Source organism: Lactobacillus sp. ESL0684 (assembly GCF_029392675.1).
In the GTDB taxonomy this organism is placed as follows: domain Bacteria; phylum Bacillota; class Bacilli; order Lactobacillales; family Lactobacillaceae; genus Lactobacillus.
Map to the genome: position 1 here is coordinate 1,203,428 of NZ_CP113941.1, position 57,671 is coordinate 1,261,098.

General features: G+C 37.7%; 54 protein-coding genes (1 of these 54 cut by a window edge). 10 read left to right on the forward strand and 44 right to left on the reverse strand.

Annotated elements, in window-relative coordinates; all coding sequences use genetic code 11:
• Nucleotides 1-12 precede the first annotated feature (12 nt).
• The 6 genes from glmS to murB all read right to left on the reverse strand — a co-directional run bounded on the left by glmS (nucleotide 13) and on the right by murB (nucleotide 7,823).
• Nucleotides 13-1,824 carry a glutamine--fructose-6-phosphate transaminase (isomerizing) gene (glmS, locus tag OZX56_RS05835; RefSeq protein WP_277139244.1) on the reverse strand — a complete coding sequence of 604 codons (1,812 nt, stop codon included), beginning with the start codon at nucleotides 1,822-1,824 and terminating at the stop codon, nucleotides 13-15.
• 287 nt (nucleotides 1,825-2,111) lie between these two features.
• Nucleotides 2,112-3,425, reverse strand: a complete 1,314-nt coding sequence (locus OZX56_RS05840; RefSeq protein ID WP_277139245.1) for an SLAP domain-containing protein — start codon at nucleotides 3,423-3,425, stop codon at nucleotides 2,112-2,114.
• A gap of 275 nt (nucleotides 3,426-3,700) precedes the next feature.
• Nucleotides 3,701-5,050 (reverse strand): phosphoglucosamine mutase, encoded by a 1,350-nt coding sequence (glmM, locus tag OZX56_RS05845; protein WP_277139246.1) that lies wholly within the window; start codon nucleotides 5,048-5,050, stop codon nucleotides 3,701-3,703.
• Between the two features lie 27 nt (nucleotides 5,051-5,077).
• Nucleotides 5,078-6,052: a CdaR family protein gene (locus OZX56_RS05850; RefSeq protein WP_277139247.1), complete on the reverse strand. Its 975-nt coding sequence runs from the start codon at nucleotides 6,050-6,052 to the stop codon at nucleotides 5,078-5,080.
• Nucleotides 6,049-6,894: a diadenylate cyclase CdaA gene (cdaA, locus tag OZX56_RS05855; protein WP_277126242.1), complete on the reverse strand. Its 846-nt coding sequence runs from the start codon at nucleotides 6,892-6,894 to the stop codon at nucleotides 6,049-6,051. The genes OZX56_RS05850 and cdaA overlap by 4 nt, the downstream gene beginning before the upstream one ends.
• A gap of 29 nt (nucleotides 6,895-6,923) precedes the next feature.
• Nucleotides 6,924-7,823: a UDP-N-acetylmuramate dehydrogenase gene (gene murB / locus OZX56_RS05860; RefSeq protein ID WP_277139248.1), complete on the reverse strand. Its 900-nt coding sequence runs from the start codon at nucleotides 7,821-7,823 to the stop codon at nucleotides 6,924-6,926.
• A gap of 93 nt (nucleotides 7,824-7,916) precedes the next feature.
• Here murB and OZX56_RS05865 point away from each other — a divergent pair, with 93 nt between their 5' ends.
• A complete protein-coding gene (locus tag OZX56_RS05865) occupies nucleotides 7,917-8,450 on the forward strand; it encodes a 3'-5' exonuclease (RefSeq protein WP_277139249.1) in 534 nt (177 codons plus the stop codon).
• 46 nt (nucleotides 8,451-8,496) lie between these two features.
• Here OZX56_RS05865 and tsaE read toward each other — a convergent pair whose 3' ends face one another.
• From tsaE to OZX56_RS05880, 3 genes are read right to left on the reverse strand one after another with little or no spacing between them, the layout of a single operon-like run.
• Nucleotides 8,497-8,985 carry a tRNA (adenosine(37)-N6)-threonylcarbamoyltransferase complex ATPase subunit type 1 TsaE gene (gene tsaE, locus OZX56_RS05870; protein WP_277126239.1) on the reverse strand — a complete coding sequence of 163 codons (489 nt, stop codon included), beginning with the start codon at nucleotides 8,983-8,985 and terminating at the stop codon, nucleotides 8,497-8,499.
• Nucleotides 8,972-9,955 (reverse strand): phosphate acetyltransferase, encoded by a 984-nt coding sequence (pta, locus tag OZX56_RS05875; protein ID WP_277139250.1) that lies wholly within the window; start codon nucleotides 9,953-9,955, stop codon nucleotides 8,972-8,974. The genes tsaE and pta overlap by 14 nt, the downstream gene beginning before the upstream one ends.
• An 11-nt stretch (nucleotides 9,956-9,966) precedes the next feature.
• Nucleotides 9,967-10,665, reverse strand: coding sequence for a uracil-DNA glycosylase (locus OZX56_RS05880; protein WP_277127025.1), 699 nt, complete (start codon nucleotides 10,663-10,665; stop codon nucleotides 9,967-9,969).
• A gap of 181 nt (nucleotides 10,666-10,846) precedes the next feature.
• On the opposite strand from OZX56_RS05880, the gene OZX56_RS05885 reads away from it, so the two are divergent.
• Nucleotides 10,847-11,722, forward strand: a complete 876-nt coding sequence (locus OZX56_RS05885; protein ID WP_277139251.1) for a Cof-type HAD-IIB family hydrolase — start codon at nucleotides 10,847-10,849, stop codon at nucleotides 11,720-11,722.
• A 10-nt stretch (nucleotides 11,723-11,732) separates the two neighbouring features.
• A complete protein-coding gene (locus OZX56_RS05890; RefSeq protein WP_277139252.1) occupies nucleotides 11,733-12,254 on the forward strand; it encodes a hypothetical protein in 522 nt (173 codons plus the stop codon).
• 217 nt (nucleotides 12,255-12,471) lie between these two features.
• Here OZX56_RS05890 and OZX56_RS05895 read toward each other — a convergent pair whose 3' ends face one another.
• From OZX56_RS05895 to OZX56_RS05935, 9 genes are all read right to left on the reverse strand, one after another.
• A complete protein-coding gene (locus tag OZX56_RS05895) occupies nucleotides 12,472-13,656 on the reverse strand; it encodes an amidohydrolase family protein (RefSeq protein ID WP_277139253.1) in 1,185 nt (394 codons plus the stop codon).
• Nucleotides 13,657-13,677: 21 nt separating this feature from the next.
• On the reverse strand, nucleotides 13,678-14,862 hold the full coding sequence (locus OZX56_RS05900; RefSeq protein ID WP_277139254.1) for an amidohydrolase family protein: 1,185 nt from the start codon (nucleotides 14,860-14,862) through the stop codon (nucleotides 13,678-13,680).
• A gap of 527 nt (nucleotides 14,863-15,389) precedes the next feature.
• Nucleotides 15,390-16,574: an amidohydrolase family protein gene (locus OZX56_RS05905; RefSeq protein ID WP_277139255.1), complete on the reverse strand. Its 1,185-nt coding sequence runs from the start codon at nucleotides 16,572-16,574 to the stop codon at nucleotides 15,390-15,392.
• A 167-nt stretch (nucleotides 16,575-16,741) separates the two neighbouring features.
• The gene (locus tag OZX56_RS05910; protein WP_277139256.1) at nucleotides 16,742-17,056 is read right to left on the reverse strand and encodes a YxeA family protein; all 315 of its coding nucleotides are present in this window, start codon (nucleotides 17,054-17,056) and stop codon (nucleotides 16,742-16,744) included.
• The gene (locus OZX56_RS05915; RefSeq protein WP_277139257.1) at nucleotides 17,053-17,721 is read right to left on the reverse strand and encodes an ATP-binding cassette domain-containing protein; all 669 of its coding nucleotides are present in this window, start codon (nucleotides 17,719-17,721) and stop codon (nucleotides 17,053-17,055) included. Before OZX56_RS05915 ends, OZX56_RS05910 begins: the two co-directional genes overlap by 4 nt.
• Nucleotides 17,722-17,730: 9 nt before the next feature.
• A complete protein-coding gene (locus OZX56_RS05920) occupies nucleotides 17,731-19,737 on the reverse strand; it encodes a hypothetical protein (RefSeq protein ID WP_277139258.1) in 2,007 nt (668 codons plus the stop codon).
• 135 nt (nucleotides 19,738-19,872) lie between these two features.
• Complete coding sequence (locus tag OZX56_RS05925) at nucleotides 19,873-20,496, reverse strand: ABC transporter ATP-binding protein (RefSeq protein ID WP_277139259.1); 624 nt, start codon at nucleotides 20,494-20,496, stop codon at nucleotides 19,873-19,875.
• Between the two features lie 19 nt (nucleotides 20,497-20,515).
• The gene (locus OZX56_RS05930; protein WP_277139260.1) at nucleotides 20,516-21,664 is read right to left on the reverse strand and encodes a hypothetical protein; all 1,149 of its coding nucleotides are present in this window, start codon (nucleotides 21,662-21,664) and stop codon (nucleotides 20,516-20,518) included.
• A gap of 71 nt (nucleotides 21,665-21,735) precedes the next feature.
• Nucleotides 21,736-22,062, reverse strand: coding sequence for a hypothetical protein (locus tag OZX56_RS05935; RefSeq protein WP_277139261.1), 327 nt, complete (start codon nucleotides 22,060-22,062; stop codon nucleotides 21,736-21,738).
• Nucleotides 22,063-22,350: 288 nt separating this feature from the next.
• Here OZX56_RS05935 and OZX56_RS05940 point away from each other — a divergent pair, with 288 nt between their 5' ends.
• Genes OZX56_RS05940 through OZX56_RS05950 form a run of 3 tightly spaced genes read left to right on the forward strand, consistent with a single transcriptional unit; the run spans nucleotide 22,351 to nucleotide 23,786 of the window.
• Nucleotides 22,351-23,181, forward strand: a complete 831-nt coding sequence (locus tag OZX56_RS05940) for a helix-turn-helix transcriptional regulator (RefSeq protein ID WP_277139262.1) — start codon at nucleotides 22,351-22,353, stop codon at nucleotides 23,179-23,181.
• Between the two features lie 52 nt (nucleotides 23,182-23,233).
• Complete coding sequence (locus tag OZX56_RS05945) at nucleotides 23,234-23,524, forward strand: type II toxin-antitoxin system Phd/YefM family antitoxin (RefSeq protein ID WP_277139263.1); 291 nt, start codon at nucleotides 23,234-23,236, stop codon at nucleotides 23,522-23,524.
• A complete protein-coding gene (locus tag OZX56_RS05950) occupies nucleotides 23,517-23,786 on the forward strand; it encodes a Txe/YoeB family addiction module toxin (RefSeq protein WP_277139264.1) in 270 nt (89 codons plus the stop codon). Before OZX56_RS05945 ends, OZX56_RS05950 begins: the two co-directional genes overlap by 8 nt.
• 59 nt (nucleotides 23,787-23,845) lie before the next feature.
• Here OZX56_RS05950 and OZX56_RS05955 read toward each other — a convergent pair whose 3' ends face one another.
• The 7 genes from OZX56_RS05955 to OZX56_RS05985 all read right to left on the reverse strand — a co-directional run bounded on the left by OZX56_RS05955 (nucleotide 23,846) and on the right by OZX56_RS05985 (nucleotide 30,521).
• Nucleotides 23,846-24,250: a type II toxin-antitoxin system HicB family antitoxin gene (locus tag OZX56_RS05955; RefSeq protein ID WP_277139265.1), complete on the reverse strand. Its 405-nt coding sequence runs from the start codon at nucleotides 24,248-24,250 to the stop codon at nucleotides 23,846-23,848.
• A gap of 57 nt (nucleotides 24,251-24,307) precedes the next feature.
• The gene (locus OZX56_RS05960; RefSeq protein ID WP_277139266.1) at nucleotides 24,308-24,499 is read right to left on the reverse strand and encodes a type II toxin-antitoxin system HicA family toxin; all 192 of its coding nucleotides are present in this window, start codon (nucleotides 24,497-24,499) and stop codon (nucleotides 24,308-24,310) included.
• A 269-nt stretch (nucleotides 24,500-24,768) separates the two neighbouring features.
• Nucleotides 24,769-25,524, reverse strand: a complete 756-nt coding sequence (gene tpiA / locus OZX56_RS05965) for a triose-phosphate isomerase (RefSeq protein ID WP_277139267.1) — start codon at nucleotides 25,522-25,524, stop codon at nucleotides 24,769-24,771.
• Between the two features lie 21 nt (nucleotides 25,525-25,545).
• Nucleotides 25,546-26,757, reverse strand: coding sequence for a phosphoglycerate kinase (locus OZX56_RS05970; protein ID WP_277139268.1), 1,212 nt, complete (start codon nucleotides 26,755-26,757; stop codon nucleotides 25,546-25,548).
• A gap of 104 nt (nucleotides 26,758-26,861) precedes the next feature.
• Nucleotides 26,862-27,878 carry a type I glyceraldehyde-3-phosphate dehydrogenase gene (gene gap / locus OZX56_RS05975; protein ID WP_277126223.1) on the reverse strand — a complete coding sequence of 339 codons (1,017 nt, stop codon included), beginning with the start codon at nucleotides 27,876-27,878 and terminating at the stop codon, nucleotides 26,862-26,864.
• Between the two features lie 61 nt (nucleotides 27,879-27,939).
• A complete protein-coding gene (locus tag OZX56_RS05980) occupies nucleotides 27,940-28,971 on the reverse strand; it encodes a sugar-binding domain-containing protein (RefSeq protein WP_277139269.1) in 1,032 nt (343 codons plus the stop codon).
• A 215-nt stretch (nucleotides 28,972-29,186) separates the two neighbouring features.
• Nucleotides 29,187-30,521, reverse strand: a complete 1,335-nt coding sequence (locus OZX56_RS05985) for a hypothetical protein (protein WP_277139270.1) — start codon at nucleotides 30,519-30,521, stop codon at nucleotides 29,187-29,189.
• A 126-nt stretch (nucleotides 30,522-30,647) separates the two neighbouring features.
• Between OZX56_RS05985 and OZX56_RS05990 the strand changes: the two genes are divergently transcribed.
• Nucleotides 30,648-30,788 (forward strand): hypothetical protein, encoded by a 141-nt coding sequence (locus OZX56_RS05990; protein WP_277126218.1) that lies wholly within the window; start codon nucleotides 30,648-30,650, stop codon nucleotides 30,786-30,788.
• 241 nt (nucleotides 30,789-31,029) lie between these two features.
• Here the strand turns inward: OZX56_RS05990 and OZX56_RS05995 are convergent, their stop codons facing one another.
• Entirely contained in the window at nucleotides 31,030-32,550 is a 1,521-nt protein-coding gene (locus tag OZX56_RS05995; RefSeq protein ID WP_277139271.1) for an SH3-like domain-containing protein, read from the reverse strand.
• Nucleotides 32,551-32,728: 178 nt separating this feature from the next.
• Between OZX56_RS05995 and OZX56_RS06000 the strand changes: the two genes are divergently transcribed.
• Complete coding sequence (locus tag OZX56_RS06000; protein WP_277126216.1) at nucleotides 32,729-34,156, forward strand: amino acid permease; 1,428 nt, start codon at nucleotides 32,729-32,731, stop codon at nucleotides 34,154-34,156.
• Nucleotides 34,157-34,261: 105 nt separating this feature from the next.
• Nucleotides 34,262-34,717, forward strand: a complete 456-nt coding sequence (locus tag OZX56_RS06005; protein ID WP_277126215.1) for a Fur family transcriptional regulator — start codon at nucleotides 34,262-34,264, stop codon at nucleotides 34,715-34,717.
• An 18-nt stretch (nucleotides 34,718-34,735) separates the two neighbouring features.
• Here OZX56_RS06005 and OZX56_RS06010 read toward each other — a convergent pair whose 3' ends face one another.
• Entirely contained in the window at nucleotides 34,736-36,394 is a 1,659-nt protein-coding gene (locus OZX56_RS06010; RefSeq protein WP_277139272.1) for an SH3-like domain-containing protein, read from the reverse strand.
• 174 nt (nucleotides 36,395-36,568) lie between these two features.
• Between OZX56_RS06010 and clpP the strand changes: the two genes are divergently transcribed.
• Nucleotides 36,569-37,153: an ATP-dependent Clp endopeptidase proteolytic subunit ClpP gene (gene clpP / locus OZX56_RS06015; RefSeq protein WP_277126213.1), complete on the forward strand. Its 585-nt coding sequence runs from the start codon at nucleotides 36,569-36,571 to the stop codon at nucleotides 37,151-37,153.
• Between the two features lie 75 nt (nucleotides 37,154-37,228).
• On the opposite strand, the gene whiA is transcribed toward clpP, so the two are convergent.
• The 17 genes from whiA to OZX56_RS06100 form a co-directional block, all read right to left on the reverse strand.
• A complete protein-coding gene (gene whiA, locus OZX56_RS06020) occupies nucleotides 37,229-38,164 on the reverse strand; it encodes a DNA-binding protein WhiA (RefSeq protein ID WP_277139273.1) in 936 nt (311 codons plus the stop codon).
• Nucleotides 38,164-39,201, reverse strand: a complete 1,038-nt coding sequence (gene yvcK / locus OZX56_RS06025; protein ID WP_277126211.1) for a uridine diphosphate-N-acetylglucosamine-binding protein YvcK — start codon at nucleotides 39,199-39,201, stop codon at nucleotides 38,164-38,166. The genes whiA and yvcK overlap by 1 nt, the downstream gene beginning before the upstream one ends.
• An 8-nt stretch (nucleotides 39,202-39,209) precedes the next feature.
• The gene (gene rapZ / locus OZX56_RS06030) at nucleotides 39,210-40,085 is read right to left on the reverse strand and encodes an RNase adapter RapZ (protein ID WP_277139274.1); all 876 of its coding nucleotides are present in this window, start codon (nucleotides 40,083-40,085) and stop codon (nucleotides 39,210-39,212) included.
• Between the two features lie 104 nt (nucleotides 40,086-40,189).
• Nucleotides 40,190-40,732, reverse strand: coding sequence for a DUF308 domain-containing protein (locus tag OZX56_RS06035; protein ID WP_277139275.1), 543 nt, complete (start codon nucleotides 40,730-40,732; stop codon nucleotides 40,190-40,192).
• A gap of 55 nt (nucleotides 40,733-40,787) precedes the next feature.
• Complete coding sequence (gene uvrA / locus OZX56_RS06040; protein ID WP_277139276.1) at nucleotides 40,788-43,634, reverse strand: excinuclease ABC subunit UvrA; 2,847 nt, start codon at nucleotides 43,632-43,634, stop codon at nucleotides 40,788-40,790.
• The gene (gene uvrB / locus OZX56_RS06045; RefSeq protein ID WP_277139277.1) at nucleotides 43,621-45,666 is read right to left on the reverse strand and encodes an excinuclease ABC subunit UvrB; all 2,046 of its coding nucleotides are present in this window, start codon (nucleotides 45,664-45,666) and stop codon (nucleotides 43,621-43,623) included. The genes uvrA and uvrB overlap by 14 nt, the downstream gene beginning before the upstream one ends.
• Nucleotides 45,667-45,762: 96 nt before the next feature.
• Nucleotides 45,763-47,487: a phospho-sugar mutase gene (locus OZX56_RS06050; protein ID WP_277140359.1), complete on the reverse strand. Its 1,725-nt coding sequence runs from the start codon at nucleotides 47,485-47,487 to the stop codon at nucleotides 45,763-45,765.
• A gap of 123 nt (nucleotides 47,488-47,610) precedes the next feature.
• The gene (trxB, locus tag OZX56_RS06055; protein ID WP_277126206.1) at nucleotides 47,611-48,540 is read right to left on the reverse strand and encodes a thioredoxin-disulfide reductase; all 930 of its coding nucleotides are present in this window, start codon (nucleotides 48,538-48,540) and stop codon (nucleotides 47,611-47,613) included.
• Nucleotides 48,541-48,597: 57 nt separating this feature from the next.
• The gene (locus OZX56_RS06060) at nucleotides 48,598-49,617 is read right to left on the reverse strand and encodes an NAD(P)H-dependent glycerol-3-phosphate dehydrogenase (protein WP_277139278.1); all 1,020 of its coding nucleotides are present in this window, start codon (nucleotides 49,615-49,617) and stop codon (nucleotides 48,598-48,600) included.
• Between the two features lie 30 nt (nucleotides 49,618-49,647).
• Nucleotides 49,648-50,484 (reverse strand): prolipoprotein diacylglyceryl transferase, encoded by an 837-nt coding sequence (lgt, locus tag OZX56_RS06065; protein WP_277139279.1) that lies wholly within the window; start codon nucleotides 50,482-50,484, stop codon nucleotides 49,648-49,650.
• Nucleotides 50,481-51,443, reverse strand: a complete 963-nt coding sequence (hprK, locus tag OZX56_RS06070; protein ID WP_277126203.1) for an HPr(Ser) kinase/phosphatase — start codon at nucleotides 51,441-51,443, stop codon at nucleotides 50,481-50,483. Before hprK ends, lgt begins: the two co-directional genes overlap by 4 nt.
• A 19-nt stretch (nucleotides 51,444-51,462) precedes the next feature.
• Nucleotides 51,463-51,732, reverse strand: a complete 270-nt coding sequence (locus OZX56_RS06075) for a hypothetical protein (protein ID WP_277139280.1) — start codon at nucleotides 51,730-51,732, stop codon at nucleotides 51,463-51,465.
• Between the two features lie 8 nt (nucleotides 51,733-51,740).
• Nucleotides 51,741-52,857, reverse strand: a protein-coding gene (gene prfB / locus OZX56_RS06080; RefSeq protein WP_277139281.1) for a peptide chain release factor 2 whose coding sequence is annotated in 2 segments (ribosomal slippage) — nucleotides 51,741-52,784 and nucleotides 52,786-52,857 — 1,116 coding nt in all. Because the reading frame shifts where the segments join, the coding sequence is not laid out codon by codon here.
• A 67-nt stretch (nucleotides 52,858-52,924) separates the two neighbouring features.
• Nucleotides 52,925-55,327 (reverse strand): preprotein translocase subunit SecA, encoded by a 2,403-nt coding sequence (gene secA, locus OZX56_RS06085; protein WP_277139282.1) that lies wholly within the window; start codon nucleotides 55,325-55,327, stop codon nucleotides 52,925-52,927.
• A gap of 133 nt (nucleotides 55,328-55,460) precedes the next feature.
• Entirely contained in the window at nucleotides 55,461-56,000 is a 540-nt protein-coding gene (gene raiA / locus OZX56_RS06090) for a ribosome-associated translation inhibitor RaiA (RefSeq protein WP_277126199.1), read from the reverse strand.
• 119 nt (nucleotides 56,001-56,119) lie between these two features.
• Nucleotides 56,120-56,809 (reverse strand): double zinc ribbon domain-containing protein, encoded by a 690-nt coding sequence (locus OZX56_RS06095; protein ID WP_277139283.1) that lies wholly within the window; start codon nucleotides 56,807-56,809, stop codon nucleotides 56,120-56,122.
• A protein-coding gene (locus OZX56_RS06100) for a DEAD/DEAH box helicase family protein (RefSeq protein WP_277139284.1) crosses the window boundary here: on the reverse strand, nucleotides 56,806-57,671 show its 3' portion. It continues 415 nt past the right edge of the window; 866 of the gene's 1,281 nt are visible here — the last part of the coding sequence; the start codon falls outside the window, past its right edge — the gene reads right to left on this strand; it ends in the stop codon at nucleotides 56,806-56,808. Before OZX56_RS06100 ends, OZX56_RS06095 begins: the two co-directional genes overlap by 4 nt.

Below are 57,671 nucleotides of genomic sequence, written 5' to 3' on the forward strand. Positions count from 1 at the left end.
CTTTTTTACTTTTTATTCAACTGTGACACTTTTAGCAAGATTCCTCGGCTGATCAACATTCAGCCCCTTTTCCTTAGCCGCATAATAAGCAAGCAACTGTGTTGGCACCACTGAAATTAATGGCGACAGATAATAATCAATATTGGCTAATACAAGATCATCTTGGGCTTGTGCCAAATCCTGACTCGCAATAGTAATCACTTGAGCTCCTCGAGCGACTACTTCTTGAATATTGCCTCGCATGAGGCCAGCAGTTACTGGATCATTTATCAAAGCTATCACTGGCGTATCATTTTCAATCAGTGAAATTGTCCCATGCTTTAATTCTGCTGCTGCAAAGCCCTCTGTTTGAATATATGAAACTTCTTTTAATTTTAATGCTGCTTCCAAGGCAACTGGATAATCAATTCCGCGTCCAAGATAGAAGGCGTTACGTGATGAAATTAGCTTCGTCTTGGCTAATTGCTTAATTTTCGCTTGATTTGCAATTAGCTGTTCAATTCCTTCAGCCGCTAAAGCCAAGTTAGTCTTTAAATTAAATTGCTTAGCAGTGACTGTTTTCAGCTGTTTCCCAATTGCTTTAGCCAAAATCGCCATAACTGCTATTTGCGCAGTGTAAGCCTTAGTCGAAGCTACCGCTATTTCTGGACCCGCTTCAAGTGAAATTGCATAATTAGCTTCTCGCGCCAGAGTAGATTCCATAACATTAGTTAAAGTTAAACTAGGAATTTTTCGCTTAATTGCTTCCTGCAAGACTACTCGCGAATCGGCAGTTTCCCCAGATTGCGATAAGAAAATAAAAAATGGCTTACGTGATAATAAAGGAAAATGATAGCCAGCTTCCGAAGCATAGCCAACATCGGTCGGGATACCTGTTAAATGTTCGAGCAAGATTTTGCCAACTAGCCCTGCATGATAGCTAGTCCCTGCAGCAAAGATATAAAAGCGATCTGCTTGTGCCATAGTCTTAACAATTTCATCATCTATTCTAGGTTCGCCCGATTTATCAAGATAGTACTGCGTTAAATGTCGCAATACAGCTGGTTGCTCACAAATTTCCTTCATCATGTAAAAATCATAAGTCCCTTTTGAAGCGGCATTAGGATCAATCTCTAATTGGTAAGACTTGCTAATTACCGGTTCTCCAGCAAGAGTTTCCAAGTAATAGCTATCATTGGTAATGTCACCAACTTCACCGTCATGGAGATCAATAAACGTCTTGGTTTGATCTAAAACAGACAATGCATCAGAAGCAATAATATTGAAATTATCTCCAATTCCCAATAGTAATGGTGACTTGTTTTTAGCTAGATAAATATGATCTGGCTTAGTGTTATCAATTAATAAAAAGGCATATGATCCTTTAAGCAGCTTTAAAGTCTTCTTCAGAGCCGCAAAGGCTGACAAGTTAGCTTCACGAGCAAATTTACTGACCAATTGCACTACTACTTCGGTATCCGTATCGGAAACCATAGCTGCTTCTGACAGATATTGGCTTCTTAGTTCTTGATAATTCTCAATCACACCATTATGTACTAAATAAAATCGCTTAGTTTCGTCAAATTGGGGATGGGCATTATTGACTGATGGTTCTCCATGAGTAGCCCAACGAGTATGTCCAATCCCAACTAAGCCTTGTTGATCTGGAGTAAGCTTAGCCTCGAGTTGCTGAATCTTCCCAGTCGCCTTAGCCAGATACTCTTTACCAGCCAAGTCATTGAGATAAATCCCCGCCGAATCATAACCACGATATTCTAAATTAGTTAAGCCACTTAAGATTACTTCTCTGGCCGATTTACCAACAATTCCAACAATTCCGCACATATTTTTCTCCTTTGGTCTAGTAAAAACTTTAAATATGGACTAATCCATTAATTCGTTATAACACATGGAATATTAGACCAATATATTAAATTGGTCAAGCAATATATTATATAATTGGTATAGACTATATGCTGGAAAATTACATACAATGCGATTTGATAAAAAGAAAAAATTTTAAACAAAAAAGCTTCATTGGTAAAAACATAATTTATATCATGTTCAAACACAGTGGAGCTTTTAGATGATTTTGTTAAAAATAAGATTAATGTTCGGAAGACCTAGATAAACTATTTCTTGAAGTTAGCTACCTTAACATAGTGACCATGACCGATTGAATAGTACTTCTTGCCATTAATCTTCTTAGTACCGTAAGTCTTAACCTTTTTGTTCTTCTTTAAGACTTTCTTGTTAGCACGCTTACCCTTCTTGTTATAAACATAAGCATTATGCTTCAAGGTTCTCTTCTTAGCCTTTTTCTTAGATTTTGCTGGAGTAGTTGTTTCGGGCTTTTCTGATTCAGCAGCAGTATTTTCATCCGTAGTTGGCTTGTCAGATGTTGGGGTAGTACCTGGTTCAATAATAGTTGCTCCTGGAGCGGCAGCAGTACCCGGTTTTGTTGTTTGTGCTTTAGTAACCTTTAAAGTTACAGGCACACGTTGATAGCCAAGGTCTTGTGGATATACAGGTGCATTTTCAGAAGTTGTGGCGGATACAACATTAGTAGTAGAATCATCACGAATTACCGAGCCACTGTTATCCACCAATGAATAACTCACTTTAACAACAACTTTGTTGTCGCCTTCTTTTAAGTCAGTAGCAATCAGGGCTTTATTTGTTTCTGCATTTTCCCAAGTATAAGTAATGTGCAACCCTGTAAAGTCATTTTCAGCAACCGAAACATTTACAGCTTTAGCTGCTTGATCAGCAGTTGGCAATTGACCCTTAACAACTGATTGAACTGCACCAACTGAAGCTAGTTTAGTATTCATTAACATATCTTTCGCACTAGCAATTTGACTAGTTCCCGAAGATAGTTGTACCTCATTTAATGGCAAAGTAGCTAAACTAACATCGTTAGCAAACATATAATCAGCATTTCTTACTTGGCTAAAGTCAACATTTCCTAAACCATCAATTGACTTCAAGTTTGGTAAATCAGCAAATTTTTGCACAGAATCTGCTGGTAACACAACATCATTCTTAACTACAATGTGTTCTACTTCTTGACTAACATCAGCATGCTTATCGTCAGCACCTAAAACAACATTTAACTTACCTGATCCTAAAGCATTACCACCAGATTTTGAAGACTTAGTGTTTTCAATTGTAGCAGTTTTAGTTGCAATACTATAAGTTACTTTAGCTTGACCATCATATCTAACGGCTTCTTTCTTAGCTTTATGAGCTTGAGAAGCTTGGGAAGCATTATGAGCATCTTGACCTGCCCCCTTAACTATAGTAGAGGCTGAAACTGCACCGGTGGTTTCAATAACCCCAGCAAAAGCTGAAATTCCTGCAACAGCACCAATCATTAACTTTCGACCTAACTTACTATTTTTTCTGAATTTTTTTTGCAATTTTCTTTGCTTATTAAAACTCATCTATAAATTCCTCCTTAAAATATACACATCACAATTACATTTTTAATTATAATCTTTTTTTTTTTTAATCAAGCAAATTATGTGCTCAAAACACTGTTTTAGCGCGACTTGCACTACAATTTTGTTATATTAAATAACGACATCTTTATGCTTGATTTATGAATATTTAGCATTTATTTCAACAATTAACCATAACTAATTTAGGCATTTTTTGTTATTTTTTATCAACAAAAAAACCCTACCAAAAGTAGGATTTTATCGTTATAAACTTTACTTTATTCGCCCATTTCTGCTTCAACCACGTCAGTTATGCGCTTGACATAGGCAGCAGTCTGTTCTTGCGTTGGGCCTTCCGCCATTACCCGCAATAGCGATTGAGTGCCCGATGGTCTAACCAAAACTCGACCTTCACCGCCCATCTCTTGTTCAACTTCTGCAATTACATCAAGAATTGGTTGGTGTTTGCGCCACGCAGTTTTATCATCGACAGGTACATTAACTAAACATTGCGGATACTCTTTAAAGTCAGCTAATAATTCTGATAGAGATTTACCAGTCTTTTTCATGACTAACATCAAATGCAAGCCTGTCAGCATTCCATCTCCAGTATTGTGGTAATCTGTCATAATAACATGACCAGACTGTTCACCACCTAAATTATAACCATGAGCACGCATTTCTTCAGAAACATAGCGATCACCAACTTGAGTGCGTACATTCTTAATTCCTTGACGCTCTAGGGCTTTAGTAAAGCCAAGATTACTCATTACAGTAGTCACAATAGTATCGTTTTTAAGACGACCACAATCTTTTAAATACGTCCCAATGACATACATAATATGATCGCCATCGACCTCATGACCATTTTCATCAACTGCAATACAGCGGTCGGCATCACCATCAAAAGCTAGACCGAGCTGGGCACCTTGCTTAACCACTTCTGCCTGCAGCTTTTCTGTATGAGTAGCGCCAACTTGATCATTAATATTAAAACCATCAGGATGGGTAGCAATAGTAGTGAAATCGACGCCGCAATCAGCAAATAACCGTGAAATCAAGTTACTGGCAGCACCATTAGCACCATCAATGACTACCTTAATTCCATCAAGATCCTCAGGAATCGTATTTTCAATGAATTGTAAATACTTCGAACTACCTTCATGAAAATCAGTTACAGTGCCCAAGCCTTGAGCTGAAGGCCTAGGTAAAGAGTCAACGGTGGCATCCACTAATTCTTCAATCTCACCTTCTAGTTCATCAGATAGCTTTAGTCCATCACTACCAAAAAACTTAATTCCGTTGTCTTGGACCGGATTATGTGAAGCCGAAATTTGTACACCAGCATCAGCTCCTTGAGCTCTAACCAAATAGGACAACCCAGGTGTGGTAATTACTCCTACTTCTAAAACCTCAATCCCAACGGACAACAGCCCCGAGATCAAGGCATATTCTAGCATTTCACCAGACACCCGAGTATCTCTTGAAACCAAAACCTTGGCTTGCTGATCTTGCTTATTTTTAGTTAAAACATAGCCGCCATCACGACCTAATTTAAACGCCATCTCTGGTGATAAATCTCGATTAGCAACTCCACGCACACCATCAGTGCCAAAATATTTCAACATTAAAAACAACCTTTCCTTAAGTAAAATTTATTTAGCATTATTAGAATTCATCGATTCTTTAACTTTAATTTGAACGCTAATTTGATTAGGTTCAGCTTTAACCACACCATCAGGCAATGGTAATTTAACCTCTTTAGTAGTTGTAGACTGAACATCCTTTAAATCAATCGGCACTTTTAACCGTTTAACTTTTTTCAACGCCTCTTGGCTGCCATATACAGTAACATAATCATTTTTAGCAGTTAATGAATAAACTTTATCCACTTTTTCATGTTGCGGTCGTAAATCTACCTTAACTGCCTTTTTGGCTACTGAAATCGGAATAGTTACCTTAACGGTTGCCGGATCGATGATTACATTAAGCTGACGACCCTGCCTATCTTCAGCAATTAGACTCACCTGCCGCTCATAAGTATGATTAATTTCATTAGGTAAAGTAACCTTAGCTACTACCTGATCAATTTGATCAACTTCACTCCGCGCACCAGTTATCTCAACTTGTTGCGGATAAACGCTCGTTTTGCCTAGCTTATAACCATGGGCCACAGCATCCTTATTATACTCTATTTGTACAGGCTCTGTGACTGATTTTCGTCTTTGAATATTTACATGAACAGATTTAGGATTAATTTTATAGGAAACCTGATTGCTCAGCCCACTAACCCGAACCTTTACTGTATGATCGCCAACACTCTTATGAGTCAAATCAATATATACCCGAAAATTTTGTGTATTAACAGCAGAAGTAACTAATGCGCTAGAGCCCTCAAGCGTAATACTGACCTTAGCAGGATAGCCAACAACATAATAATTATCAGTATTAACAGACACTTGCAGCGGCACCTTAACAGTTTGCTTCTCACTAGCCGTTTGCTTAGTACGTTCTGGCTGTCCCTGGGTCATAAAACCTTCTTGGGTATAATTTGTATAAATTACTAATAAAACTGCAATTAGCAATGACAATAAACTAATAAACCAAGACTTTTTCCAAAAAGCTTTCATCGATCAGCACCCCATTTCCAAACTTTATTGAATAATTTTTGGTACCATTTGGGTGTTGACTTTTCTTCTGGAACTAACTCCGCTTTTAAGTATTTTAAGTAATCCTCTCGACTCATATCTAAATAAAACCGACCGTTACGGGTAATCGTTACTCCACCAGTTTCTTCCGAAACAACAATCGTAATTGCATCAGTAACTTCCGAAATACCAACTGCTGCACGGTGTCTAGTCCCTAGCCGCTTAGGAATCATCGTACTATCAGATAAGGGTAAGTACGCGGCAGCTACAGCTATTTCATGATCTTTGCCAATAATTACAGCACCATCATGCAGCGGTGTATTAGGAATAAAGATATTAATTAATAATTCACCAGTTACCTTAGCGTCAAGCTTGATACCCGTTTCTATATAATCTTCTAAGCCGGTCTCTTGTTGAATAGTAATCAAGGCACCAATCCGCCTTTTAGACATATATTGAATTGACTTGTCAAGCTCATCAATAAAGCGTAATGACTCATCGCGCTCACTGGCCTCATGCCCACCAAAAATCGGTAATCGTCCTAAGTGTTCTAGACCTCGCCGAATTTCTGGCTGAAAAATGATAATAATTCCTAGTACCGACCAAGAAACTACCTGATCAAGTAGCCAAGTAGTCGTATGCAGCTGCAAAACCCCTGCAATTAATCGCACAATAAAAATCAATACGATTCCTTTGGCTAATTGAACTGCCTTCGTCCCTCTAATCAAGACAATTAGGTGATAAACTACAAACCAGATAATTAAAATATCAAGTACAATTGACAAGTTATTCCAAGTTAAAAGATTCGCCACGTTAAAATGCATAAGTTCTCCTCCTTTGCTAGTTTGCAATTTTAATTGCTGGGTTTACCGATGACTCTGACTTCAGTTTGTAAATCTATCCCAAATTTTTGTTTAATCGTCTGTTTAATTAGTTCAATTAACTTAAGATAATCAGTAGCAGTGGCATTACCCTTATTAACAATAAACCCGGCATGTTTTTGCGAAACTTGCGCTCCGCCAATTTGCTTTCCTTGTAATCCGGCCTGAATAATCATCGGACCAACAAAATGACCCACTGGCCGTTTAAAGACACTGCCACAAGACGGATATTCTAATGGCTGCTTATAACGGCGTAATGCGTTAAGATAATTCATTTGAGCTAGGATAGCCGACTTTTTGCCAGGATGCAATTTAAAAGTTGCCGCAATTACGACATCCCCAGTGGTTTGCATAAGTGAATGACGATAGGTAAAGTGAATTTCTTCATTAGAATATTCTTTGATCTCACCAGTTAAAGTTAGCACTTTAGCACTTAATAGTGCCTGGCTAGTTTCGCCGCCATATGCTCCAGCATTCATATAGACCGCACCACCAACACTGCCCGGGATCCCAGCAGCAAATTCTAAGCCGCTAAGACCATGATTAGCAGCCGCAAAAGCCGTATCAATTATTCTCCCGCCAGCTTCAGCAGTGACTGATTGCTTGCTGATCGTTATTTGGTTCATTTTAGTCAAAATCAGCACTAGACCGTCAATTCCGCCATCCCGAATGATTAAATTAGAGGCATTACCTATAACCGTTACGGGAAGCTCATCAAGTTTAGCAGCCTGCAGTAGCTGCTCTAGTTCAGACTGATTTCGTGGAAAAGCTAAATATTCTGCTGGTCCTCCTGTCTTAGTAAACGTATATTTACTAAGTGGAACTTGCTGGTTAATTTCAAGCCCATTCCTTTTTAAGTTAAGTAATTCCAAAGCTAAAACCTCTTTATCTATTCTTTATTTTACCGCATTCACTTACTCGCTTCACACTATGTTATACTAAAAATTAGTTTTAAAGGAGAAAAAATGAATTTTATTGCAATGGACTTCGAAACCGCTAATCGTCATCCAGAAAGCGCGTGTTCGCTAGCACTGGTAATGGTGCGCGATGATCAAATTGTTGATCGTTTTTATACTGTCATCAATCCGCAAATGCCATTTGACGCACGTAACATTCAAATTCATGACATTACCGCTCAAGATGTTCAAGATGCGCCAACTATGGCCGAAGTTTGGCCACAAATTAAGGAACTATTTCAACCAGGTATGCTCGTTTGTGCTCATAATGCACGCTTTGATACCAACGTTATGCGACAGAGTCTTGCTCGCTATGATATTCAAGAACCTCATTATTTAGTCATTGATACTTTAAAGACCAGCAGGTTATTTGAACCAGATTTGCCCAACCATAAACTTGATACTGTATCAAACGCTTTGGCAGTTGAACTCTGGCATCATCACAATGCTCTAAGTGATAGTGAAGCCTGCGGTGGTATTTTAATTGCTCAACACAAGCAATTCGGCGATGAGGCAATCAAAAAGTTGGTTGAACAAGTTTAAATTTGATTCACGAAAAACAGGACTGCAATTACTGCAATCCTGTTTTTTATTTGATTTGTGAATAAATTTCCTTGCTCCAAGCTGTTGCCCGATCACCTTGCGGCTTAAACATAACTAAGCGCTTAGTTGAGTTCCAACTATCATCAATACGCTTAATCGTCAATTGCAAGTATGTTTTAGGCAGATTATCTTTAATCATTTGTGGCCATTCAATTACTACCAAGCCTGCCTGCGCCAGATAACCATTTAAATCAATCGAAGCTAAATCATCATCAACTAGTCGATAAAAATCCATATGAAATAATGGCAATCTAGCTTCGCGATATTCACGCACAATCGTAAAGGTCGGACTTTTAATTGGTCTTTTAACACCAAGTCCGCGGCCAATTCCCTGTGTCAGAGTGGTTTTACCAGCACCTAAATCACCACTAAGCAATAATACATCACTAGCTTGAGCAGTTTGCGCAATTATCACACCAAGCTGCTGCATTTCACTTGCAGAATTTACTTCAAGCTTCATCTTATCCTCGCCCATTCTTTTCTAACACCTGGGCTGCTGTCAAAATTGCCAAGTCATAAACGTCTTGACTACTAGCACCACGCGATAAATCGTTAACTGGCTGAGCTAAACCTTGCAGGATTGGTCCAACTGCACCAAAATTACCCAATCTCTGTGCAATTTTATAAGCAAGATTACCAGATTGTAATTCTGGAAAGATAAAAATATTAGCTTGACCATTAAGCGGGGAATCAGGTGCTTTTTGTTTGGCAACCGCTGGAACAAACGCAGCATCAAACTGTAATTCACCATCAGCAGGAATGCTTGGACACTTTTGTTTAAATAATTTGGCCGCCTCAGCTACTCGATCAACCATCTCCCCTTGGGCAGATCCTTTAGTAGAAAAACTCAAAAAGGCCACTTTTGGCGTTAGATTAATCATTTTAGCAGTTTGAACAGATTGTTCTGCAATCTCAGCAAGAGTTGCACTATCAGGCTCGATATTAATTGCACAATCGGCAAAAAGATACTTTTTACTACCACGTTCCATGATAAAACTACCAGAAACTCTATGCATCCCTTTTGCAGTCTTGATCAATTGCAGTGCTGGTCTAACCGTTTGTGCTGTAGAATGCGCTGCACCTGACACCATTCCATCTGCCTTACCCATTTTAACTAGCATGGTAGCGAAATAATTGGCATCTTGCAGTTGTTCATGCACCTGTTGCCGTTCAAGCTCGCGGCCGCGAGCTGCAATAAAAGCAGTAATCATTTCAGCATCAGGTTCTGGTTCAACTAGTGTAACCCCTGATAAATCTAGTCCTAGCTGTCTAGCCGATTGTTTAAGTTCATTAACTTTGCCTAATAAAATTGGTTCAATAATTTGGGCTGCTGCTAAGCGGTTAGCTGCCATCAGGATCCGTTCATCATCCCCCTCAGGAAAGACAATCCGGATTTTTTTAGGTGCAATTTTAACTTTTTCTTCTAATAATTTAAAAACGCTCATGTTAATCCTATCTATGCTAAATCAGCTTGTGTAACAGTAGCCGGCAGTTGCCAATCTATTGGTGTTTCACCCATGTTTTTCAAGGCAGCATTACAACGTGAAAATGGTCGTGAGCCAAAGAAACCACGATCTGCCGAAAATGGACTCGGATGCGGTGATTTAATAATCACATTACGCTTTTGATCAATCAGCGGAATTTTATTCTGAGCAAACTTGCCCCATAAAATAAAAACTACCTTACCGCGCTCACTTAACGCTTCAATTGCCGCATCAGTCACCTGTTCCCAGCCGCGTCCTTGATGACCATTTGCATGACCATAAGGGACAGTCAAAACAGCATTTAGTAACAGTACTCCTTGATCAGCCCACTTCTTGAGATAACCGTGATTAACCGGTTGACAGCCAACATCATCATATAATTCTTGATAAATATTTTGTAATGATGGTGGCAGTTTAGTTCCCGGCATCACAGCAAAACTCATCCCAGTTGCTTGTCCAGGATTATGATAAGGATCTTGTCCCAAAATAACTACTTTAGTTTGAGCAAAAGTGGTCAACTTAAAAGCTGTAAAAATATGATACATATCTGGAAATATCTGCTTAGTAGCGTACTCGTTCTTTAAAAAATTATGTAATTCCTGGTACTGACTACTTGAAAAGACAGGTTCCAAGACGGCATCCCAATCATTGCCAATAAACTGTTTCATTATAAGCTAGCCTCTCTTCCGTTAACTTTTATGATATCATGAAAATTAATGAAACTGGACAAAAAATTGCTAATTAAAGATTTTTTTAGCAATTTCACTCATAAGCACTTGCTGCGAATTACGCACATTGTGTTAGTATTAAACTAGGAATTGTATAAGTATTATTAGGAGGCGTTACTTACCATTGATTAAATTAGTAGCTTGTGACCTTGACGGTACACTGTTTAACAGCAACATGACTGTTTCTAGTGAGAATATCTCAGCAATTCGTGCTGCCCAAGATAGTGGAATTGAATTTCTGGTGGCAACTGGTCGCTCACCTGAGCAAGCCCGTAGCGCTCTGAAAGACTTTGATTTACAAACTGGCTTTATCAATGCTAACGGAGCTTTGGTTTACGATGCAAACGGCAACTTGCAAGTTAAGCATTTATTACCCACTGCAAAGGCACGAGCAGTTGCAGAAATCTTATATAAACATCAAATTTATTTTGAAATCGTCACAAAAAGCAAAATTTATTCAGCAGACATCAGCCAACGTGTTGTTAATCTGGCTCATTCTCTAATAGCACTTAATCCCAACGTAACCTTTAAAGAAGCCGTGGCTATTTCTGCTGGCAGCAATGCAATGCTTAGCATGACTTTAGTCGATAATTTTGAACAGTTACTAGCCGACCCGCAACTTGAAATTACTAAAATTATCGCCTTTGACGGACGAGGTTATGCAGCATTTAAAGAAGTCAAAGAAGAAATCACAGCGCTTGGCGATTTGGCTGTGACTTCCAGTTCTGCCGCCAACATTGAAATCAACGATATTCGGGCACAAAAGGGTTCAGCTTTGCTCGATTACGCTCATAAACAAGGCTTAAAAACTGAAGAAATAGCAGCAATTGGCGATAATCTTAATGACGAAAGCATGATCCGTGCCGCTGGTACAGGGGTCGCAATGGCAAACGCTGTACCAGCTATTAAGCAGGTCGCGCAGATTGAAACCAAATCTAACAACGACGATGGCGTGGGCCATATTTTAAGACAATTTATCAAAAATAACGCGCAAGAATAGAGGTTGACTAATGCGCTATTTAATGGAATTAAGTCAAAAACAAGAATATGGTCAAATTCCTGTTGCTCTCGATAATGGTGAATTAAAATTCATTATTCAAGGAAATCTTGATAATCCTAACCATACTTTATATTTAAAAACTACCCTTGGTACTGAAATTGGACGACTTTATTCTGATCGAAATGGCATCATCGCTTCCTTCACAATAGATGTGGTTAACCATTCGCTAGTTAAGGTCAAACGCTTTAATAGCAAAATTGCTAATCTCTTTTATGTTACTAGGCTCAACTACTTAGTCACTGGTAGCATTAAAAAAGGTAGCTACAAGTTTTTATCTGGTGTCAAACAAGTAGCAACTGTAAAGACGAAGGTAAATAAAACCGGTGTTGTCTTGACCTGTGATATCTCTAGACCGGAAGACGTCCCCTTTATTTTATTGTGTGCGACACTATTTACCCAATGGCACACCACTCCGTTAAAATTACCAACTTTTCCACCGATTGGTGGCAACATCAGTATTAAATTAAATTAATTTAGTAAAAAGGTGTCTGGGAAAAAACTCAGCACAAAAGGGAATGTTAGAATAAAAAGATAACATTCCCTTTTTGATGCAATCTTTTGTTCATATTAAGCTCTGAAAAAGTTACAAAGCTTAAAAACATTTGCAATAATATTCGATTTTAACGGCCACTTTTAACCCTAATTTTTAAAAATCAGAGTTATTTCCCAGACACTTTATTTGTTTTAAGTTAATAAGCTCTTTGTCCCTTTTTATAGACAGCCTTATCTTGCTCGTTAACTGCCTTGATGTCAACTAGTGGATTCCCGTCTAAGACCAGAAAATCGGCATATTTGCCTTCCTCTAACGTGCCATATTCATCGTCAATCTTCATTAACTTAGCCGAATTAACGCTCGTGCGTAGCGCTTCGTAATTAGTAAAACCTTGCTCTACCAATAACTGCAGCTCAACGGCAGTTTTAGTAAAGTCATTAAAAGGTGTTCCAGCATCCGTACCTAAAGTGATTTTTACGCCCCGCTCCTTAGCATGCGTAATATTCTTACGCAGATCATCAACAGCATCGGCGGCTTTTTTAACTTCCCAATCAGGTAAAACACCTTTGCCATATTTGGCCAGAGACCAATCTGCCACTACCGTTGGGGTTAGATAAGTTCCTTGCTCAAGCATCATATCGATTTCTTCATCATCTACATAAAAACCATGTTCAATACTATCAACGCCAGCCTTTACCGCATTATAAATACCTGCGTTTCCTTCAGCATGAGCTGCAACAATCAGATTTTTGTGGTGAGCTTCTTCAACAGCAACGTTCATTTCAGCAATACTTAATTGTGGATCGTCCATGAAGTCATTCTTAGTCATGACCCCACCAGTTGCCATTACCTTGATTGCTTTAGCACCTTTTTTCATTCCTTGTCGAACGGCTTTACGCATCTCATCGGGTGAATCAACTAGATTACCAGAATTAGGGGCATCGCCGTGGCCCCCGGTCATCGAGTATACCATTCCAGACGGCATCATTTCTGGCACCTTAGTAATTTTGCCTGTAGCAATCATTTGGCTAAGTGGAATATCTAGATCATACGAACAACCGCACTGCCGAATATAAGTAACTCCAGAACGCAAAAATTCATGCAGATTTTGAACTGCTCGTACAGTTGCAACTACTACGTTCGCTTCAGGATCGCCATCAAAAGTGGTTGAATCATTATCAACATGCGTATGCACGTTAATCATGCCCGGCATTACATACTTATTAGCCAAATCAATTGTCCGATCAGCTGTTGGTGCTTTACCTGTACCAATTTTCGTAATTTTACCCGTCACATCATCAACTAACATGTAGCTATCTGCTTGAACATCGTTTTTCTCACCATCATAAAGATTAAAGTTAGTATATACCGTTTGATTCATGATTTTCTCCTAAAAATTTATTTAATAAGCACGCTGACCTTTTTTATAGACAATCTTGTTGGCTTGTGCCACTGCATGGACATCTGCCAACGGATTCCCGTCTAAGACCAGAAAATCGGCATATTTGCCTTCCTCTAACGTGCCATATTCATCGTCAATCTTCATTAACTTAGCCGAATTAACGCTCGTGCGTAGCGCTTCGTAATTAGTAAAACCTTGCTCTACCAATAACTGCAACTCAACGGGCGTCATCGTAAAATCATTAAATGGTGAACCAGCATCTGTACCCAAGGTAATTGGTACGCCGCGTTCTTTGGCATGAGTAATATTTTTACGTAGATCATCTAAAGCATCTGTGGCCTTTTTGATTTCCCATTCTGGCACTTTACCCTGGGCATAAGTTGGAAATGCCCAATCTGCCACTACCGTTGGAGTCAGATAAGTTCCTTGCTCAAGCATTAAATCAATTTCTTCATCATTAACATAGAAGCCATGTTCAACACTGTCAACCCCGGCTTTAATCGCATTCATAATCCCTGGATTGCCTTCTGCATGAGCTGCAACAATCAAATTCTTATGGTGAGCTTCTTCAACAGCAACGTGCATTTCGGCAACGCTAAGTTGCGGATCATCCATAAAATCATTCTTGGTCATGACTCCGCCAGTCGCCATCAATTTAATGTTTTTGGCACCTTTTTTCAGACCTTGACGAACAGCTTTACGCATTTCATCAGGTGAATCAACTAAGTGTCCAAAGCTAGGCGAATCTCCATGACCACCAGTCATTGAATATGCCATTCCAGACGGCATAATGTCAGGTGCCTTAGTTATTTTACCGGTTTGCACTAAATGACTCATTGTAATATCAATATCATATGCACTGCCGCACTCCCGAATATAAGTCACACCTGAGCGCAAGAAATCATGCAAGTGCTGCAAGCCTCGAACTGTGGCTGTTACAACGTCAGCTCCTAAGTCAGCATCATAACTGTCTGAATCACTCACAATATGAGTATGGCAATTGATAAGTCCTGGCATCACATATTTGCCTGCCAAATCGACTACTTGATCAGCTATTGGTGCCTGACCAGTACCAATCAAAGTTATCTTCCCCGTTTCATCGTCAACCACTAGATAGCTATCAGCTTTTACAGCTTCTGTTGCACCATCATATAACTTTGCATTTGTATAAACTGTTTTGGTCATGATTATTCACCCCTTAAATCGTCGCTTTCTTCATTATAATTTAATATTTTAATACTTAGCAAATTGTTTTACAATATTAAATTAAATAAAATGATAATAATTTAGCAATTATAAATGTTATTTATTACATCGCTAGACTTGAAAATACAAATTAGCCAAAAAGCCATAGCTTAACTATATAGACAAAATCTAAAAAGTATCAAAAGCTAGTAAATATAAAGAATGCCATTTTTATGTGTTTCTCATAATTTATCAAAAAATGTTATATAAAAAAGACGGTCATAATTGACCGTCACCGCGCGTTGCAAGTAGTCACCTTGCATGCACGTTAAGTATCTCGTGCAAAATTTCATATTTTTACTCATGTTGTATCTTGTGTTTGCAAAAGCTCAAGATGTGCTTGATGATATCAAAGATATCATTGACAAACTACGTAAGTAGTTCAGCTGCTAAAGCTCAGGTTTTCCTGAGCTTTTTCATTATGCAGATCGGAATAATTAAGTACACCTATCTTTGATGTCTCTAGCTTAATATGCCCGTTGGCCCTTTTTGTAGACAGCTTTATCCGCTTGGGCTACTGCATGAACATCTGCCAACGGATTTTCATCTAAGACTAAAAAGTCAGCATACTTACCCTCAGCTAAGGTGCCATATTCATCATCAATCTGCAGCAATTTAGCAGAATTAACGCTAGTTCGCAGAGCTTCATAATTAGTAAAGCCTTGTTCCACTAACAGCTGTAATTCAACTGGCGTCATGGAGAAGTCATTGAATGGCGTACCAGCATCTGTTCCCAAAGCAATCTTGACGCCGCGGTCTTTGGCATGTGTAATATTCTTACGCAAATCGTCTAGTGCATCAGCCGCTTTTTTGATTTCCCATTCCGGAACCTTACCTTCAGCGTATGTCGGAAAAGCCCAGTCAGCCACAACAGTTGGCGTCAAATAAGTCCCCTGCTCAAGCATCAAGTCGATTTCTTCATCATTAACATAAAAGCCATGCTCGATGCTATCGACTCCAGCCTTAATGGCATTCATAATTCCTGGATTTCCTTCAGCGTGAGCCGCAACCGTCAAACCCTTATGGTGAGCTTCCTCAACTGCAGCATGCATTTCGGCAACGCTAAGTTGTGGATCATTCATAAAGTCATTCTTAGTCATAACACCACCAGTTGCCATGACTTTAATGTTTTTGGCACCTAATTTCAAACCCTGACGGACAGCCTTGCGCATTTCATCTGGTGAATCAACTGCATGACCAAAATTAGGTGTATCGCCATGACCACCAGTCATCGAATATGCTCGACCCGATGGCAAGATTTCTGGAACCTTAGTAATTTTCCCTTCAGCTATCAAACGACTTAGCGTAATATCAATATCATAATTGCTGCCCAATTCTCTAATGTAGGTAACACCAGACTGCAAAAATGTATGCAGGTTCTTGACTGAACGCACAGTCGTCTCAACCACATTAGCTGTAGGATCGCCATCAGCGGCGCTGGGATCATTAACCGTGTGAGTATGGCAATTAATCAGACCTGGCATCACATATTTATTAGCTAAGTCAACCGTTTGGTCAGCAGCTGGCGCTTGCCCCGTGCCCATAGCAGTAATCTTACCAGTCCCATCATCAACTACCATGTAGCTGTTTGCCTTGACCGCTTCTTGCTCGCCATCATAGAGATTAACATTTGTATACGCTGTTTTCGTCATTTTGTACTCCTTAAACTAACTTCAATTTATTTCATTATATTTTAATATTCTAATACTAGATGAACATTTTTACAACAATTAATTAAAAATATCTTTCAAGAAATTCCAGGCTCTCTAAAATTGCGCAACAAAAAAATCCCTTACTAATTAGCAACGGATTTTTTTAATTATTTTTGACCAGGAAATTTATCTTTAGGAAGATATTCAATCTGCTTGACGTATTGACCTTTGTGCTCGATATAGATATACTGCCGACCTGGATCATATCCGCCAATATATTTAATTTTATAAGGTAACTTCTTGCCGTTATTATCAACGGCCTGCACATTACGATATTTTTGCGTATGCTTAGGCACCTTAGCATAACTAATCTCCATGTCGATTAACGGATTGATATAATCCGTGTATTGGTTATGGATTAGTAAAATACCGCCACAGCAGACAACTATTATACCCAAAACAGTTAGTAAAAATTTCTTCATCTGTCTATCCTCTCATTTTCTGTAATATGAATAGTTTGATCTTTAATTTCAATTACATAGTCACACTGCTGCCAAATCTGCGGTGAATGTGTGGCAATAATTACAGTAGCATCTGGACCAAAGTCATTTAAGAGCGAATTGAGCACTACTTCACTGTTTTCAGTATCAAGCGAACCCGTTGGTTCGTCAGCAAAAATCACATCAGGTTTCTTCAAGATTGCTCGCGCTAAAGCAATCCGTTGCTGCTCACCACCACTCAGGGTATAAACTTTTTGCTTAAGCGATAATTTGCCTAGTCCAACTCGCTCAAGCACTGCCTGCATTGCCACTTGTGCCGACTGTTTAGTATGTTTTTGATTCGCCAAACCAATAGCCAAATTTTGCTTAACCGTTTCATTATCAATCAGGCCAAAATTCTGAAAGACAAAGCCAAAATGATTGCGATATAGTTGTTTTTGATTTTTGGCATTAACTGGTAAATCATCGAAAGTCACGCTGCCAGAACTTGGCTCCTCCAATCCGCTCAAGATATTCAAAAAAGTTGTCTTGCCAGCACCACTCTTACCAATAATGGCATAGCTTTTGCCGGCAGAGAGCTGGCAGTTAACTTTTTCTAAGACGGGTTTTTGTTTAAATTCTTTAGTAATCGCTTCTACTTTAATCATTATTTCCACCTAATTTCCATGGTTAAGAGTTGTTAATAAATTTTTTTGCCCACGCCAACAAGTAAACAAGATTACTATGGTTTCTAATAACAAAAAGACCAACATAATTGGGATATTACTTAACCCATGTCCGATTTGCAAAACAATTATCATCACAAGCAAGTCGAGTAACAAATTCCCTAAAAGAAACATATTAATAAGTTTGAGGTTACTTCTGCCAAAGATGGCATTAACTGCCATTTTTCGCCGACACCTTTGTAAAAAGCTGCTACTAATAAAAATCTCAATGAAAACTAATTGGATAACAGAAACTAGCACTGCAATAATTAAAACACTAAATTTTTGTTTTGTTTGCGTCTTATAATCGCTTAATTGCACTTTTTGATTAGAAATACCAACAACATTATTAGTCAAACCCAAGCGTTTAATACTCTTTCGCAAGTTAGTTAAATCAGTGAACCTGAGTAAGCCTTGACTAGCGGTAGCTAAGTAGAAGTTATCTGATAGCAATCTATCATTAACGATAACCAATATCGGATCAACTGAAACTGTATCTTGCATAACTGCCAAAAGTTGATAATTATAAATAATTTGTTTGCTCTTAATTGGCACGACCTTTAGCTTAATTGACCCGTGGACTGAATAATAATTAGGCAAACTACGCTGAAAATTAATAAAATCAAGTAACTGCTTTTTAAATTTTGCCAATTGAAACATACGATCTTCTGGCACTAGCAACACCACATTATTTTTAGACATTTTAGGTAAAGTATAATTAGTATTATTAGTCAGTTTAATTGAGTTCTTCTTTAAATAAGTAGAATTGACATACATTAGATTGCCATAATCAGGATCTGTATCATTAATTTTAGGCTGTAAGTTTTGTGAATTTCGAGCAAGAATTGCCTGATTTTCGATTGCCAATCTATGAACTGCTTTGCCAACTTCATTTGTTTCTTTAACATTTGGCGCATCTGGATCTTCATTATCCCAAAAAAGACTTAAGTCATAATTAGTTTGTTGGTTATTCCATAACTTAATAGCTATTTGGTCCATTTGATAATCTTTGACTCCATTAACTAAAGCTACAGTATTCATTGTTAATAAAATCATAACTGCAATTTTCAATAAGTATCCAATTACTAATAATTGCTTAGTATTAGTTTGCCCCTTGATAGCTGCATATATATCAATTAACTTTAAGGCTAAATATGATATTAAATCCAATACCAAAAAGATAACGGATAAGCTAAAAATAATCACTATAGTATATAGCATAAACAGCCTTATTCCAGAAGCTGTCAACTGCAAAATGCTCCAGAAAAAAGCTAATCCAATTAATACTAGATCAGTTGCTCCCAGTGGTAAAAGTTCTTTTAACAAGCCATGCCTAATGATTTGCCAATTGCTATAACCATTAATCTTCATTACAGCAAAAGTTTTAAATCGATAAATCTTCTCAAGCAACATCACAATTAACAAGATACCTAATAGACTAATAAAGGCAAAAATTATCGCTTCAGAAAAACTACCAGTGACCATCATAAATAATCGCTTAGGCGTTAAAGCAGTATCTGCAGCCATTATTTTTAAACCCAATTTTTTAAATTTACTAAATACTTTTTCTAAAGTTGCTCCACGAGCAGAAGTATAATAATAGCCAATTACGGCTTCTAGCTGCAATGCCTGCTTATCTAGTCTTTTGGTTTGCTCATTTAGGTAAAAAGAACCAGTAGCATTCTTATCAGAATTAAACTCATAAATTGCTTTACTATTATGACCATTTAAATCATTAAAACGGGCTTTCATTAACGAAATGTTCTCATCATTTGCCAGTTTGGTCATCTGACTGAAAATTTTTCTTTTAGATTGCTTATTATCCCAAGCAACAACCATAATTGAGTTAGCGGTGTTAGGTATAGAATCAGTAGCATATGAGTTAAACAACAATGCGAAAATACCAACCATAGCAATTGTTAATGCTGCAAATAATAGCAACTTGATTTTTCTAAGCATAATTGCCCTCTTACCAGTTAAACCTATTCTTTCTAATGCTTCTAAATTATTTTGCTGGCATTATCATACTATATTTCTTAAAAATCGTTTACATGTTTTATATTATTTAAACTTCTTTAGCGAATGTTAATAAGTTTAGTTATGTGGGGCAATATCAATTAACTTACCATCTTTAATTGTAAGAGCTTGATCAATAATGTTACCAATCTCAGATTGATAATGCGAAGCGAGAATCACCAGCTTTCCTTGATCAGCTAAATGTACTAGTTCTTCATATAAAATAGCTCTACTAGATTCATCTAAGCCATTATTAATTTCATCCATTAACAAATACTTAGCATTGCTCAATGAATACATAGAAATCAAAAGTTTTTGTTTCATACCCAATGAATATTTTTTTATTGGCAATCTAACGTAGTCATTCATTTTCCAACGATCTATTTCCTTATCAATTTGATTATTTGAATTCCATTGTCTTTTAATAAACTTTAAATAATCCAGACCAGACAAATTGTTATCAAACCAATCTGATGTTTCAAAATAAAATACTTCTTGTTTAACTTTATCAAAGGTTTGACCTGAAAATAGAATATTGCCTTGATTTGGCTTAATTAAGCTAACAATTGCTCTTAAAACACTAGTCTTCCCAGAACCATTTAAGGCATGAAGCAAATAAATTCTACCAGTTTGAAAATTATAATTAGCGTTTTGTAAAATAGGCTCGCGTAACTCAATAGTAACATTATTTAATTCAATCATTTTTACCCCTTAATATAATTTATTTTCGTTTTAATTTTGAACTAAGCTTCGTTTCTAGCAAATTAATTAAAATTAGTATTACTGTCCAAATAATCAAAATAAAGATTCCCATACTAAAAGTGATTTGACTATTCCTTGTAATTGAAGCTAAATTTCCATTAACTACATGTAAAGAAAAGATATAAGTAGTGGGGAAAAATTGAGCAATTTTTTGAAATGGTACAATAATTGTTGGCAAAAAAGCACCGCCAAGAATTATTAAACTACCAATTAATAATGAATTTACTCGTGACTTAAAAATATTTACTACTAATAAAATAAATGCAGCTAAAAATGGTAAAACCAATATTTGAAGTATTAAAGTTGGTACTAAGCGATCAAAAAGTGGTAAATACTCTGCAGTATTAGTTTTAATATTTACGCCAAGAGTTGGATATTTTAGAGTTCCTGGTCCAAATATCACGCTGGAAACTCCGAATACAACTATCAATACCAAGCTTAGAATAAGTATACCAATTGCAAATCCTGAAACTAACTCAGTAAATTGAATATTTTTGCTTGGCAAAAGCGATACTTTATCGAGCTTATCAGAATATCTTTCTGAATATAAATTAGTTAAAATAAAGATCAAAACTAAGGTTAATAAAATAGGTAAGAGATTATCAAGGCAATTCAATATAAATAATAAACCAGTTACTGGGTATTCGTCGCTTTCTTCAGGTAAATTAGCTTTCTTCAAAGTATCAAAACGTAAAATTTCTTTTTTAATTGCTTGTTTTAATTCAGGATCTTGCTCACTATCGTGATTTAGCAATTTCTGGTTCTGTTTCTTTAATAAAGTATAAGCTTGAGACCAATTATTCGCATTAATATCCTTTATAATCGCCCGATTATCTTTTATTTCATCGGTTTCATAGCTATACTCTTCCTTTGCTAAATTATATTTTCTTGAATTACGTGGATATTTTTTCATATCTGCTTGAGCTTTTTGTTTATTCTTTTTTGCCATTGCAATATTTTCATATGTATTCCCAATTGACGAATACTGCGCAGTAACTTTACTATTTTGATATAAAACATCAAATAAAATTACTAAGATAATCCCGATTCCAATAAAGGTAAGCGTATTTTTTATAACTTTTTTTAATTCTAAAGTAAAATATGCCATTCCGTAATCCTCCGCGACTCAAGTTATTAACATAAAAAAACCTGCTACTATTAGCAGGTTTTTTATTGGCTTTAATATCCGCCTTTATAATAGTTAGTATGTCTATATGCCTTGTAATTCCAACCACCACCAATTTGGGTATTTTTATAACTAGTTTGATACGATGAAGTAGGAATACTTATATAGTGATAATTATGAAAGTTTGATTCAACACCAGTAATAGTATTTCGATCAAAATTATAATATTTTACAGCACTATACTTTTTGGCCTTTCTTTCCAGAACTGCACTAGCATCTCCCTTTGTAGCATTTTCCGAAGCAGCAAATGCTGGAACAGCAGTCATACCAATTGTAGCAACCGTTGCTAGACTAACAGCAATTTTCTTTAAGCTTTTCATTTTAATTATCTCCTTCTTCTAAATCATTATCAAAATCCTTTAAACTAAACCAAAACAAGAGTTTAAGTAATCCTTCCATAATAATTCTCCTAACAAAAATAAGATATCATTTTCATGAACAAATTAAATGCATTTATTTATGTTCAACAATATAGTAACGTGTTTTTCATATTTTGTCTCGTGCAATTTTTGCACACCACTTATATTTTATGCTTAAGATAATTACTACATTGCAAATCAATCAACTTTGCATTACACTTAGCTCATAAGAAATAAGGGAGCAAAATTATGATTATCTTGGAATTTGGAGAAACCTTTCGTAAAATACGTTTAGGACGTGGAATTAGTCAAGAAGCCCTAGCTAAAGATCTATTCAGCCGTGAAACTATTTCAAAGATTGAATCTGGTAAAATTTATTGTCCTCGTGGCAATTATGATGTCTTACTTGAACGCTTAGGTGTTGGCGATTTAGAATTCAAATATATTCAGGCAAATTATTCATTTACTCCGAAAGAAAAAATTCTTTATCAGCTATTTGATATTAGTCTTAGTACCGAAACCGATAAGATTAAGCAACTACTAACAGATTGTTCAAAAATCGAAAATGATTCAGACATTAAGCGTATTTCCTTAATATTACAAGCGTATCTATTGATAAGTAAGGATCATGATCTTGAAAAGGCCAAAAAACTAGTTCAGCCCATTTGGTATGATAATTTACAAAAAGCTAAACTATTTACTATTAATGACATCTGTATTCTTGACATGATTGCCTATGCCTTTGATGATACAACTAATCAGAAAATAATTACTAGAATTCTTAATGAGATTGACGATCATTATCCCTTTCTCAAATCATTAAAATGCAACGTCTTAATCAATTCGGCCAGTTTAGACTTAGATAATCATGATTTTGCAGCTGCCAAGACTAGCTTAACTAAGGCTGCAGCAATTGCTAAGGCTAACCATCAATATGACAAATTACTACTCTGTCAAGCAGAAATTGCGATTTGCGATCATGATATTTCGCAAGCTAATTATTACGCTGATTTGCTTGAGGAGATTGGCGCAGAACCCATTGCTCCAGCTCTAAAAATGGAAATCGAATCTTTTACGTAAATATTTGTACTTAATGAGATACACATGCTATAATTTATTTGAGGTGATATACATGCCAGCAGAGATTAGAGCTGTTAGTACAAAAGAGTTAAGACAAAATTTTAAAAAATATGCAGATGATATTACTAATTTTGGTGAAACTGTGATTGTTACGCGTCCAGAAAACAAAAATGTGGTTGTTATTTCAGAAAGTGAATATAATTCTTGGCAAGAAACCAATTATTTACTTGCTTCTCAAAAGAACCGTAATGCGCTGCAGAACTCCATTAACCAGCTTGACAAGCCTGATTCAAAAAGTCACTTATTGACGCCGACAGAATTTGAGCAGCTAGCAAATGACTAAGTTAAACATTCTATTTACCGAAGCTGCTTGGCAAGAATATATAGAATGGAAAAAAATCGATAAGGCGTTAGTCAAAACGATTGATCAACTGATTATGGACACAATTCGGCATCCTTTTACTGGTATTGGCAAACCAGAGCCACTACAACATGAACTAAGTGGATTTTGGTCAAGGAAAATTAACAGTGAACATCGAATGGTATATGGAGTTACTAAAAGCCAAATTGAAATTATTCAGTTAAAATATCATTATCAAAAATAACCAGTTATTATCAAAAGAATAACTGGTTATTTTTTATCTAAATTGATATATTCAAACATTTACTTCTGTTGCAAAATGGCATTAGTCAATAAAGCTGAGAAATTTAGCTTTTGCTTTTTAGCCTTGCGGTCAGCCCATTGCGGAATAGTCAAAGTTTTCTTGACTAGTTTATCATTATTCAAATATTTAGAAACATTGGTTTTAATCAAAGTTACAAAGGCATTTTCTGGTACCTTTACTTCATTAATGTTGGAGGGTGGGTTCACCGAATCGGCATTTTCAATATAATCTGCCAAAGTCAGTCCTAGCGCTTCTTCAGCCATAGCAATACCATATGAAATATCGTCGGTGTTAATTCCTGTAAATGCTCCTTGAATATCCGGAAATTCTATCAAATATCCGCCCTTAGCTTCTGGAGTAAAGACAGCAGGATAGACCAAAAATAGATCACTAGTTTTACTCATTTTATTCACCTCTTTGAAAAAACGCAAAGTGATAATTTATCAACTTTGCGTAACTAGTTAATGTCTGGTTAGCCCAGCCTCTTTAAGGATTTTACGTTCAAGTCCATTACCTAAATCTTGATTTCCATGAACAGGAATTGTGATTCTTACACCATTTTTATATAAATGATGATGTGAGCCAGCAACTCTGCGTTCAATCCAACCATTATCTAGCAACAACTTTAACATATCCTTTCCTGTAAGTGGCATGTATACTTACCTCCTTACACAAGTTATTATAACACGTGTAGTACGTACTTACAACAAAATTAAATAAAGTATCTTATTGACCTCAACAAAAAAGTTTCAGCAATACTAGCCACAGAGAGCCTTTACCTATAGGTAATTTTACTAAACTAGTCAAATTATCTAAAATAATTTCTTTCAAAAGACTAGTAATTACAACTTATTAATTCATACCAAGTCCATTAGGCATATAAAAAAGACCCTTTAACAGGGTCTCTTTCAAAATATTAAAATTAATCTTGATAATTAACTAATGCCAAGAATGAGTCAGGCTTCAAGCTTGCCCCACCAACTAAACCACCATCGATGTTTGGCTTAGCCATTAATTCTTTAACGTTACTTGGGTTAACTGAACCACCGTATTGAATACGAACATTTTCAGCAGTTTCTTCATTATATAAGTCTTTAACCGTTTCACGAATTGTCTTACACATTTCTTCAGCTTGATCAGAACTGGCGGTTTTACCAGTACCAATTGCCCAGATTGGTTCATAGGCAATAACTAATTGGGAAACTTGTTCAGCAGATAAATCTTTTAAGGCAGCCTTGATCTGACCAACAACCCATTCAGCTTGTTGATTAGCTTCCCGCTTTTTAAGAGATTCACCACAACACAGAATTGGCGTAATGTGGTTAGCAAATAACGCTTTAGCTTTTTTGTTAATATCTGCATCAGTTTCATGGAAGTATTCACGACGTTCTGAGTGACCGATCACACAGTAATCCATGCCCATTTCAGCTAAAACTTTTGGTGAAGTTTCACCAGTAAAAGCACCTTCATCTTCAAAGTAGGCATTTTCAGCACCGACTTTCAAGTTTGAGCCTTTAGCAGCACTTGCCAAAGCGTCAAGGTCAACAGCTGGAGCACAGATCAATGCTTCAACTTTGTTTGAATCTGGTAATTGATCTTTAACTCCTGCTACAAATTCAGTTGTTTGGGCTGGATTCATGTGCAATTTCCAGTTACCAGCAATAATTGGTGTACGCATATAATTTAGATCCTTTCTTAATTACTTTTCTGAAATGCAGACAATTCCTGGCAAGTCCTTACCTTCAAGGTATTGTAAGGAAGCACCACCACCAGTTGAAATGTGGGAAATCTTCGGTGCAATACCTAATTGCTTAGCAGCAGCAGTCGAGTCACCACCACCAATAATGGTAGTAGCATTTTCTAGATCTGCTAATGACTTACCAACTTCTAAAGTTCCTTTAGCAAAGTTAGGCATCTCAAAAGCACCCATCGGTCCGTTCCAAACAACTGTCTTAGCAGATTTCAAAATTTCCTTGAACTTTTCAACGGTCTTTGGACCAATATCTAAGCCCATCATGTTGTCAGGAATGTCATCGCCAACAACTTCACGAGAAGCATCATTTGAAAATTCAGTCGCAGCCAAGTTGTCAACTGGCAAAACGATTTTACCATCAGCATCTTTTAAGAGTTGCTTAGCTAGCTCAACTTTGTCTGGTTCAAATAATGATTTACCAATATCATGACCTTGAGCAGCTAAGAATGTATATGCCATTCCCCCACCAATTAAGATGTGGTCTGATTTAGGAATCAAGTTAGTGATAACATCAATCTTGTCAGAAACCTTGGCACCACCCAAAATGGTTACAAATGGGTGTTCTGGATTAGCAACAGCGTCACCTAGGAACTTAATTTCTTTTTCCATTAAGTAACCAGCTGCAGCAGGCTTGCCAGCCTTCTTCATTGCTTCAGCAATACCAACGTTAGAAGCATGGCTTCTGTGCGCAGTCCCAAAGGCATCGTTAACATAAATATCACCAAGACTAGCCCAGTATTCACCTAAAGTTGGGTCATTCTTACTTTCACGTTTACCAAAATCATTATCAATATCTTGGAAACGAGTATTTTCAAGAACAATTATATCACCGTCATGCATCTCATTGATAGCACTTTCAACTGATTTGCCTTCATTAGAAGCTACAAAAGTTACCGGTCTATCCAAGAGTTCACTTAAACGAGCAGCAACTGGTTTAAGTGACAATTCTTTTTTATCATCATCCGACTTGATACGACCCAAGTGGCTAAGCAAAATCGCCTTGCCGCCATTTTCAATAATGTATTTAATAGTTGGTAATGCAGCAACGATCCGGTTATCGTCACCAATCACACCATCTTTAATTGGCACATTGAAGTCAACCCGAACCAAAACTTTTTTATCTTTTACATCGAGATCTGAAATAGTTAATTTAGCCATCTATAATCCTCCGATAACTCAATTATTTTTGCTTTCAAAAAAAGGCGGAAGGAAGAATTTCCCTCCGCCTTCTCTTTTACTACTTAAGTTTAATCAACTAATGATTAAAGAGTAGCAAATTTCAACAAAGTACGAACCATTTGGCAAGTGAATGAGTATTCATTGTCATACCAAGCAACAGTCTTAACTAATTGGTTGTCACCAGCAGTAGTTACCATTGTTTGAGTTGGGTCATAGATTGAACCAGCAGTCATGCCAACAACATCGCTTGAAACGATTTCGTCATCGTTGTAAGCAAATGAAGGACTTTCATACTTCTTAACTGCTGAGTTAACTTCATCAGCAGTAACTTTCTTGTCAAGAATTGAAACTAATTCAGTCAATGAACCATCAGTAACTGGAACACGTTGTGCGTGACCGTTAACCTTACCATTCAATTCTGGAACAACAAGACCAATAGCCTTAGCAGCACCAGTTGAGTGAGGAATGATGTTAGCAGCTGCGGCACGAGCGGCACGCTTGTTACCACCACGAACTGGACCATCTAGCAACATTTGAGTTGAAGTATAAGCATGGATAGTAGTCATAGTAGCTACCTTAATGCCAAATTCTTTTTGCAAAGCATCAACCATTGGAGCTAATGAGTTAGTTGTACATGAACCAGCTGAAACAATCTTGTCGCTTGAGTCTAAAGTATCATCATTTACTGAGTAAACAATAGTCTTCAAGTCGTTACCAGCAGGAGCTGAAATCAAGACTCTCTTGGCACCAGCGTCAAGGTGAGCTTGTGACTTAGCCTTGCTAGTGTAGAAACCAGTACATTCAAGAACGAAATCAACACCATCGTTCTTAACCCATGGAATGTTTTGAGCTTGAGGTTCTGCGTAAACACGGTATTTCTTACCGTCAACAACGATTGAATCTTCAGTAGCTGAAACTTCGTGGTTGAAAGTACCATGAGTTGAGTCATATTTTAATAAGTGTGCTAAAAGAGCTGGAGTAGTCAAGTCGTTAATAGCAACAACTTCGATATCCTTTGACTTTTCGCCTAAATCCATGATCCGACGAAATGCTAAACGACCAATACGGCCGAAACCGTTAATACCAATTTTAACTGTCATATTCTAAAGTCCTCCTTAAGAACTATATAAGAAATATAAATTAATTTATTTTAAATGAGAATTATTTCTCCTTTAAAATCTTATCTGAGGCTCCTTCATCAGTAATTAACCAGGTTTGATGAGGAGCATTGGGCATATAAGCCTTGATTGCGTTAGCCTTGCGACCTCCACAAGCAAAAGCGAATATGTGAGGTATTTTATTGAGATTCTCGAACTGCAAGCCAACCTGTTGCACGCGATCGACAATCTTACCATTGCCATCGAAGAAACACCCAAAACATTCGGTGACCACCTTTTTCTCGCGTAACTCGGATAAGCGAATTGAATCGTATCCGCGCCGTCTTGCCATATCATGAGCAAGACCAATTCCATGAATTACTACATCACTTTGCGAAATGTCTTCTAAGACATCTGCAACTGTTGCTTCACGAATTAGCGATTTATAGGCTTCTTTAGAAACTTGTTCCGGCAAATATAATGTTTTATATTCACCGCCAGTCTTAGCAGCCATTGCTTGAACGATCGTGTTGCTTTGAATCGCGACATTCTCGCCCAAGGCACCACGACCTGGAACAAACACTAACTGTCGATTATTTCCCAGACTCTTAGATAAATAACCAGCTGCCTTTGACAAAGCAACTCCACCTAAAACGGTGATAATTGATTGCCCTAATGGCAATAACAAGTCTAAGGCTGAGCTAAGTTCTGTACCCATCCGTTCATAAACGCGCTCTTGCAAGTCACTATCGCCAGGAACAATAATTGTTCGCTCAATCCCAAGTTTACGTGCCAGTTCAATTTCACTCTTGCGAGCATTAACTAGCCGATCAATCAGAGGAGCCGCATCTTGCAAGGTTTCTTGTCCTTTTTCAGTCATGAACATTCCAAAACTCTTAACCTCAATCAGACCTAACTTGCTGAGATAATCAGTTTCGGTTCGAACATTTCTCTCTGATAACCCCAGCGCTTGAGCCACACTTCTGCGGCCAACTGGTGCGTTCAGTGAAATCTGTTCGAGAATTGAAATCCTTTGACGAAAAACCTTTAAGATATCGGGAACGAGAGCCTCGAGCACTGGAAATTCCGAGTACATACCTTCTCTCCTTTTTATCTTGGGACAATTATGACCCATCATTTGTCACTTATTGTCCCAGAATGCCCAAAAATATAAGAGTCATGCTGATTTACAAATATCTTAAATCATACATTCCTCCATCGACATTTATAGTATAGCAGTGCTTTTGTGAAAATTCAAGCAAAAACATCCATTTATACTATTGGTAAAACTCATACAGTATTATTAGCTTGCTAAGGCTTAAATCCAACATTGATCTTGCTATTTTTGAGAAGAGATTCGGGAAGGCTAATATAATGAAATTGATAAGTTGGAGCAGGCATATTCTTAACAGTAGTTAGCCTGAAACTGAAATATGAATAGTCATCATCTTGGTTGTCGGAAGTAATATTCAAGAAAAAACTAGGATACTGACTTGCAAAATTATAGTTATTCTCATCATTAGCTTGCAAAGCGAAATCAACTGGTCGCCAAGCAAGCCCTAGATTACCATATTTAATTCCACCCTCGGTCGACATGTCAGTAGCTTGAAAGCCAAATATGTCAGCTTTTATCTGCTCATAAATTATTTTCTTTAAAGTCGTCATTGAGATTTGATCCATACCAGTTGCACCACGTCCAAGTAAGGCATCAACCGACCCATCAGTTAAATTAAGACCGTTAGCCTTACCTGCTTCGATAATAAAATCCGGATCGTCATCATATAAGTCTTTGTTGCCTGCATTATATCTAGCAGCAATATCATCAGCCAACTTTTCAGTCCCCATACTTGTAAGCCATGGTTTCAATTTCAGTTGACTTCTAGCGTCATTAATCAATCTTAAGACATATTCATTCAGTATTGTCTGCTCCTTAACAGTTAGTTTTCCCGGGTTAACGATTAACTTCTCATCAGCTGGACTTTCAGCTGCAATAGTTCTGTTAAAATCATTTTCTTTCACACCCTTTTTCAAAGCCTGAAAAAATTCAGCGTTAAACTTACCATCATTACGCATAGCCTCCCGGATGTTCTCAGTAGTATAGCCTTTAGGTAAAGTTATCGTTGCTAGTTCATAATGTGTTTTCGTATATTGCTTGGCTAATTTTTTGCTTTTAAAGTAGTTCTGAGTAAAATCAGCATTATTTAAATTTGTAACCAGTAATACAGGATGACCTTCATACTTATCAGCGCGATAAGCATTTCTCTGTTTTTTACCTTCTTTGGTAGCAATATACTTATTTTCAGTTTCTTCATAAACTGCATCTTCTATCTTTTCGTTAGTAGCGCTAATGAAGTGATGCTTACCCTGTGACTTTTTAACTTTTTTATTTAAAGTAAAGTAAGTACCATTCTTCAACGAAACCTTATTTTTAGTTATCGCAATTTTATCTAATTTATCATCAACATAGCTATACCAACTACCACGCATTTTTTTAGGAAAAGCTGTTAGTTTTTTTGACCTAACTTTTTTAACAGTAACGTTGGGCTTACTATTTGCTTTAGCATAGATTGATACGCATGAATTTATTCCTACAATACTAGCAACGATTGTTCCCAATAGTAGCAGTTTTCTAAATTTGTTTTTCATAATTCACCTCTTAATAAATTCTTTTTGATATAATCAAACTATCGTTATCGCTAATTATATAAACTTTAAGTAACAAATTGCTTAAAATCTGCTAAGCTTTAATATATATTAAATGTTAGGAGTAATATGGATAATCTTAAGTCAATAACTACAATTAATGAGACCATGTATTTAGAAAATACAGGGGTATTAAAAACAGTGCGTAGACGGCAAAACGATAATACCGGTTTTACCAACGTAGATGATATTAATTGGGATAGTTTATAGGTAAGCATAATAAAAATTCAATCAGCCGAAAATCCATTTTGCTTAACTAGCATGACTTCACCCAAAATTACCATAAAAAATTTTACTTTCGCTAAATTTCTGTTATACTTATTAATGTTCTAATTGGGTCCTTAGTGTAATGGATCGCACGTAAGATTCCGGTTCTTAAAATCTGAGTTCGACTCTCAGGGGACCCATAATAACTAAAAAAGCAACTTCAGGCTTGAAGCTGCTTTTTTGATTATTTAGTTTTACCGACTGTTAATTCGCCGCGTTGTGCAAATTCAACGTAAAGTTTACTGCCAGATACTGACAAGCCCTCAATTTCACGCTTAGTCTTTAAATGATGTTTACCTTGGTAAGTACCATCTGTTTTAACCCTGAACAGATAATCATTAAATCCAATATAAAATTGCTGATGCTGAGGATCATAAGTAAAGCCCTGAACAGGTGAACCATTACTGATAAAGTCACTTTGCGTTGCACCAATTTCTTCTGGTGTCCACGTATCTCCGCTGCGTGTCACTTTCCAATATTCATAGCGATGATTGCTGCCATTATGGAATAGACAATACATCGTGTTGTCACCGGAAAAGGTCGCGTTATGAATATAACGCGGCGAACTGCCATTAGCAATCTTAAATGACCAAATCTGATTAATCTGCATATCAGATTTCCGAATTTGCAAGATTTCTTCAGCCTTATCCGAATTTTTAGCACTATTATCATTAGCTAACACATAGAAGTACTTGCTAGACGAACTTAATGATTGACCATGTCCGAGCTTAATGTATGGGCTAACCTTGATATGTGATGCATATTTCCTAAAAGTTGACCACTTAAGTCCCGGCAAATCCTGTGCTTTGTACTTATTAAGCTTGCTTAAATCATAAGACACCAAATGGCCGTATTGATCACTGCTCTTATTGAAGAGTGCCACTGTGAAATCGTGACCGCGAACGGTAATCCCTTCAGGAATCACCCCAACTTGCCCCATCTTGTCTCCTGCCTTGTGGTAATCAAGACTAACAAACCGTGGCTGGAAAAATTTGGTCTTGAGCGTTAAACCATTGGCCTTAAAGGTATTTGATTTATTCTCAATGGTATAATTATGCTTAGCATTCCAATTTCTAGATGAAGACTTTGAACTGCCTTTCCAAGTTGACACCGCCTTAGGACCATTCTTAGGGATTTGGGATGCGCTAGCTACACCCTCTTTTGGATCAGAGCGAACTGTAACTTTAACACTAGCTTTGGCTTTGCCATAACTATAATTGACCGTAGTTGTACCTGGCTTGTTTGAGCTAATCTTAGTAACCGACGTTTTGACCTTACTGGTATCAACCGCTGTTCCCTTGCTATCAGCTACATAGCTAATCGCGTCTTTAGGATTGAAACTAAAATTGCCATTATTGACCAGGCTAACCTTCTTAGCAACGGAAATTTTATTACGTGTAAAAAAGTTTTGCTTAACCCAACCAACGTTGCGACCATCAACAATGATTTGCCAATAAGTACCTTTGTTAGTTTTCACCGACTTTTTGGATTGAATTTGTGCATGCTTAAAATACTTAGTTGAAGTAAATTTGCCTGACGGCCCCTTCTTAGTCGCGTGATGGTAAATGGCGTAATTCTTATTGCCAGCTACCTTGGTAATTGCCTTACTATACGTCTTAGCGCTAGCTTGCTGACTTTGTCCGCCAACGCCAAGGATCACCATTAAAGTAGCAATTGCTACTTTAGTTTTAATTGCTTTGTTCATATTCTCCCACTTTCTAAAAAATATAAATATAGTTTTACATAATTATCAGCAATAAGCAATAGTTGCTACTGTTATATAATCTGGTTAAAAAATCCGATTTTTTTGCTTTTCATTTTTTGATTTCGCTAGTGTACAATAATCATGTTGTTATTATTATTTTGAAGGGAATTTTGATTTTATGATTGAATCACAACAAAAGTCCAAAAAAATGATGTGGACTACCTTGGCAATGATGTCCTTCTCCACTGTTTGGAGTTTTGGTAATGTTGTCAATGGTTTTGTTTATTTTGATGGCACTAAAGTCATCTTCAGTTGGCTTATCGTCTTTTTACTATTCTTCGTACCTTATGCGCTAATGGTTGGCGAACTAGGTTCTGTTTTTAAGGATTCTGAAGGTGGCGTTTCCTCTTGGGTCAATGCGACTATGGGACCCAAATGGGCATATTATACCGGTTGGACTTTCTGGGCTGTGCGAGTTGTTTATATCTCAAGTAAAGGTACCACGGGTCTTCGCGGCATGTCATGGGGAATTTTCGGCAATACCACTTGGTATGACAGCTTGCCAACTGCCTGGACTCAACTAGCTACCTTAGCCGTCTTTTTGTTTTTCTGTTGGCTGGCAAGCCGCGGCGTTTCTGTGATTAAGACTTTTTCAACTATTGCAGGTGCCGCAATGTTTGCGATGTCCATCTTATTCATTATTATGATGTTTGCGGCGCCATTAATTAATCCACATGCCAATTATTTAAATATTAGTTGGAATTGGAAAAACTTTCTACCAACTTTTAATGTTAAGTACTTTTCTTCTTTATCAATTTTGATTTTTGCGGTTGGCGGTGCAGAAAATATTTCACCTTATGTCAACAAATTAAAAAATCCATCATCCAATTTTCCTAAAGCAATGATCAGTCTAGCCATTATGGTAATGGTTTCTGCCATTTTAGGAACAATTGCAATGGCCATGATGTTTGACCCTAAAGTCGTAAATGCTCATTTAAACGAATATATTTCAAATGGGCCCTACATGGCATTTGACAAGCTGGGTAAATATTATGGCGTTGGTGGATTATTCATGTACATTTACGCTTGGTGTAATGTTATCGGTCAATTCTCAACCCTAGTTATCAGTATTGATGCACCGCTACGCATGCTTTTAGGAAGCAAGGAAGCTAAAGACTACATCCCTAAGAAACTCCTCAAGCTTAACAAGCACGGTGCCTACATCAATGGTATTTGGCTAATCGTTGCCTTATCTGGTGGCCTAATTTTAGTACAAGCGTTAATGCCTGATGCCCAAGCAATTATGGCGCAATTGATCAAATTAAATTCAATTATTATGCCGATGCGTTATCTATGGATTTTCGTCGCCTACATCGCTTTACGTAAGCAAGCTAAAAAGTTCAAAACTAACGAAAGCTATCAAATGACTAAGCATCAAGGCTTGGCCTACACTGCTGGAGTTTGGTGCTTTATCGTGACCGCGGCTTGTTGTTTATTAGGAGTTTATTCGAATGATCCTGCCACTTTGGCACTAAATATTGCTACACCAGTTGTTTTATTCTTGCTAGGAATGATCTTACCAACCATTCGAAAACATCAAAAATAATTTAATAGCTATAATTAAAGATTAAAAAAGCCGCTTGCAAAAGGCGGTTTTTTTCTGCTAAATAATGCTAAAATAAACTAAAATGCGCAAAAGGAGCTGATAATTTTGCAAGCAGACTATGAAGCGCAAGCACACAATTTATTACGCAAACATCATTTAAAAGTAACCAAGCCACGCTGTAAAATCCTAGTTTATTTGATGACCCATCATAATCATCCCACAGCAGCTACGATTTATCAGGCAATCGGCAATGGTCATTCAACTTATCGAGCAACCGTTTATAATACCCTCAAAAAATTGGTTGACGCCGGAATTATTATTGAGGTCAAAAATGGTGATAATTCTTCTCATTATGATTATTTTGTCAAACCACATTTTCATATCATTTGTATGCAATGTGGCAAGATTGCCGATGTGGTTTATCCTAATTTTGCCCAAATTGAGAACGAAATGCGCCAAGAAGCTGAACAACAAACTGGCTTTGTTACGTCAACTAGTCATCTAGAAATCTTCGGTCTGTGTACTGACTGCCAACAAAAAGTGCAAAAAAATAAGAGCTAATCAGCTCTTATTTTTATTCTAATCAATATCCATACTTACTAACAATTCTGCTCGTTGAGCTAAATTGACATATAAGCGATTATTAGCTACTGACATTCCTTCAATTTCACGACCAGTATTAAATTGGTAAGCCTGTTTCATTTGGCCGCTACGTCCAATCTTAAAAATCAGATCATTAAAGGCCAAGTAATAATTCTTGTGGCCTGGGTCATAAGTAAATCCTTGTACTGGCGCTCCGTTATTGACAAAGTTGCCATCCGTTTTACCAACTAATTCTGGATACCAGTTGTCACCGGTACGTTTAAATTCCCAATATTCGTAGCAGTTGTTAGCTTCGTCATGGTAAACCATGTACATATCTTTATCTGAAACAACTACCCCATTTTGGAAATAGCGTGGCTTAGAATCATCGCCAACCCAAGCCTTGAACGTCCAAATTTTATTAATTTGCATATCACTCTTGCGAATTTGAATTAGCTCGTTGGCATCAGTACTTTCTTTTTGATCATGATCATTATTGATAATGTAAATATATTTTTTACTATTACCCATTGCTTGACCGTGACCAATTGGAATATACGGACTAACTTTAACATGCTTAACATAATTATTGAATTTCTTTTGTGACATATCAAGTAAATGCTGCGCATTATACGGATTGGTCAACTTTTGCAAATCATAGCCAACAATATGACCAGACATTAAATTAGTATGACTTAATAAACTGGTATAAGTCCAACCATCATCGGCAACTGTAACTCCTTCAGGAATATGACCAACGCGGTTAATGTTATCATCACTAGGATCCTTAACACTTAGCAATACGGGTTGATAAAACCGGGTTTTTAGTGTTAAATCACCGCTAGTCAGCGTCCGTTTTTCGGTTTCAGGCGTATATTCTGTAGGACTGACATAATTAACTGATGAACCATAATGTGTCTTCCAGGCTTGGTAGTCATTAGTCCCCTTTTGTGCCTTTACACTATCAAAGTCGCTTTCATCAACCATACCTTCTTTAGTACTCTTTCTGACTGTTACTTTGGTGGTTGCTTTAGCTTTACCATAAGAGTAGTTAACCTTATAAGTTTTCGGTTCATCACAAAAAATCCCAGTCTTAGAAATTTCTACCTGACTATTATCAACTACCGTTCCAGTATCATCAGTTGCATAAGAAATAGCATCGACAGTTGAAAATTCATAATGCTCGTTGCGAACTAAGCTAATCGTCTTTGGCACAGAGATTTTATTTTTGGCAAAATAGTTTTCATTAACATAGCCAACCTGACGACCGTCAACATAAATCCGCCAATAATTATACTTCTTAGTCTTCACTAATTGGTCTGACTGAATATGGTTATAGCGATAATCAATTCCATCAGCTACCTTTTTATGAACCTTACCATTCGACACACTCTGCCAAACCTTATAGTTCTTGTCCCCAGCAACTTTGGTCATCATTGCGTAACCAGTAGTTGTTTGCTTAGGCTGCTTAGTTGTAGTTGTTTGGCTTGAGTTATCCGAACTAGCCCCAGATCCAGCTTCATTTGAACTATCTGAAGCCGGCGACTGCGTAGTGGTCGAATCTGCCATAACTAACGCAGGCCCATAGCCACTTGCGACTACTAGACTTACCATGATGGTCGTGATAATCGTTGCGATTTTTCTAAATTGCTTCAAAACTATTCCTCCGATAATTAATCTTCTCTATTACATTGTAATATAAGAAGCGTGTTACAAAAAATACAAAATTGATACACTTTCATTGACAGTATTTAACGGAAGTGATTTAATTAGCACTGTACTTATTAGAGTGCTAATTATTTTTGAACTTAAATTTTAGGAGGCAAAAAAATGCTAGTACCTACTGTTGTTGAACAAACAGCTCAAGGAGAACGTGCATACGATATTTATTCACGTTTACTAAAAGACCGGATTATTATGTTGAGTGGCGAAGTTAATGATGACATGGCAAACTCAATTATTGCGCAATTACTATTCCTGGATGCACAAGATAATACAAAAGACATTTCGCTTTACATTAATTCTCCTGGTGGTGTTGTAACCTCAGGATTAGCAATCATGGATACGATGAACTTTATCAAGTCAGATGTTTCCACGATTGCGACTGGAATGGCCGCTTCAATGGCTTCACTACTATTGACTAGTGGTACAAAGGGCAAACGTTTTGCATTGCCAAACGCTACCGTTTTAATTCACCAGCCTTCTGGTGGTGCCCAAGGTCAACAGACTGAAATCCAGATTGCCGCTACGGAAATCTTGAAGACTAGAGAAAAGATTAACCAAATCTTACATGAAACGACTGGTCAACCATTGGAAAAGATCCAACAAGATACTGAACGCGATAATTACTTAAGCGCACAAGAAGCTAAAGATTACGGTTTAATTGACGAAATCATGGTTAACAAGAAAAAATAATTAATTAGATACTAAAAAGGACTCATTTCAAAGTGAGTCCTTTTTATCTGCCCTGCTACCATCTTAAAAACCACATTATTGTCGTAAATTTTCAGCAATTTCATGAATTTTTTTAAAACGATGATTAACCCCAGATTTAGAAATTGGTCCATCTGCAACTTGCTCGGCCACTTCTTTGAGTGATAATTCTGGATTATCTAGGCGCAAACGCGCCAGATCTTGCAGTTTTTCTGGTAATTCAGTTAAGCCCATTTTTTGCTTAATTAATTCAATATCTTCAACCTGCTTAGCAGCCGCCGTTGCCGTTTTTTTCAAATTAGCAGTATCGCAATTAACTAGCCGATTAACAGAATTACGCATATCCCGCATAATTCGCAAATCTTCAAACGCCAGCATCGCATTTAAGGCTCCGACAATATGCAAAAAATCACCAATTTTTTCAGCTTCCTTGAGATAAACAATGTAACCATTACGTCTGGGAGTCGTCTTGGCATTCAAATTAAAATAATGATTCATTAGTTCAAGCAAATCATTGTTGTGATCTTGATAAGCTGAATAAATTTCCAAATGATATCTGCTAGTTTCCGGATTATTGACACTACCACTAGCCAAAAAGGCTCCTCGCAAATATGACATTGAGCCTTCCCTAGACGAAGTAATCCGCTCAGGAATTCTAGTAACTAATTCTGCTTGCGGTGTTAAGATTTCTAAGTTTGATAGGATTTCACGCACGTGATTTTGCAAGCGAACCAAATACTGATTATTCTTTTTTAATTTCATCTTCCGCGAAACAATTAGCAGGGGTTCTACTCGATAAGCAGTCTTAATCAATGAAAAAATATGACGGGCGATCGCCGGGTTTTCAGTAGTAATGTCTAAACTAAACTGGTGGTCGTGAAAGTTTAGCACACCATTCATTCGCAAAAATGCAGCTAATTCTGCCTTCGCATGTTCAGGATTAATCTTAAGCGACGTCAATTCTTTCTTAACTTCACTTGCATAACTTGCCATTATTTGTTAGTTCTCTTTCTACGTGACATCGCCTCAAAAGCCAGTGCAATAATTTCTTTAGCCACTTTTTGCCCATCATGAAAGACCAGACCGCTGCGTTGATCAATGAAGTCAGCAGTGATTACTCGACTGCCTTGATCACGCAAACCGGCAAAGTCATTTTTAACTGGTTCAAGATAGGCATCATAATCGTCTGGATTAAACTGCGACATGTCAATTGGCGCACCATTGATCAGAGTAGTATCAATGAAGTGCCCACCCAAATGGTGATTAATCACCTTTACATGTTCACTATCAGAAAAATGATCGGTTTCTCCAAGCTGAGTCATAATATTACAAATATAAATTACTTCACCCTTGGTCTGGCGTACGGCTTCACCTAAGTTAGGAATCATTAAATTAGGCAAAATTGACGTAAATAAACTTCCAGGCCCCAAGACAACAGCATCTGCCTGCATAATGGCTGCCAGAACTGGTAAAACAGCCTGTGGTGTCTCATCCGAGTTACTATTCGTAACCCAAACTCGCTTAATTCGCTTATCCTTGTCGGTAATTTCTTTTTCTCCAGCCTGTACACTACCATCAACAAACTCAGCATTGAGGGTTAATGGCTCGTTAGAGGCCGGAAAAACATTACCATCAATCTTCATCATCTTGGATAAAGATTGCACTGCCTCAAAAATATTTCCATGCATTTCATTTAAAGCCGCAATGATTAAATTACCAATCGCGTGCCCAGAAAAAAAGGAATCTGAAGAATCGAAGCGATATTGAAAAATATCTTTTTCTTCTTGTGGCAAATCACTCAAAGAGACTAAAACGTTACGAATGTCACCTGGCGGCACTACATTGATAAAATTCCGAATCGAGCCAGAAGAACCACCATCATCTGAAACAGTCACAATGGCAGTAATTTCAGCATTTTGATCTTTTAATGCATTTAAAATAACCGGCAAGCCAGTACCACCACCAATTACGACCACTTTGGGACGTCTACCCTTAATGACGCGAATTATTTTTTCTTCGCCATAAGTCATATTTTCACCTATTTTCTTGTATAACGGCTAATTTCCTTGTGGGTAACATTAACTGGATAATCTTTAGCTAAATCACGCGCTAATTGCTGTGCAATCGCGACGCTGCGATGTTGGCCACCAGTACACCCAATTGCAATCGTTAATTGTTGCTTACCTTCCTTGATGTAGCCAGGCAATACTGTCTGCAAAAGATCCAAGAATTTTTGATAAAATTCTTTGGTTTCAGGTTTGTCCATAACATAGTTAGCAACCCGTTGATCAAGTCCGGTAAATGGCCGCAACTCTGGCAAATAAAATGGATTGGGCAAAAATCTGACATCCATCACAATATCTGCATCAATTGGTACACCATATTTAAAACCAAATGACATTACTTCAATTGAAAAAGGCTGCTGTTGCTGCTCGCTAAAAGTAGCAATTAATTTTTGCTTCAATTGACTGGCTGATAACTGTGAAGTATCAATAATTTTATTAGCTCGATTTTTAATTGGCGTTAAGATTTGCCGTTCAGCCACTATTCCGTCAAGTAATCCACCCCTACTAACAAGTGGTGGCAAGCGACGTGTTTCCTTATATCGGGCAACCAAGGCGTCGTTAGCAGCATCTAAGAAAAGCGTGGTTACTTGAACTGACGCATTATCTTCCAATGAATTGACGGCATTAATCAAGTCCTTGTAAAAACTCTTCATGCGCAAATCGATTACCACAGCTACTTTAGTAAAATCGTTGGAATTAACCATTAAGTCCCAAAAGCTACTTAGTAAAGTTGGCGGCAAATTATCAACCACAAAATAGCCCATATCTTCTAACGCATGTGAGGCAACAGTTTTACCTGCGCCACTCATGCCTGTAACAATTAATAACTGCTTTTTCTTTTCAGACATTTGCGCTCTCTCCTTCATTTAGATTATAACATACCGGGTGTTTCGTCGTGTCTTTTACAAACAAAATAAAAAAGATCCTGCTTGGGATCTTTTCTAAAATTAATTTACCGATGAGCAAACGCAACCACAATTTCATTAATACCAAACATAAACAACCAGAAAGAAATTAACCAAATTAAGGTTAATGCCGATAAAGCCGGATTAAACATCAAGCCGATCGCCAAAAACAAACCTAAAATATTCAAAATCAAACTGATCCAGAAATAAAAGTTCGACTTATTACGCAAATGACTGGCAAAAACGATTCCTGAAATAGAATCAAACAAAAACCAAATTGCAAACAGGTAAGCAAGTGTTAACCCACCAGCATCATATGAACGCAAGAACAAAATCCCGATTACTATATCTAAAATACCGGAGACAATCGCAACCCAGCCAAAAGAGATAAAGTTATGGAAACGGCTATAAAAGACTAGCCAGACAAAACCTTGTACAATTGACAAGATGGCAAATAATAACACGAATGCCTTAAGGGCTTTACCTGGATGACCAATTAGAAACATCCCAGCGATGATCATCAACACTCCAGCAACCAGTGCTCCCCAATCAAAGCCACGTGGCTGATCATAATTAGAATAATTATTCATTTTAATTTAGACCTCCTTGTTGCTAATTGTACACTCTTTAGTAATAAACTTATGCTTATTTGTTTTGCTTAGCCTTTTTGGTTAATGCCGTATCACGTTCTAAAACTGGTTTCAGATATTGTCCAGTAAAACTTTGCTTATTTTCAACTAACTGCTCAGGCGTCCCAGTAGCAACAACTTCGCCACCACCTTCTCCGCCCTCTGGACCAAGATCGATTAGCCAATCAGCGTTCTTAATTACATCGAGATTATGTTCAATAATCAAAACAGTATTCCCCTGATCGACTAAACGCTGCAAAACTTCCAACAGTCGCTTAATATCATCGGTATGCAAGCCGGTTGTTGGCTCATCTAAGATATAAAAGTTTTTCCCAGTTGAAATTTTTTGCAACTCGGCTGCTAATTTCATCCTTTGGGCCTCTCCACCAGAAAGGGTCGTTGCAGATTGTCCCAATTTAACGTAGCCTAAGCCAACATCAACAATTGTCTGCAACTTTCGCGCAATCTTCGGAATTTTATCAAAGAACTCACAAGCTTCACTAATTGTCATATCAAGCACTTGGGCAATATTATGCTTACGGTACGTAACCTCTAAAGTTTCTGAATTATAGCGACTACCATGGCATACTTCACAGGGTACATACACATCCGGCAAAAAATTCATCTCAATCTTGATAATTCCATCACCGTGACATGCTTCGCAGCGACCGCCTTTAACATTAAAAGAAAACCGTGCTTTAGTATAACCGCGCAATTTTGCCTCATTAGTTTGTGCAAAAAGTGCTCGAATATCATCAAACACACTAGTATAAGTAGCTGGGTTACTGCGTGGCGTACGACCAATCGGGCTCTGATCAATATCAATAATCTTTTCGATATTTTTATAGCCACTAATGCTACCGTACTTACCAGGTTTAGTCTGATTTCGGTTTAACTTTTGAGCAAGCACTCGTTTTAAAATAGTATTAACCAAAGTAGACTTACCAGAACCTGACACACCAGTTACCACCACTAATTTACCTAAGGGAAATGCTACCTTAATATTCTTTAGATTATTTTCCTTAGCTCCAGTTATGGTGATATTTTTACCGTTGCCACTGCGACGCTTAAGCGGCACCGGTACAAACTTTTTACCAGCTAAATACTGACCTGTCAACGATTTGGGGTTATGTTCCACCTCTTGCGGTGTACCAGCAGCCATTACTTTGCCGCCATAACTCCCTGCTCCAGGGCCCATGTCAATTAGATAATCTGCTTGGCGCATAGTCTCATCATCATGCTCCACTACAATTAGCGAATTGCCTAAATCACGCATCTTTTTAAGCGCCGCGATCAGACGATCATTATCACGCTGATGCAAGCCAATTGATGGTTCATCAAGAACATACATGACTCCTGACAAGTTAGAGCCGATCTGAGTTGCCAAACGAATTCTTTGTGCCTCACCACCAGATAAGGTATTAGCCGACCGCGATAAAGTTAAATAGTCAAGCCCCACGCTACTTAAAAAAGCTAACCGATCACAGACTTCTTTCAGAATCGGCTTAGCAATCGCGCTTTCTTGCTTATCTAGTTTAACTTCTTTAAAAAAGTCTAACGCATAATTAATCGCTAATTCAGAAGCTTCCGCAATATCCTTGCCCATCACCTTAACAGCAAGTGCCTTAGAATTCAGCCGCTTCCCATGACAAGTTGTACAAGTTAGCTCGGTCATATACTTGCCCATGACATCGCGCATAAACTTAGACATTGGATGATGATAACGACGCTCAACATTATCCATTACTCCCTCAAAAGCAGCAGTAGTGTCATTAACGCCAAAGTCGCCAGTTACATGGAACTTGATTTTTTTGTCTGAGCCATACAAAATAGTTTCTTTTTGTTTTTTAGTTAACTTTTTAAACGGTTTATCAAGCGGAATTTTCAGCGCTGCACAAGCTTGTTCAAGCATTTGCGTATAATACTTAGAATTTTTCCAAGGTGCTAATGCTCCTTCAGCTAAGGTTTTACCATCGTCAGGAATTACCAAATCTTGATCAACGGAAAGCTTTACTCCTAAACCATCACAGTCTGGACAAGCTCCAAATGGTGCATTAAAAGAAAATAACCGCGGTTCCATTTCACCAACAGTAAAACCACATTTTGGACAAGCATAATCTTCAGAAAAATTAAGGGTCTCACCGCCAATAATATCGACATTCATATAGCCATCTGACAGTCTCAGCGCCGCTTCAACAGAATCAAATAATCGTGAACGAATTCCTTCCTTAACCACTAACCGATCAACTACAATATCGATTGTATGTCGCTTGTTCTTAGCCAAAGTAAACTCTTCGTCTATTTCATGCATTTCACCATCGACAATTACTCGCACATAGCCAGACCGCTGCACCCGCTTAAAAACGTCTTTATGTTCGCCCCTCTTAGCACGTACCACTGGCGCCAAAAGTTGAATACGGGTCCGTTCAGGCAAAGCAAGAATTCGATCCACCATTTGCTCTACTGATTGACGTTCAATTAGTGTTCCATCATTAGGACAAACTGGGTGCCCAACTCTAGCCCAAAGCAGACGCAAATAATCATTGATTTCTGTCACTGTACCAACTGTTGAGCGCGGATTATGAGAAGTCGTTTTTTGATCAATTGAAATTGCAGGATTTAGCCCATCAATCGCATCAACATCCGGTTTGTCCATCTGGCCTAAGAATTGCCGTGCGTAGCTTGACAATGATTGTACATAGCGTCTGCGTCCTTCAGCGTATAAGGTATCAAAAGCTAGCGAACTTTTACCAGAACCAGACAGTCCTGTAATAACTACCAATTTATCCTTTGGAATTGTCAAACTAATGTCTTGTAAATTATGCTCACGCGCTCCGCGAACAACAATTTTATCGTTTACCATTTAATGTTTTTCCCTTTTTCTTAATCGGCTTTCTACTCGAAGATTCCAATTCCATGATCGCATCCCGTAAATTAGCGGCTCCTTCAAAGTCAAGCTTCTTAGCAGCCTCCTGCATTTGCTTACGCAAATCTTTAATCATAGTCTGCTTTTGCTTAGCAGTTAACTCATCAAAGTTTAAATCAGCAAAACTATCACCAGAAGCAGCATCATCACTTACCTTAGTTGCCGAAATCATTTCTCTAATCGGCTTAACAATCGTCTTAGGTTGCATATGGTGCTCTTCATTAAAAGCTTCTTGTCGTTTACGCCGACTTTGGGTCGCGTCAATTGCTTCACGCATCGAATCAGTAATCGTATCTGCATACATAATTACTTCGCCATTAGCATTTCGCGAAGCTCGTCCCATAATCTGCACCAAAGGACGGTATGCTCTTAAAAAGCCCTCTTTATCGGCATCCAGAATTGCAACTAGTGACACCTCAGGAACGTCGATCCCTTCACGCAACAAGTTAATACCAATTAAAACATCATATTTACCCAAACGTAAATCACGCAAAATTTGGGTTCTTTCTAACGTCTTAACGTCCGAATGCAAATATTGAACTTTAATCCCTAAATCTTTGAGATAATCAGTTAGATCTTCCGCCATCTTTTTAGTTAAGGTGGTCACAAAGACCCGTTCATTACGTTCAATTCGCTTATTAATCTCGCCAACAAGGTCATCAATTTGGCCATCAATCGGTCTAACCTCAATCTTGGGATCAAGCAGACCTGTTGGCCTAATAATTTGTTCAACCTTATGATCTGTACGCTCCAATTCATACTCTCCTGGAGTAGCTGAAACATATAAAATTTGCTTAACAAATTTTTCAAATTCCGCTAATTTCAATGGGCGATTATCTAACGCTGATGGTAAGCGAAAACCATAATCAATTAGAGTCTGTTTACGATTGCGGTCGCCATTATACATTGCTCGAATTTCCGGCATAGTCGCATGAGACTCATCTATTAAAATCAAAAAGTCATCAGGAAAGAAATCCAGTAAGGTATATGGTGGCTCACCTTCTTTACGGCCTTCCATATGTCGAGAATAGTTCTCGATTCCACTAGTAAAGCCAACCTCGTCCATCATCTCCATATCATAGGTAGTACGTTGTTTAATCCGTTCAGCCTCTAATAACTTACCTTGACCTTCAAATTCTTTTACCTGGACATTCATTTCCTCAGAGATTAGCTTTAAAGCTCGCTGCATCTGTTCATCATTGGTCATAAAGTGGGTTGCCGGAAATAGCGAAATACTTTCCCGCTCACCCATGATTTCACCGGTTAAAGAATCAATTTCAACAATTCGATCAATTTCATCGCCAAAAAATTCAATGCGATATGCTCGACTTGAGTTACCTGCTGGGAAAATTTCTACGACATCGCCGCGCACCCGGAAACGTCCTCTTTGAAAATCGATATCATTGCGATCATATTGCAAATTAACTAAATCACGCAACAAGGTATTACGATCATATTCTTCACCTTCATGAACAGTGATCACACTTGCCGCATATTCATGAGGATCACCCAAGCCGTAAATACAAGATACGGAAGCCACAACAATTACATCATTGCGTTCCATCAGATCACTAGTAGCTTGATGACGAAGCTGGTCAATTTCATCATTAATTGCTGAATCTTTTTCAATATAAGTGTCAGATTGTGGCACATAAGCTTCAGGTTGATAGTAATCATAGTAAGAAACAAAATAATCAACAGCATTATTGGGGAAAAATTCTTTGAACTCTCCATATAGTTGCCCTACCAGCGTTTTGTTATGAGTAATTACTAGGGTCGGCTTGTTTAATTTAGCAATAATATTAGCCATCGTAAAAGTTTTTCCAGTTCCAGTAGCTCCTTCAAGAATTTGTTCATGATAACCCTTTTTAAAGCCAGCGGTTAACTGATCAATCGCCTGTTGCTGATCTCCTGCTGGTTTAAACTTGGATACTAAATCAAATTTACGTTTTTCTTGTCGTTTTATCATTGAAAGACTCCTCGTAAAAAAGTTGGACCAAAGTCCAACCCTTATTTGATGTTTACTATTTTACTCTTTCGAACATTTTTTCGCACGCTCTTTAACTTATTTTAACAGGTCTGCTAGAGCAGTTTGGTATTTAGTCGCCACAGTTTGGGCAGTTGCAATGTCTGGCTGATTCACACCAACATATGCTTTAATTACTGGTTCAGTACCTGATGGTCGCAATGCTAGCCAAGTTTCATCTGCTAGGAAATATTTAAGAACATTTGCCTTAGGTAAATCGTTCATGGCCGCTTTTCCAGTTGTAGTCGTTTCTTCCTGTAACCAGAAATCTTGTGTCTTAATAACTTTAACTCCATTTATTTCAGTTAAACCCTCGCCACGTAATTTGGTCATTAGGTCAGCCATTTTCTGTTGCCCACCAATCCCCGGCATTTCGATTGCTCTAGTAATTTCGTAAGAAGTACCGTACTTTTGCCAAATTTCTTGTAAACCGTCTAACACGCTCATGTCACGTGAAGCATAATATGAAGCAACTTCCGCAAACATCAAGGCTCCCTGCATAGCATCCTTATCACGCGCAAATGGCTTAAACAAATAACCATAACTTTCTTCAAAGCCCATTAAAAATTTGCCATCGTTAGCTTTGTTCATACGATCGATTTCTTCACCAATAAATTTAAAACCAGTTAACACTGCCTTGGTTTGAATCCCAAAATCTTGTGCAATTTTAAGTGGCATCTGACTAGATACAATTGAAGTAATCAACTCATAATCAGCTGTTAGCTGACCATTCTGCTTAAGGTTATTTAACAAATAATAGACCATTAACGTGGCAATTTGGTTACCAGTTAAAACCTGAAAATCGCCATTTTGGGTCCTGACACAAGCACCCATCCGATCTGCATCAGGATCAGTCGCAATGATTAAATCAGCATTTTTTTCATTAGCTAAAGCTACGCCAGGTTCAAAAACATCGCGATATTCTGGATTCGGTTTTTTAGTAGTTGGAAACTCGGGGTCAATAATTGATTGGCTTACTACAGGAATCACATTTGTGAAACCATTTTGTCTAAATGCTCGCTCATAAAGCATCTTACCGGTACCGTGTAGTGGTGTATAAACAATGGTTAATTTGTCCGCATTAGCAGCAATTAACTTGGGATTGACATTAACCTGCTTTAACTGGGCTAGGTATGCTGCATCAAGATCTTCGCCGATTATTTGCAGCAAGCCATTGGCACGTAATTCTTCAACTGGAGCAGCCGTAATTTGAAAAATATCTTTAACTGCTTGGGCATGGGCAAAAACTCGTGCAGCATTTTCTGGTCCCATTTGTGCACCATCTGCACCATATACTTTGTACCCATTATATTGCTTGGCATTATGTGAAGCCGTAATATTAATACCAGCAAAAGTTTTTAAATAACGCACGGCATACGACAATTCTGGAGTTGGTCGCAAGTCATCAAACAAATAAACCTGAATTCCATGAGCACCTAAAATTTGAGCAGCTAACTGCGCAAACTCACGAGAATGATAACGAGAATCAAAAGAAATTGCGACTCCACGCCGTTGTGCTGCCTGACCATTTTCATCAATCAAACGAGCCAGCCCTTCAGTTACTCGTCCAATAGTAAACAAGTTGATTCGATTAGTGCCAGGTTCAAGCTTGCCGCGCATCCCAGCAGTCCCAAAGTCAATATCTTGGCCAAAAGCATCTTCGACCCAACTTTCATCTTGACCTAACTCAGTTAATTGCATCCGCAAATAATCTGGCAAGTTTGGCGTCTGTTGCCATTGCTTAAAGCTTTCTTTAGCATTCATCTTCACCATTAACCTCAATTTCTAAAACTTAAATCCTTCTTATTATTCTTATTTTAACATTTATCTTAGTCGCTATCCGCAATAAACAAAAAGAATTCAGCTTCTGACTGAATTCTTTAATTTTTATTTATCATTTAAAGTTTGTAAATAGTTATAGGCTTCTTGACCAGCAATACTGCCATCACCAACCGCATTAGCTATTTGACGTAAATCTTTAGCACGGACATCACCTAGCGCGAATATCCCATCAACCTTGGTCCGCATATGTTCATCAGTTGGAATCCAACCCTTGTCATCTGTTACACCGAGTTCTTTAAAAGGTGCAGTTTGTGGAATAACTCCCACATAAATGAAAACGCCGCGAACAGCTAGCTGTTTTTCTTCGCCAGTAGCTTTGTCCTTGTAAGTTACACTAGTAACCTTTTGCTCATCACCGTCAATTGACTCAGTCTGGGCATTCCAGATAAAATTCATCTTTTCATTGGCAAAAGCCCGTTTTTGTAAAGTAGGCTGCGCCCGTAATTGATCACGGCGATGAATCACAGTTACCGACTTAGCAGATTGAGCCAAATAAATGCCCTCTTCTATTGCCGAATCACCGCCGCCAACGACAGCGATATCTTCATCCTTAAAAAAGGCCGCATCACAAACCGCACAGTAAGAAACACCTTTACCAGAATATTCATCCTCACCAGGTACATTCAAATGGCGGTGATCAGCACCTGTGGCAATAATTAATGCAGGAGCTTCATATTCACCAGTATCAGTTTTGACAAGCTTATTGTCACCATCTAGAGCAACCGATTGAACATCACCATACGCAAATTCAGCGCCAAATTTCATTACTGAATTATACATTTTTTCGCCAAGCTCTGGTCCCTTAATTTCGCTAAAACCTGGATAATTATCAATTGCATCAGTATTGTTCATCTGACCACCATATAATCCGCGGTCAAGCAATAGTACCGACAAGTTAGCCCGTGACGCATATAAAGCAGCAGTTAGTCCGCCAGGTCCAGCGCCAATAATGATTACATCGTATTTTTTGGTCATACTTTCACCTCAAGTAGTTTCTTATTTTTAGTAAGTAAATAGTACAACACAAAATAGTTAAAGTCTAATTTCCTGTTTGGGACTTCTACCCATCATTTGCTCAATTTCGTCATCAACGCTGGTATTTTCGTATAAAACTCGGTAAACTGCCTCACTAATTGGCATATCAATTTGTTTGTCAGTACACAATTCATGCACAGCTTTAACAGTAGTGGCACCTTCAATTACTTGTCCCATATTGTTAACAATATCATTAAAGCTCTTGCCTTCACCAAGCTGCTTGCCACATCGCCAGTTACGTGAATTGACCGACGTACAGGTCACAATTAAGTCACCAATACCAGCTAGCCCGCTAAAAGTTAGCGGCTTAGCACCAAAATAATTAACACCTAAACGGGTTATTTCGGCTAATCCACGGGTCATCAAGGCTGCCTTAGCATCATCACCATAATTCTTCCCAGCTAAAATTCCAGCAGCAATTGCAATGACATTCTTAACGGCACCAGCCACCTCGACCCCAACTAAATCATTATTGGTGTAAAAGCGGACATAATCATTAGAAAGTAGCTCTTGCACTGTTTGCGCATTTTTCATACTAGTTGATGCACAGGCAATAGCGGTCAAGTCTTTTTGAGCAACATTTTCTGCATGACTAGGTCCTGAAATTGCCACGATTTGATCGGGATTGTCTGGGTAAACTTCCTCAGTTAAAATCTCCGAAATCAATTTTTTAGTTTGTGGCTCAATTCCTTTGGTAGCAGTAATTAAAATCGGCTTTTGACCCGTTTGCTCTAAAATTGTACGGACATTTTTAGCAACATTGCGAATGGCACTAGTCGGTAAAACAAACAACACATATTGGGCGCTTTCCAGTGCTACCGCCAAATCGCTAGTTGCTTTAGCTGTTGCATTTACCTGCCAGTTCTTCATATAGTGTTCATTGGTATGTCGCTCGTTAATCTCTTGGTTTACCCGCTCATCAATTCCATATAACACAACCTGATTACCCTTATCAGCTAGCATCGACCCTAAGACTGTTCCCCAAGAACCTGCTCCTAAAACTGCAATTTTTGTCATTTTCTTCCTGACTTTCTCTAAATACCTTACTTAATCTCTAGTATACGGATATTTCAATCCACTACCATCAAGATACCACTTAGGCTTAACCTTCATTCTACGATAAATAAACATCCCTAAAGCAGCAACCAACATAATGACACTTACTAATTGTGAAACCCGAATTGTTCCAGCTAAATATAAACTGTCGGTTCTAAGTCCTTCAACGAAGAACCGGACAATTGCATACCAGGCTACGTAAAGCATGAAGACTTCACCTTGCTTAAACAGGTGATGACGATGCCGTAAAACTAAGATCAAGATTAATCCGATCAAATTAAAAAATGATTCGTACAAAAAAGTGGGCTGATAATAAGTACCACCAATCTTCATCTGTCCAATAATAAATTGTGGCAAATGCAAACTTTGCAAAAAGTGTAGCGTAGTTGGCCCACCATGCGCCTCTTGATTAATAAAGTTTCCCCAACGGCCAACTATTTGTGCAGCCATTACCCCTGGAGTAATCACGTCTAGCATTAAGAATGGTGGCAATAGCCGTCGATAGCAAAAAATTAGTAACACTATCAAGCCGACAATTAACCCACCATAAATGGCAATTCCACCATTCCAAATAGCAATAATTTGATCCGGATGCTTAGCATAATACGGCCATTCAAAAATCACATAATAGATACGTGCACCAACATAACCTAACGGAACTGCCCAAAGCAATAGATCGACAAAATCATCACTGGCAATCTGCCTTTTTTGGCCTTCAATAATTGCCATTGACACAGCCAAAACAATTGCCACAGCCATGATAATTCCGTACCATCTGACACTTAGGCCACCAAGATTAAAAGCAACCGGATTAATTGTTAAACTCATTTATCTTCATCCTTTATTGTGTCCTGCCTGGAATTATCAGCAATTAAAGCTGTTAAATTATCATCAAATGTCTGTGTGGCATCATAACCCATTTTTTTTGCTCTAAAATTCATTGTGGCAATTTCAATAATATCTTCCATATTGCGTCCAACCTTAACTGGAATCGTAATTTGTGGCACTTCAACATTGCAGATATTACGTTTACTTTCCTCAAATCCTAAACGATCGTAGTTAACCTTGTTGTCCCAATTAACTAGCTTAATTACCAATCGAATATTTGAGCGATTTTTAACTGCACCGACACCAAACAAGTCCATCACGTTAATTATCCCAATTCCGCGAATTTCCATTAAATGTTTTAAAATTAGCGGTGCTTCACCCATCACAGTTTCAACATCTTTCTGGTAAACATCAACCCGATCATCAGCAATTAGCCGATGTCCGCGATGAATCAGTCCTAAAGCAGTTTCAGATTTACCAACACCAGAATCACCAGTTAGCAAGACACCTAACCCCTTAACTTCAATTAGCACTCCATGAATAGTATCACGAACTGCCAAACGTTCACGCAAATATTCGGTTAAAATACTTGAAACATAAGTTGTTGACTCAGATGACGTTAAAATAGGAATTTGCGCTTGCTCGGCTGCTACTTTTAATTCCGACGGAATTGGTAATGATCGAGAAATCACAAAGCACGGAGTTTCGGGTGTACATAACTTAGTGAATACATGTGTTAAACTTTCATGATCTAAGCGTGCAGCATAGGAGATTTCCGTGCGGCCTAACAACTGTATGCGTTGTTTAGGATAAAAATCAAAATAACCAGTTAATTCTAGACCTGGACGATAAATGTCAGATACTACCAATGTTTTGTTTGCTATATTTTCAATACCTTGAGCAACTTGGATAATTTTATTATCGCGTAGCAAATTTTTTAATTTAATTGCTTTAGTCATCTCGACTCGCCCTTCTTAATTAATCATCAACATCTTTAGTTTTAACATTACGAGCCTGCTTGCGTTTAGTACGTGTACTTCGCTTCTCTTGCCAAGTAGTATAAGCTGAGCTACGTGGCCGAGCAGTACTTGGACGATTCTTTTTACTAAAATGTCTAATTAACCAAATGATTAACGCGATAATTAATAAAATTGGTAAAAACATAAAAAAGATATGAAAGACCATGGAAAGTAGCCCCATAACTAATACAGCTAATACTATCAAACCAATTATTCCCCAAAAACTCATTTTTCCACCTATTCTGGATTTTCTTTGCTAAGCAACCATTGCAAATATGCATAAACAAAATTTTGTAACTTTCCATCCATTACACCACTTGTATCTGCAGTTTCATAGCCTGTTCGCAAATCTTTAACTAAATTATAAGGATGAAATACATAAGAACGGATTTGTGAACCCCAGCCGTTTTCCATTTGGTCACCCTTAAGTTCTTGTTTGTGTTGCCGTTTTTTTTCTTCTTCTAAATGAAATAATTTGGCACGTAATTCATTTAGTGCCGTTTCACGATTTTGAATCTGCGAGCGTTGCGCTTGCGAAGTTGCCACAATTTTGGTTGGCAAGTGGGTAATGCGGACAGCACTCGAAGTTTTATTAATGTGCTGACCACCGGCACCACTAGAACGATAGACATCGATTCTTAAATCTTTAGGATCAAGATCAATTTTAATACTATCATCAATTTCAGGAATTACCTCAACTGAAGCAAAAGAAGTGTGCCTCCTTTTAGCAGAATCGAACGGAGAAATCCGTACCAACCGGTGCACACCATTTTCCGATTTAAGCATACCATAAGCATTTTTACCGACAATCCGAGCACTCAGACTTTTTAGTCCAGCTTCTTCACCAGGCTCATAATTATTAATAATAAATTTAAAGCCCTGCATTTCAGCATACCGCTGATACATTCTCAGTAGCATCTGCCCCCAATCCATTGCCTCGGTCCCGCCGGCACCAGGGTGAATTTCTAACAAGGCATTATGATCATCATATTGCGCAGACAATAAAAGTGCCATTTCATAATCGTGAAACTTGGCTTGCAAATCAGCGAGGTCATATTCAACCTCTGACTGCAAATCTGCATCAGGCTCTTCACGTAGCAGTTCTAAAGCAGTTGCCTCATCTTCATAAGCCTTGTCCAATGCTAAAAATGAGTCACGCTTTTCCTTTAAACGATTATTTTCAGAAATTAACTTTTGGGCTTTAGATTGATCTTGCCAAAAATCAGGTTCCTGCATTTGGGCTTCATTGAGTGCAATACTTTCAGTAATTGATTCTAGGTCAAAGAGACCCCCTAAAGTGCGCCAAACGGTCAGCCAGTTTAGCTAATGCACTTTGTATTTCACTAATTTCCATTAATATTTTCTCCTAAATTTTATTAATAAAAAAGAGAAAGCATGCAGCTTTCTCCTTCCATCTTAACTTATTCACGACTAAGATTTCGTCTGATTTCAGCTTTCATGAATAGGCGAGTTACGTCGAACTCAATATTTGAAATCATTTCTTCAAACATATTATAACCAGAATCTTGATATTCAACTAATGGGTTAAGTTGACCGTAACCACGCAAACCAATTGATTGACGCAATTGATCCATTGCATCAATATGATCAGTCCAACGATCATCAACTACTCGCAAAATAACTACTTTTTCAAATTCTAGCATATCAGCTGGATCAGCCAAAACACTTTCCTTATCTTTAAAGTTATCGGCAACTACCTCGTACAGCTTTTCTTTTAATTCAGGAACAGTAATTGTCTTGAAATCAATTGAATCTGCAGTTTCTTCTGTGGCAATACTCGAAACAATGAAATCGCGCAGTGAATCAAGCCGCCACTTACTACGATCGCCTTGCGTAAACATATCAACTTGACTGTTAATCGTACGCTTAATCATTGCTACCAAAATATCTTTAAGCGATTCTTGCTCGCCAATAACTTGCATCCGCTCGCCATAAATAATTTCACGTTGCATCCGCATAACGTCATCGTATTGCAAAGTCTGCTTACGCGTATCATAATTATTACCTTCAACCCGCTTTTGAGCAGATTCAACTTGACGAGTAATCAGCCTGCTTTCAATTACCTTATCATCATCATTATCTGAAAGCCGATCCAAGAAGTCTTTAACTCGATCTCCTCCAAAACGCTTCATCAAATCATCTTCCAGAGACAAATAGAACCGAGTAACACCAGGATCTCCTTGTCTACCAGAACGACCACGCAATTGATTATCAATTCGCCGAGATTCATGACGTTCAGTTCCGATAACGGCTAAACCGCCAATTTCTTTAACCCCAGGCCCTAGCTTAATATCAGTACCACGACCTGCCATGTTAGTAGCAATCGTAACAGCACCACGTTGTCCAGCATTCATAATAATTTGTGCTTCTTTAGCGTGGTTTTTAGCATTTAAGACAGCATGGGGAATATGCTCCTGATCAAGCAGTTTACTTAATCTTTCCGAACTTTCAACCGCCACTGTACCAACTAAAACTGGCTGTCCCTTAGAGTGACGTTCTTTAATTTCTTCTACCACGGCAGCAAATTTTGAGTCCAAAGTCGGATACAAAATATCTGAGCGATCATTTCTTGCTAATGGACGATTAGTCGGAATCGTAATTACTTGCATATTGTAAATTTCACGAAATTCCTCTTCTTCAGTCTTGGCAGTTCCTGTCATCCCAGACAATTTATTGTACATTCTAAAGAAGTTCTGATAAGTAATCGTTGCCTGAGTCTTAGATTCCTCTTGAATCTTAACTCCCTCTTTGGCTTCAATAGCTTGGTGCAAACCATCTGAATAGCGACGTCCCTTCATTACTCGACCAGTAAATGAGTCAACAATCAAAACTTCGTTGTCTTGCACAACATAATCAATATCTTTAAGCATGATAAAGTTGGCTCTGAGTGCCTGATCGATATGGTGGACTAATTTTTGATTTTCAACGTCATACAAATTCTTTAAACCAAAATGCTCACAAGCTTTTTGAATTCCCGTTCTTGTCAATGAGATTGTCTTAGTTGGCCAATCTATCTTGTAATCGCCATAATCCTTATCGTCATCGACGTCATCGTCACTTTTATCTTCTTTAAGAGTTTTAACAAAACGATCTGCACGCACATAGTCACCCGTTGCTTGTTCTGACTCACCAGAAATAATCAACGGCGTTCTTGCCTCATCAATTAAAATTGAGTCAACTTCATCAATAATTGCATAATTGAGCGAACGCTGAACCATTTGTTCTTTATAGACCACCATGTTGTCACGCAAGTAGTCAAAACCTAATTCTGAGTTAGTCGAATAAGTAACATCACATTCATAGGCTTCACGCTTTTCATCTGGTGACATTGCATTGAGATTCAAACCCACTGTTAGACCAAGCCATTTATACAACTGACCCATTTCTTCTTCATCACGGCTTGATAAGTATTCATTAACGGTAACAACGTGCACGCCCTTACTAGTCAGCGCATTTAAATAAACTGGCATGGTAGCTGTCAAAGTCTTACCCTCACCAGTCATCATCTCAGAGATGTTACCAAAATGTAGTGCAATTCCACCTAAAATTTGGACATGAAATGGATATAGACCTAACACTCGCTTAGCACCTTCTCGTGCTACCGCGAATGCTTCAGGAAGCAGACTATCTAAGTCTGCACCTTTTTGCAAGCGATCACGAAATTCAGGCGTTTTAGCCTGCAATTGTTCATCGGAAAGCTTACCGTATTCATCAGCATAACTTTCAACTTTTGCTGCTGTTTTTTCGAACTTTTTAAGTTCTCGTTTATCGTTATTATATAGTTTCTTTAAAACGTTTACCATTTAATCGATCCTTAATTATATGTAGTCAAGTATAAAAACACATAACAATTTTACCATGATTAGCGCTAAATTAAAATAAAACAAAACAAAGACCTCACAATAATTGTGGGGTCTTTGCTTAAAAGCGCTAATTTTAATTAGTTTCAATCAGACCATAGCGACCATCATTTCGGCGATAGACAACACTTGTGCCATTAGTTTCAGCATCCTGAAAGACAAAGAAGTCATGCTCCAACATATTCATTTGTAAAATGGCTTCTTCTGGACTCATTGGTTTTAACCCAATTTGTTTATTACGGACAATGTCGAATTCGCTAGGAGCTTTTTCTTCTTGAGGTGCTTCAGCAAAAAATTCACTAATCCCTTTTTCCCGACTCTTGCGATTAATCCGCGTCTTATATTTCCTAATCTGTCTTTCCAACTTTTCAGAAACAAAATCGATACTCCGATACATATCATCGGTAGTATCCTCGGCTCTCAATACTAAGTATGGTAGTGGAATCGTTACTTCAACTTTAGCTGTATGATCACGATAGATTTTTAGATTTACGTGAGCAACCATTTCTTGGTTCATATCAAAATATTTTTCCAATTTCTTCAAGCGTTTTTCAACATAACTCCTTAAAGCATCAGTTACCTCGATATTCTCACCACGAACATTATACTTTAACATATGAGACTCTCCTTTCAGACTAGATTAGTCTTTTACTATCTTTATTATAACAAAAAGAGAAAGCGCTCTACAAGTATAATACAGTTAATACCTAAAATATTTTTACTTTGTATTTAAAATTAGCGACAAATTGTAAAGCTTTCAATTTTTGCTTGAGGAAAAACTGCCAAAATTGCATCACGTGCATGATATAGTGTTCTACCAGTAGTATATATATCGTCTAATAATAATACCTTATGGTGATTAAGATCAACCTTAGCTTGATCAACTACAGAGAAACTCTGTGGTCTTGCTAAACGTTCTTGACGATTTTTTTCACCTTGCGCCCCAAACCCGCCAGTAGTTACTAATAATGATGTTAATGGCACAACATCTTGATAAATTCCCATAACAGTATCAAATTGCCGTTTTTGTAAATGTTCTGGGGATGTAGGCAAAGGAACATAAAAATCCGCCTTAATTTTAGCTAGCGGCAATGCACACAGCTGTGCCAATGCGAGTCTTAAAACAAAATCACCATACCGCTTATAATTGACCATTAAGTCATGAAAAGACTGATTATATCGATATAGCGCATAATTACGCAATAATTGATTACCATAGCTTTTTTGCCAAGTTAGACAATCCGTGCAAATCTTAGTACTGGACAATTCAGCAGAGCAAATCGGACAAGTAGGTTCGGCTAGTAATCGAAATTTGTTCAAACAATTTGGACAAATACATTGCTTGTTTTGCTGACGCCATGAAAAAACCTGTAGCAAAGAAATCGCTGGAATAAAATCTTGCCCACACAATAAACATTGCTTCATTGATTCATCGCCTTAATCTGTTGCATTGCACTTTTTAGATTTGCGGTATACTTGTGGTAACAAAATAAAACTAGACCTGTTGGATCTGCTTGAGCACGTCCAACTCTACCAGCAATTTGTACCAAGCTAGAAGCCGTATAGATTTGATCGTCAGCTTCAACCACAATTACCCATACGTGATTGAAGGTCACGCCACGCTCTAAAATCGTAGTGGTTACCAACAACTGTAATTCACCGGCCCGAAACTGTGATACCTTATCAATCCGATTAGCATCTGCTGCATGTACTCCTGCCATAGCAACCTGTTTTAATGCTTGCTCTTGTTTTAAAGCTGCTAAATAAAGTGGTATTTGCTCAATTCGTGGCACAAACAATAGCAATGGATGTCCTGCTTTGATGACGTTGATAATTCTTCGCATTAACTTAGGATTAATCCGATTTTTTTGTAAAAAAGGCTGCAAAAATAAGTATTCTTCAGGTACAGGTAAGAGTCCTCCATGAAAGCGACGTTTTAAAGCTAATTTTTTTAATTTCCCCTGTTTAACTTCTGTTAATAAATCAGGCGTTGGCGTTGCAGTCAAATAGACTCGTAGCCCAGTATTTTTCACTGCATTTTTGGCTGCAAAATGTAACTGTGGATCATTAGCATAAGGAAACGAATCTACCTCATCAATTATTAATAAATCAAATGCTCCATAAAATTTAAGTAATTGGTGTGTTGTACAAATCGTTAATTGCTCTAGCCTTGGCTGCTTAAATTCTCGGCCATGATACTTACCAATTGCTATTTCTGCAAATGCTGCCTGAAATCTTGGATATAATTCATTAACCACGTCAATTCGTGGTGTCGCAATGCCTGCTC

Excerpts from the sequence above, each read along its gene's own strand:
- glmS (WP_277139244.1), bottom strand. The coding sequence starts at position 1,824 with ATGTGCGGAATTGTTGGAATTGTTGGTAAATCGGCCAGAGAAGTAATC.
- OZX56_RS05840 (WP_277139245.1), bottom strand. The coding sequence starts at position 3,425 with ATGAGTTTTAATAAGCAAAGAAAATTGCAAAAAAAATTCAGAAAAAAT.
- glmM (WP_277139246.1), bottom strand. The coding sequence starts at position 5,050 with ATGTTGAAATATTTTGGCACTGATGGTGTGCGTGGAGTTGCTAATCGA.
- OZX56_RS05850 (WP_277139247.1), bottom strand. The coding sequence starts at position 6,052 with ATGAAAGCTTTTTGGAAAAAGTCTTGGTTTATTAGTTTATTGTCATTG.
- cdaA (WP_277126242.1), bottom strand. The coding sequence starts at position 6,894 with ATGCATTTTAACGTGGCGAATCTTTTAACTTGGAATAACTTGTCAATT.
- OZX56_RS05865 (WP_277139249.1), top strand. The coding sequence starts at position 7,917 with ATGAATTTTATTGCAATGGACTTCGAAACCGCTAATCGTCATCCAGAA.
- tsaE (WP_277126239.1), bottom strand. The coding sequence starts at position 8,985 with ATGGGCGAGGATAAGATGAAGCTTGAAGTAAATTCTGCAAGTGAAATG.
- pta (WP_277139250.1), bottom strand. The coding sequence starts at position 9,955 with ATGAGCGTTTTTAAATTATTAGAAGAAAAAGTTAAAATTGCACCTAAA.
- OZX56_RS05890 (WP_277139252.1), top strand. The coding sequence starts at position 11,733 with ATGCGCTATTTAATGGAATTAAGTCAAAAACAAGAATATGGTCAAATT.
- OZX56_RS05895 (WP_277139253.1), bottom strand. The coding sequence starts at position 13,656 with ATGAATCAAACGGTATATACTAACTTTAATCTTTATGATGGTGAGAAA.
- OZX56_RS05900 (WP_277139254.1), bottom strand. The coding sequence starts at position 14,862 with ATGACCAAAACAGTTTATACAAATGCAAAGTTATATGATGGTGCAACA.
- OZX56_RS05905 (WP_277139255.1), bottom strand. The coding sequence starts at position 16,574 with ATGACGAAAACAGCGTATACAAATGTTAATCTCTATGATGGCGAGCAA.
- OZX56_RS05910 (WP_277139256.1), bottom strand. The coding sequence starts at position 17,056 with ATGAAGAAATTTTTACTAACTGTTTTGGGTATAATAGTTGTCTGCTGT.
- OZX56_RS05915 (WP_277139257.1), bottom strand. The coding sequence starts at position 17,721 with ATGATTAAAGTAGAAGCGATTACTAAAGAATTTAAACAAAAACCCGTC.
- OZX56_RS05920 (WP_277139258.1), bottom strand. The coding sequence starts at position 19,737 with ATGCTTAGAAAAATCAAGTTGCTATTATTTGCAGCATTAACAATTGCT.
- OZX56_RS05925 (WP_277139259.1), bottom strand. The coding sequence starts at position 20,496 with ATGATTGAATTAAATAATGTTACTATTGAGTTACGCGAGCCTATTTTA.
- OZX56_RS05930 (WP_277139260.1), bottom strand. The coding sequence starts at position 21,664 with ATGGCATATTTTACTTTAGAATTAAAAAAAGTTATAAAAAATACGCTT.
- OZX56_RS05935 (WP_277139261.1), bottom strand. The coding sequence starts at position 22,062 with ATGAAAAGCTTAAAGAAAATTGCTGTTAGTCTAGCAACGGTTGCTACA.
- OZX56_RS05940 (WP_277139262.1), top strand. The coding sequence starts at position 22,351 with ATGATTATCTTGGAATTTGGAGAAACCTTTCGTAAAATACGTTTAGGA.
- OZX56_RS05945 (WP_277139263.1), top strand. The coding sequence starts at position 23,234 with ATGCCAGCAGAGATTAGAGCTGTTAGTACAAAAGAGTTAAGACAAAAT.
- OZX56_RS05950 (WP_277139264.1), top strand. The coding sequence starts at position 23,517 with ATGACTAAGTTAAACATTCTATTTACCGAAGCTGCTTGGCAAGAATAT.
- OZX56_RS05955 (WP_277139265.1), bottom strand. The coding sequence starts at position 24,250 with ATGAGTAAAACTAGTGATCTATTTTTGGTCTATCCTGCTGTCTTTACT.
- OZX56_RS05960 (WP_277139266.1), bottom strand. The coding sequence starts at position 24,499 with ATGCCACTTACAGGAAAGGATATGTTAAAGTTGTTGCTAGATAATGGT.
- tpiA (WP_277139267.1), bottom strand. The coding sequence starts at position 25,524 with ATGCGTACACCAATTATTGCTGGTAACTGGAAATTGCACATGAATCCA.
- OZX56_RS05970 (WP_277139268.1), bottom strand. The coding sequence starts at position 26,757 with ATGGCTAAATTAACTATTTCAGATCTCGATGTAAAAGATAAAAAAGTT.
- gap (WP_277126223.1), bottom strand. The coding sequence starts at position 27,878 with ATGACAGTTAAAATTGGTATTAACGGTTTCGGCCGTATTGGTCGTTTA.
- OZX56_RS05980 (WP_277139269.1), bottom strand. The coding sequence starts at position 28,971 with ATGTACTCGGAATTTCCAGTGCTCGAGGCTCTCGTTCCCGATATCTTA.
- OZX56_RS05985 (WP_277139270.1), bottom strand. The coding sequence starts at position 30,521 with ATGAAAAACAAATTTAGAAAACTGCTACTATTGGGAACAATCGTTGCT.
- OZX56_RS05990 (WP_277126218.1), top strand. The coding sequence starts at position 30,648 with ATGGATAATCTTAAGTCAATAACTACAATTAATGAGACCATGTATTTA.
- OZX56_RS05995 (WP_277139271.1), bottom strand. The coding sequence starts at position 32,550 with ATGAACAAAGCAATTAAAACTAAAGTAGCAATTGCTACTTTAATGGTG.
- OZX56_RS06000 (WP_277126216.1), top strand. The coding sequence starts at position 32,729 with ATGATTGAATCACAACAAAAGTCCAAAAAAATGATGTGGACTACCTTG.
- clpP (WP_277126213.1), top strand. The coding sequence starts at position 36,569 with ATGCTAGTACCTACTGTTGTTGAACAAACAGCTCAAGGAGAACGTGCA.
- whiA (WP_277139273.1), bottom strand. The coding sequence starts at position 38,164 with ATGGCAAGTTATGCAAGTGAAGTTAAGAAAGAATTGACGTCGCTTAAG.
- yvcK (WP_277126211.1), bottom strand. The coding sequence starts at position 39,201 with ATGACTTATGGCGAAGAAAAAATAATTCGCGTCATTAAGGGTAGACGT.
- rapZ (WP_277139274.1), bottom strand. The coding sequence starts at position 40,085 with ATGTCTGAAAAGAAAAAGCAGTTATTAATTGTTACAGGCATGAGTGGC.
- OZX56_RS06035 (WP_277139275.1), bottom strand. The coding sequence starts at position 40,732 with ATGAATAATTATTCTAATTATGATCAGCCACGTGGCTTTGATTGGGGA.
- uvrA (WP_277139276.1), bottom strand. The coding sequence starts at position 43,634 with ATGGTAAACGATAAAATTGTTGTTCGCGGAGCGCGTGAGCATAATTTA.
- uvrB (WP_277139277.1), bottom strand. The coding sequence starts at position 45,666 with ATGATAAAACGACAAGAAAAACGTAAATTTGATTTAGTATCCAAGTTT.
- OZX56_RS06050 (WP_277140359.1), bottom strand. The coding sequence starts at position 47,487 with ATGAATGCTAAAGAAAGCTTTAAGCAATGGCAACAGACGCCAAACTTG.
- trxB (WP_277126206.1), bottom strand. The coding sequence starts at position 48,540 with ATGACCAAAAAATACGATGTAATCATTATTGGCGCTGGACCTGGCGGA.
- OZX56_RS06060 (WP_277139278.1), bottom strand. The coding sequence starts at position 49,617 with ATGACAAAAATTGCAGTTTTAGGAGCAGGTTCTTGGGGAACAGTCTTA.
- lgt (WP_277139279.1), bottom strand. The coding sequence starts at position 50,484 with ATGAGTTTAACAATTAATCCGGTTGCTTTTAATCTTGGTGGCCTAAGT.
- hprK (WP_277126203.1), bottom strand. The coding sequence starts at position 51,443 with ATGACTAAAGCAATTAAATTAAAAAATTTGCTACGCGATAATAAAATT.
- OZX56_RS06075 (WP_277139280.1), bottom strand. The coding sequence starts at position 51,732 with ATGAGTTTTTGGGGAATAATTGGTTTGATAGTATTAGCTGTATTAGTT.
- secA (WP_277139282.1), bottom strand. The coding sequence starts at position 55,327 with ATGGTAAACGTTTTAAAGAAACTATATAATAACGATAAACGAGAACTT.
- raiA (WP_277126199.1), bottom strand. The coding sequence starts at position 56,000 with ATGTTAAAGTATAATGTTCGTGGTGAGAATATCGAGGTAACTGATGCT.
- OZX56_RS06095 (WP_277139283.1), bottom strand. The coding sequence starts at position 56,809 with ATGAAGCAATGTTTATTGTGTGGGCAAGATTTTATTCCAGCGATTTCT.